The sequence below is a fragment of the Stappia sp. ABD4_338 genome, assembly GCF_056312175.1.
In genome coordinates this window covers 2,435,299-2,492,610 of record NZ_CM149982.1, presented here as the reverse complement: position 1 = coordinate 2,492,610, position 57,312 = coordinate 2,435,299, and the positions used below count along the sequence as shown (strand labels likewise).

General features: G+C 67.3%; 48 protein-coding genes (2 of these 48 cut by a window edge). 31 read left to right on the top strand and 17 right to left on the bottom strand.

From position 1 onward, the window contains the following. Together ACYX4S_RS11240 and ACYX4S_RS11235 are read left to right on the top strand one after the other, a co-directional pair. On the top strand, positions 1-337 hold the 3' portion of the coding sequence (locus ACYX4S_RS11240) for an ABC transporter permease (RefSeq protein ID WP_476360232.1). The gene continues 836 nt to the left of window position 1, outside the view; the window shows 337 of its 1,173 coding nt (coding positions 837-1,173); its start codon lies beyond the left edge, outside the window; the stop codon is at positions 335-337. A gap of 100 nt (positions 338-437) precedes the next feature. Continuing rightward, positions 438-1,028, top strand: coding sequence for a class I SAM-dependent methyltransferase (locus ACYX4S_RS11235; RefSeq protein ID WP_476360231.1), 591 nt, complete (start codon positions 438-440; stop codon positions 1,026-1,028). A gap of 3 nt (positions 1,029-1,031) precedes the next feature. Here ACYX4S_RS11235 and ACYX4S_RS11230 read toward each other — a convergent pair whose 3' ends face one another. From ACYX4S_RS11230 to ACYX4S_RS11210, 5 genes are read right to left on the bottom strand one after another with little or no spacing between them, the layout of a single operon-like run. Then, positions 1,032-1,796: a polysaccharide deacetylase family protein gene (locus tag ACYX4S_RS11230; protein ID WP_476360230.1), complete on the bottom strand. Its 765-nt coding sequence runs from the start codon at positions 1,794-1,796 to the stop codon at positions 1,032-1,034. After that, positions 1,793-2,953 (bottom strand): glycosyltransferase family protein, encoded by a 1,161-nt coding sequence (locus tag ACYX4S_RS11225; RefSeq protein WP_476360229.1) that lies wholly within the window; start codon positions 2,951-2,953, stop codon positions 1,793-1,795. The genes ACYX4S_RS11230 and ACYX4S_RS11225 overlap by 4 nt, the downstream gene beginning before the upstream one ends. A gap of 4 nt (positions 2,954-2,957) precedes the next feature. After that, the gene (locus tag ACYX4S_RS11220) at positions 2,958-4,073 is read right to left on the bottom strand and encodes a glycosyltransferase family 4 protein (protein WP_476360228.1); all 1,116 of its coding nucleotides are present in this window, start codon (positions 4,071-4,073) and stop codon (positions 2,958-2,960) included. 7 nt (positions 4,074-4,080) lie between these two features. Continuing rightward, positions 4,081-5,304, bottom strand: coding sequence for a glycosyltransferase family 4 protein (locus ACYX4S_RS11215; protein WP_476360227.1), 1,224 nt, complete (start codon positions 5,302-5,304; stop codon positions 4,081-4,083). 31 nt (positions 5,305-5,335) lie between these two features. Then, the gene (locus ACYX4S_RS11210) at positions 5,336-6,556 is read right to left on the bottom strand and encodes a glycosyltransferase family protein (protein WP_476360226.1); all 1,221 of its coding nucleotides are present in this window, start codon (positions 6,554-6,556) and stop codon (positions 5,336-5,338) included. Between the two features lie 632 nt (positions 6,557-7,188). Between ACYX4S_RS11210 and ACYX4S_RS11205 the strand changes: the two genes are divergently transcribed. The 7 genes from ACYX4S_RS11205 to ACYX4S_RS11175 all read left to right on the top strand — a co-directional run bounded on the left by ACYX4S_RS11205 (position 7,189) and on the right by ACYX4S_RS11175 (position 16,130). After that, positions 7,189-9,777, top strand: coding sequence for an ATP-binding cassette domain-containing protein (locus ACYX4S_RS11205; protein WP_476360225.1), 2,589 nt, complete (start codon positions 7,189-7,191; stop codon positions 9,775-9,777). A gap of 97 nt (positions 9,778-9,874) precedes the next feature. Next, positions 9,875-10,336 carry a cyclic nucleotide-binding domain-containing protein gene (locus ACYX4S_RS11200; protein ID WP_293720957.1) on the top strand — a complete coding sequence of 154 codons (462 nt, stop codon included), beginning with the start codon at positions 9,875-9,877 and terminating at the stop codon, positions 10,334-10,336. 14 nt (positions 10,337-10,350) lie between these two features. Next, positions 10,351-11,181 carry an MBL fold metallo-hydrolase gene (locus ACYX4S_RS11195; protein ID WP_476360224.1) on the top strand — a complete coding sequence of 277 codons (831 nt, stop codon included), beginning with the start codon at positions 10,351-10,353 and terminating at the stop codon, positions 11,179-11,181. A 128-nt stretch (positions 11,182-11,309) separates the two neighbouring features. After that, the gene (locus ACYX4S_RS11190; protein WP_476360223.1) at positions 11,310-12,713 is read left to right on the top strand and encodes an adenylate/guanylate cyclase domain-containing protein; all 1,404 of its coding nucleotides are present in this window, start codon (positions 11,310-11,312) and stop codon (positions 12,711-12,713) included. 108 nt (positions 12,714-12,821) lie between these two features. Further along, entirely contained in the window at positions 12,822-13,589 is a 768-nt protein-coding gene (locus tag ACYX4S_RS11185; RefSeq protein WP_476360222.1) for an SDR family NAD(P)-dependent oxidoreductase, read from the top strand. 153 nt (positions 13,590-13,742) lie between these two features. Then, positions 13,743-15,248 (top strand): DUF418 domain-containing protein, encoded by a 1,506-nt coding sequence (locus ACYX4S_RS11180; protein WP_476360221.1) that lies wholly within the window; start codon positions 13,743-13,745, stop codon positions 15,246-15,248. Positions 15,249-15,305: 57 nt separating this feature from the next. Beyond that, on the top strand, positions 15,306-16,130 hold the full coding sequence (locus ACYX4S_RS11175; protein ID WP_476360220.1) for a DUF1194 domain-containing protein: 825 nt from the start codon (positions 15,306-15,308) through the stop codon (positions 16,128-16,130). A gap of 17 nt (positions 16,131-16,147) precedes the next feature. Here ACYX4S_RS11175 and ACYX4S_RS11170 read toward each other — a convergent pair whose 3' ends face one another. Next, on the bottom strand, positions 16,148-16,684 hold the full coding sequence (locus ACYX4S_RS11170; RefSeq protein WP_422068404.1) for a hypothetical protein: 537 nt from the start codon (positions 16,682-16,684) through the stop codon (positions 16,148-16,150). Between the two features lie 290 nt (positions 16,685-16,974). Here ACYX4S_RS11170 and ACYX4S_RS11165 point away from each other — a divergent pair, with 290 nt between their 5' ends. The 5 genes from ACYX4S_RS11165 (at position 16,975) to ACYX4S_RS11145 (ending at position 21,649) form a co-directional block, all read left to right on the top strand. Continuing rightward, positions 16,975-18,141: an ABC transporter substrate-binding protein gene (locus ACYX4S_RS11165; RefSeq protein ID WP_422068405.1), complete on the top strand. Its 1,167-nt coding sequence runs from the start codon at positions 16,975-16,977 to the stop codon at positions 18,139-18,141. A 137-nt stretch (positions 18,142-18,278) separates the two neighbouring features. Beyond that, a complete protein-coding gene (locus ACYX4S_RS11160; protein WP_293720966.1) occupies positions 18,279-19,202 on the top strand; it encodes a branched-chain amino acid ABC transporter permease in 924 nt (307 codons plus the stop codon). A gap of 11 nt (positions 19,203-19,213) precedes the next feature. Further along, complete coding sequence (locus ACYX4S_RS11155) at positions 19,214-20,194, top strand: branched-chain amino acid ABC transporter permease (RefSeq protein ID WP_293720968.1); 981 nt, start codon at positions 19,214-19,216, stop codon at positions 20,192-20,194. Beyond that, entirely contained in the window at positions 20,187-20,942 is a 756-nt protein-coding gene (locus tag ACYX4S_RS11150) for an ABC transporter ATP-binding protein (RefSeq protein ID WP_476360219.1), read from the top strand. Before ACYX4S_RS11155 ends, ACYX4S_RS11150 begins: the two co-directional genes overlap by 8 nt. Beyond that, the gene (locus ACYX4S_RS11145; protein ID WP_476360218.1) at positions 20,939-21,649 is read left to right on the top strand and encodes an ABC transporter ATP-binding protein; all 711 of its coding nucleotides are present in this window, start codon (positions 20,939-20,941) and stop codon (positions 21,647-21,649) included. The genes ACYX4S_RS11150 and ACYX4S_RS11145 overlap by 4 nt, the downstream gene beginning before the upstream one ends. A gap of 6 nt (positions 21,650-21,655) precedes the next feature. Here ACYX4S_RS11145 and ACYX4S_RS11140 read toward each other — a convergent pair whose 3' ends face one another. The 5 genes from ACYX4S_RS11140 to ilvD form a co-directional block, all read right to left on the bottom strand. Then, on the bottom strand, positions 21,656-22,417 hold the full coding sequence (locus ACYX4S_RS11140; protein WP_476360217.1) for an ABC transporter ATP-binding protein: 762 nt from the start codon (positions 22,415-22,417) through the stop codon (positions 21,656-21,658). Next, positions 22,411-23,478: a FecCD family ABC transporter permease gene (locus tag ACYX4S_RS11135; protein ID WP_476360216.1), complete on the bottom strand. Its 1,068-nt coding sequence runs from the start codon at positions 23,476-23,478 to the stop codon at positions 22,411-22,413. Before ACYX4S_RS11135 ends, ACYX4S_RS11140 begins: the two co-directional genes overlap by 7 nt. Next, a complete protein-coding gene (locus tag ACYX4S_RS11130; RefSeq protein WP_476360215.1) occupies positions 23,471-24,592 on the bottom strand; it encodes an ABC transporter substrate-binding protein in 1,122 nt (373 codons plus the stop codon). Before ACYX4S_RS11130 ends, ACYX4S_RS11135 begins: the two co-directional genes overlap by 8 nt. A 127-nt stretch (positions 24,593-24,719) precedes the next feature. Continuing rightward, positions 24,720-26,747, bottom strand: coding sequence for a putative bifunctional diguanylate cyclase/phosphodiesterase (locus ACYX4S_RS11125; protein WP_476360214.1), 2,028 nt, complete (start codon positions 26,745-26,747; stop codon positions 24,720-24,722). 297 nt (positions 26,748-27,044) lie between these two features. Then, positions 27,045-28,889, bottom strand: coding sequence for a dihydroxy-acid dehydratase (gene ilvD, locus ACYX4S_RS11120; RefSeq protein WP_476360213.1), 1,845 nt, complete (start codon positions 28,887-28,889; stop codon positions 27,045-27,047). Positions 28,890-29,101: 212 nt separating this feature from the next. Between ilvD and ACYX4S_RS11115 the strand changes: the two genes are divergently transcribed. After that, entirely contained in the window at positions 29,102-30,229 is a 1,128-nt protein-coding gene (locus ACYX4S_RS11115; RefSeq protein WP_476360212.1) for a COG3904 family protein, read from the top strand. A gap of 9 nt (positions 30,230-30,238) precedes the next feature. On the opposite strand, the gene ACYX4S_RS11110 is transcribed toward ACYX4S_RS11115, so the two are convergent. Further along, on the bottom strand, positions 30,239-30,703 hold the full coding sequence (locus ACYX4S_RS11110; protein WP_476360211.1) for an Lrp/AsnC family transcriptional regulator: 465 nt from the start codon (positions 30,701-30,703) through the stop codon (positions 30,239-30,241). A 147-nt stretch (positions 30,704-30,850) separates the two neighbouring features. Then, positions 30,851-32,263, bottom strand: a complete 1,413-nt coding sequence (locus ACYX4S_RS11105) for a helix-turn-helix domain-containing protein (protein ID WP_476360210.1) — start codon at positions 32,261-32,263, stop codon at positions 30,851-30,853. A gap of 569 nt (positions 32,264-32,832) precedes the next feature. Between ACYX4S_RS11105 and ACYX4S_RS11100 the strand changes: the two genes are divergently transcribed. The 5 genes from ACYX4S_RS11100 (at position 32,833) to scpA (ending at position 39,872) form a co-directional block, all read left to right on the top strand. Beyond that, positions 32,833-33,393, top strand: coding sequence for a biotin transporter BioY (locus ACYX4S_RS11100; protein WP_293720978.1), 561 nt, complete (start codon positions 32,833-32,835; stop codon positions 33,391-33,393). Between the two features lie 133 nt (positions 33,394-33,526). Next, a complete protein-coding gene (locus ACYX4S_RS11095; protein ID WP_293720979.1) occupies positions 33,527-35,059 on the top strand; it encodes an acyl-CoA carboxylase subunit beta in 1,533 nt (510 codons plus the stop codon). 97 nt (positions 35,060-35,156) lie between these two features. After that, positions 35,157-37,187 carry an acetyl-CoA carboxylase biotin carboxylase subunit gene (locus ACYX4S_RS11090; RefSeq protein WP_476360209.1) on the top strand — a complete coding sequence of 677 codons (2,031 nt, stop codon included), beginning with the start codon at positions 35,157-35,159 and terminating at the stop codon, positions 37,185-37,187. Further along, the gene (locus ACYX4S_RS11085; RefSeq protein WP_476360208.1) at positions 37,187-37,735 is read left to right on the top strand and encodes a hypothetical protein; all 549 of its coding nucleotides are present in this window, start codon (positions 37,187-37,189) and stop codon (positions 37,733-37,735) included. The genes ACYX4S_RS11090 and ACYX4S_RS11085 overlap by 1 nt, the downstream gene beginning before the upstream one ends. Further along, complete coding sequence (scpA, locus tag ACYX4S_RS11080; RefSeq protein ID WP_476360207.1) at positions 37,728-39,872, top strand: methylmalonyl-CoA mutase; 2,145 nt, start codon at positions 37,728-37,730, stop codon at positions 39,870-39,872. Before ACYX4S_RS11085 ends, scpA begins: the two co-directional genes overlap by 8 nt. Before the next feature lie 368 nt (positions 39,873-40,240). Here the strand turns inward: scpA and ACYX4S_RS11075 are convergent, their stop codons facing one another. The 3 genes from ACYX4S_RS11075 to ACYX4S_RS11065 all read right to left on the bottom strand — a co-directional run bounded on the left by ACYX4S_RS11075 (position 40,241) and on the right by ACYX4S_RS11065 (position 43,057). After that, the gene (locus ACYX4S_RS11075; RefSeq protein WP_422068421.1) at positions 40,241-40,831 is read right to left on the bottom strand and encodes a hypothetical protein; all 591 of its coding nucleotides are present in this window, start codon (positions 40,829-40,831) and stop codon (positions 40,241-40,243) included. A 37-nt stretch (positions 40,832-40,868) separates the two neighbouring features. Then, positions 40,869-41,858: a hypothetical protein gene (locus tag ACYX4S_RS11070; protein WP_476360206.1), complete on the bottom strand. Its 990-nt coding sequence runs from the start codon at positions 41,856-41,858 to the stop codon at positions 40,869-40,871. Positions 41,859-41,983: 125 nt separating this feature from the next. Then, the gene (locus ACYX4S_RS11065) at positions 41,984-43,057 is read right to left on the bottom strand and encodes a LysR family transcriptional regulator (RefSeq protein ID WP_476360205.1); all 1,074 of its coding nucleotides are present in this window, start codon (positions 43,055-43,057) and stop codon (positions 41,984-41,986) included. Positions 43,058-43,202: 145 nt separating this feature from the next. Here ACYX4S_RS11065 and ACYX4S_RS11060 point away from each other — a divergent pair, with 145 nt between their 5' ends. The 9 genes from ACYX4S_RS11060 (at position 43,203) to ACYX4S_RS11020 (ending at position 54,775) form a co-directional block, all read left to right on the top strand. Next, complete coding sequence (locus tag ACYX4S_RS11060; protein ID WP_293720987.1) at positions 43,203-43,661, top strand: (2Fe-2S)-binding protein; 459 nt, start codon at positions 43,203-43,205, stop codon at positions 43,659-43,661. A 2-nt stretch (positions 43,662-43,663) separates the two neighbouring features. Then, positions 43,664-45,892, top strand: coding sequence for a xanthine dehydrogenase family protein molybdopterin-binding subunit (locus tag ACYX4S_RS11055; RefSeq protein ID WP_476360204.1), 2,229 nt, complete (start codon positions 43,664-43,666; stop codon positions 45,890-45,892). Positions 45,893-46,460: 568 nt separating this feature from the next. Then, positions 46,461-47,630: an iron-containing alcohol dehydrogenase gene (locus ACYX4S_RS11050; protein ID WP_476360203.1), complete on the top strand. Its 1,170-nt coding sequence runs from the start codon at positions 46,461-46,463 to the stop codon at positions 47,628-47,630. A gap of 125 nt (positions 47,631-47,755) precedes the next feature. Further along, positions 47,756-48,742, top strand: coding sequence for a LysR substrate-binding domain-containing protein (locus ACYX4S_RS11045; protein ID WP_476360202.1), 987 nt, complete (start codon positions 47,756-47,758; stop codon positions 48,740-48,742). Between the two features lie 132 nt (positions 48,743-48,874). After that, the gene (locus ACYX4S_RS11040) at positions 48,875-50,134 is read left to right on the top strand and encodes a sarcosine oxidase subunit beta family protein (RefSeq protein ID WP_476360201.1); all 1,260 of its coding nucleotides are present in this window, start codon (positions 48,875-48,877) and stop codon (positions 50,132-50,134) included. A gap of 13 nt (positions 50,135-50,147) precedes the next feature. Further along, positions 50,148-50,441, top strand: a complete 294-nt coding sequence (locus ACYX4S_RS11035; RefSeq protein WP_422068428.1) for a sarcosine oxidase subunit delta — start codon at positions 50,148-50,150, stop codon at positions 50,439-50,441. After that, positions 50,438-53,425, top strand: coding sequence for a sarcosine oxidase subunit alpha family protein (locus tag ACYX4S_RS11030; RefSeq protein WP_476360200.1), 2,988 nt, complete (start codon positions 50,438-50,440; stop codon positions 53,423-53,425). The genes ACYX4S_RS11035 and ACYX4S_RS11030 overlap by 4 nt, the downstream gene beginning before the upstream one ends. Then, positions 53,418-54,056: a sarcosine oxidase subunit gamma gene (locus ACYX4S_RS11025; RefSeq protein ID WP_476360199.1), complete on the top strand. Its 639-nt coding sequence runs from the start codon at positions 53,418-53,420 to the stop codon at positions 54,054-54,056. Before ACYX4S_RS11030 ends, ACYX4S_RS11025 begins: the two co-directional genes overlap by 8 nt. Continuing rightward, entirely contained in the window at positions 54,053-54,775 is a 723-nt protein-coding gene (locus tag ACYX4S_RS11020) for a C40 family peptidase (RefSeq protein WP_476360198.1), read from the top strand. The genes ACYX4S_RS11025 and ACYX4S_RS11020 overlap by 4 nt, the downstream gene beginning before the upstream one ends. Positions 54,776-54,792: 17 nt before the next feature. Here ACYX4S_RS11020 and ACYX4S_RS11015 read toward each other — a convergent pair whose 3' ends face one another. After that, on the bottom strand, positions 54,793-55,497 hold the full coding sequence (locus ACYX4S_RS11015; protein ID WP_476360197.1) for a DUF4336 domain-containing protein: 705 nt from the start codon (positions 55,495-55,497) through the stop codon (positions 54,793-54,795). A gap of 135 nt (positions 55,498-55,632) precedes the next feature. On the opposite strand from ACYX4S_RS11015, the gene ACYX4S_RS11010 reads away from it, so the two are divergent. Beyond that, on the top strand, positions 55,633-56,268 hold the full coding sequence (locus tag ACYX4S_RS11010) for a TetR/AcrR family transcriptional regulator (protein ID WP_476360196.1): 636 nt from the start codon (positions 55,633-55,635) through the stop codon (positions 56,266-56,268). A 178-nt stretch (positions 56,269-56,446) separates the two neighbouring features. Further along, a protein-coding gene (locus ACYX4S_RS11005) for an MFS transporter (protein ID WP_476360195.1) crosses the window boundary here: on the top strand, positions 56,447-57,312 show its 5' portion. 334 nt of this gene lie beyond the right edge of the window; only the first 866 of its 1,200 coding nucleotides appear in the window; its start codon is at positions 56,447-56,449; its stop codon lies off the right edge, out of view.

Below are 57,312 nucleotides of genomic sequence, written 5' to 3'. Positions count from 1 at the left end.
AGAGGAGGAATACGCCAAGGCGGCCCTGCTGATGGGAGCCAAGCCCTCGCGCGTGATCGCAAAGCACCTGCTTCCCGGGTTCACGAGCCACATCATCGCCTCCGCCTCGCTTTCGATACCGGCGATGATTCTCGGCGAGACCGCGCTTTCCTACCTGAACCTCGGCCTGAGACGGCCGGCGGTCTCCTGGGGCGTGCTGCTCAACGAGGCGCAGGATATTTCCGTGGTGGTGGTCTATCCCTGGCTCATGGCGCCGGTGGTTCCCATCATCATCGTGGTGCTTGCGTTCAACTTCCTGGGAGACGGTTTGCGCGACGCCGCCGACCCGTATAAGTGAGACGCTCAGAACGTGCGGCCGGGTGACTCCGGCCGTTTCGCGCGTCCCGGCCGGTGATGCGCGATGATTTCCCAAAAACGACCGGCATGCGGAGACTTTCATGGCGAAGAATGCGACGACCGCGGACGGCTGGGACGAGGAATACCGGCGCGGGCGCTGGTCCTTCCTGCGTGACCTTCCCGAAAGCGGGCGCTACGGCATCATCGGCATGTGGCTCTCGCTCAACGGCGCGCTCGACAGTGTCCTCGACATCGGTTGCGGCGAGGGGCTGCTCTATGAGCGGCTCGCCCCGATGGGCGTCGGCCGCTATGTGGGCATCGACCTTGCGCCGGCTGCGCTCGGCATTGCCAATGTCGATGCGGACAAGGCCTCGTTGCGCGCGGCCGACCTGCATACGTTCACGCCGGAGCCCGGCGAGGCGTTCAAGGCGGTGGTCTTTAACGAGGTGCTGCATTTCTCGGAGGACCCGGCGGCGGCGGTCGCCCGCTACGTGCCGTTCCTGGAGCCGGGCGGGGTGATCGCCATCTCCATGTATTCGCCCAAGCGGCCCGAGTCGGGCGCCAATCGCCTGATCGCGCGCCTGTGGGAGGCGACCGACGGCGACGAGTGGGAGGTTCTGGACGACTGTCGGCTGACGTCGGATTCCAAGAACGTCACCTGGCGCCTGCGTCTCATCCGCCCCAGGGCCTGAGGCTCAGCCCGCCAGAAGATCCCGTATCCGGGCGAAGCGCGCGCCCGGATGCGCCTTCATGACGGCCAGTGTCCGGTCGAGAAACTCGAAGCTTGCGTCATCCTGCGCCAGATGGTGCGAGAGAAGCCCCAGCGGTTCGTCCGGGTTGGTGCGGCGCCTTGCAAGCTGGTAGTCGAAGCGCAAGGCTGCCTGGGGCCACCCGATGAAGCGGCGGTCCTTCTTCCACTTGATCATGTCGATGTGGGTCTGCACGTGACGCCGGTCGCGCGGGTGAAACTGCGTGAAGGTTGAAACGCCCGACAGGCCCGCCTCCTCCAGGCGGGCCGTGATCGCGGTCGTGATCCGGTTCCATGGCGGCACCATCACGGGCACGAACTTCTCCGCAAAGAGCGCCTTGAGCCGCACGTTCCCTTGCGCGAGTTCGCCGATGGCCTCGTCCACATCGCGGGCCCGGCCGAACTCGGCCGCCTTCTCCCCCCTGGCCTTGTCCTGGTGGTTGCGGTGCCGGTAGCCGTGTTGAAGCACGCTCACGAAGGGCTCCGCCGCGATGCGCTCGGCGAGGGCCTGCGTCGCGTCGTGCGGAATGACGGCGAGCGCCACCTCGCAGCCGTGGGCGTTGGCGATGCCGATCAGCCGCTCAAGGGGCGCGCTCGGCTCGATGGCGTCGTCGTCACGCCACCACACCGGAATGCTTCGGCCGCGCTCCGCAAACCAGTCGAGATGCCGGAGCAGTCCGTCGCGAAAGACCTCGAAGCCGGTATCGCTCATGCCGCGCGCTCCGCGAGTGCGCCGGCGAGGATCGAGGCCGCCGACTCTGCGCCGCCGAGCCGCACTGAAAAGCCCGACGGTCTTGGTGCTGAAAGGGCCTCGTCCACCGCGCGCGCGAGATCTTTTGCCGTGAGCCCCGCTTCCGGAACGCTGACCGCGCGTCCGTGGCGCACCAGGGCCTCGGCGCGCTGCGCCTGTTCCGTTTCCTTGATCTGGGCGAAAGGCACCAGGACGCTGGGCACGCCCGCGCGCAGCACGTCGAGCACCGTGTTGTAGCCCGCCTGGCTCACGGAACAGCGCGCCCGCGCAAGGAGCGAGGGAAAGTCCGCCCTTGCGCGCTCGACGACGAGGCCGTCCCCGGCGCCACTGGAAAGGTCCGCGAAGGTTGCCGCGTCGATGTCATGACCGGCGAGGAGACGCCAGCGGCAGGTGTTCGCGGTCCCGCTCAGCGCCCGTGCCGCCATGGCGGTGCGCAGCAGTTCCACGCCCACGGCACCGCCGCCGCAGGACACGATTACCTCGTCTTTGCCGTCTCCTTCGGGCGCCTCCGGCCGGGTGCCGGCGGTGTCCACGAAGCCCGTGTAGGCGATCAGATGCGCGATCCGGTCCGTGAAGGGGAAACTGTCCTCGAGGCGAATGAAGTCGGGATCGGCATGGACCAGAACGAGGTCATAGGCCGCTTCCGCCCGCGCCGCCATTTCCTCTTCCTTCCAGGCCTCCTGCTTGCGCACCAGGATGTCGCGCACCGATGCGGCGATGACCGGGTGCCTTTCCCGGGCCCGGGCCGCGGCGACAAGCGGTTCCATCTCGAAGGCAAAGGGCCGGCGTCCGAACGGCCAGGTTTCGGTCAGCAGCAGATCGAAGTCACGGGCGGAGAAGGCGGAAAGCGTCGCCTCCGTGCGTGCCGCCTTCCAGGCGTCGTCGATCTCGTGTCCTTCCGGGGTGATGAAGCTCTTGAAGCGTGCATCCCGCGCCCGCACCGGCGGCAGCTCCACGAGAGTGATGCCGTCGAGATCGGCAAGCGGCGGTGGGGTGTTTCCCGTTGCCAGCGTCACGTCGATGCCCTTGGCCGCAAGCGCCCGGCCGATCGCGAGCGCGCGTGAGAAATGCCCCGTGCCGAGCAGGTGCTGGACGTGAATGAAGGCGGATCGTGTCATGCTCTCACTGCCTGGCGGTGCTTGCGTGATGGCGCAGGGCGCCGTGAAGGAAGGCGTCTAGCCGGGCGGCTCCCGCGTCCAGCGTATGGCGCGCCCGGATATGGGCGCGCGCGGCTTCGCCCATCGTCGATACACGGGCGGGGTCGGCAAGAAGCCGTGACAGGTTCGTTGCGAGCGCGGGAGCGTCGCCCTCCGGCGACAGCAGCGCGCTTTTGCCCTCCGCCACGATGTCGGGCACCCCGAAAGTGGCGCCCCCGACGACACCGAGCCCGGCTGCCTGCGCTTCAAGGAAGACGAAACCGAAGGCCTCGCGCACGGCGGGCCAGACGAGCAGGTCATGGGCGGCGTAGAGCCGCGCCATGTCGGACGCGGCAACTTCTCCGGCAAGGGTGACGGGAAGTCCGCGCATGAGCGAGACCACGTCGTCCCGGCACGGGCCGTCGCCCGCGATGGTCAGATGGTAGGTGGTGCGGTCGAGGTTGCGCAGAGCCTCGGCCAGAACCCGGTAGGAGGCGAGCTTGGCACCCTCGCGCATCATGCCGACGGCAAGCAGCCGTAAGGGCGCGCCGGGGGCGGCCGGTCGGTGCGGCATGTCCAGAAACGGGGCCGCGTCCAGAAAGGGGGCGAGAAGCTGAAGCCGGTCTTGCGGCACCACGTCGGCCAGGCATTCGTGGTCCGCCCGGTGCAGGGCGGCGACCCTGTCGGCGCGGGCAAGCGCCATGTCGGCGGCCGCGAATCCATGGGCCCATTCGCCGGTCCGGCGCTTGGGCGCGCGACTTGCCTCGACCACCGCGTAAGCGGTGGCGAAGCGATCGGCGAGCGCCGAGCCGATCCAGTCCGGAGCCTTGTGATAAAGGTGATAGGTGAGGAAAACATCGGGGCGGTAGCCTTCGCGCGCCCAGTCGTCGCCGATGCGGCGAGCTTCTTCCCGCGCGTCGGCTTCGATCCGCTTCTGCCGCGATACGCCGCCCTCGCGGGACCAGGAGTGGAACCGGGTCGCGATCCGCACCTCGTGTCCGGCAAGTTCGAGTGCGCGCACCAGAAGCCGGCCCATGGTCCGGTCGCCGGAGGGAACCGGATCGTCCAGCGGTTTCATCGGGGCGGTAAAGGCGATGCGCATGACCTGTTCAGAGCACGGCCTTGAAGCGCTCTGCAAGCATGTCGAGCCCCGGGTCCGCCGAAAAACGCGTGCGCACGTCCTCTTCCGCGGCAAGCCCGAGGCGCTCCCGCAAGGCCGGGTCCCGTGCGACGCGTTCGATGGCCTTCGCAAGCGAGTGGGGATCTTCCGGCGGCACCAGAACACCCGTCTCTCCGTCCCGGACCAGTTCGGGGATCGCCGAGACATTGGTTGCAAGACAGCAGACCCCCATCGCCGCCGCTTCCATCAAAACGTTGGGGAGCCCGTCGCGGTCGCCCGAACGCGCGACCTTGGATGCCAGCACGAAGAGGTCCGCGCGGCGTGCCGCCGCGATCACGTCCTCGCGCGGGCGCGCGCCCTGCCAGCTTATGCGTGCCCCGATGCCAAGCCGCTCGGCATGTGCCTTGAGGTCCTCGGCCTTTTCACCACCGCCGATGTGCTCGAAGCGCCAGTCGAGGTCGGCGGGCAGGCGGGAAAGGGCCTCAAGCAGGTCGTCGTAGCCCTTCTTCTCCACGGCACGCCCCACGGACAGCAGCCGCACGGGCCCACCGGCGCCACCGTCGGCGGCACGCTTGCCCGGTGTCCGGCGTGGAAACGGCGAGAAATCGAGACCGTGATAGACCAGATCGACCTTTTCCGGCTGCGCGCAAAGCCCGCGCAAGTGGTCGAGATTGACCTTCGTGCAGGTCACGCCCCAGGCCGCATCGTCGAGCTTCACCCGCAGGTCCCACTCGGGACTTGTCCAGATGTCCTTGGCATGGGCTGAAAACGACCACTTGCGGCCCGACAGGTGGGCCGCATAGCGCGCGACCGAGCAGGGCGTGTGCAGATAGTGGGTGTGGATCCACGTCACGTCTTCGGGCAGTTCACGGGCGAACACACAGGCCTGTCCCCAGCGCCGCTGGCGGTTCGCGTTCGGTTCATGCGCGAAGTCGGCTTCGTAGAGCGCGCGGGCGGCCGCGTATGTCGGCTGCTTCTCCGCCCACCTGCGGGCGCGGGCGACCCGCGCGGGGTCGTCCTTGATGTACTCGGGCAGATACAGCACGTCCGAGGTGATCTGCCGGTGTACCGCATGGATGAAAGGGTCGTACGGCCTTCTCAGGGCGACGATGAGCTGTCCGATGCCGCGCTGCTGGAGGCCGAACATTTCCTGCGCGATGAAGGTTTCGGACAGGCGCGGATAGCCTTTGACGACGACGGCGATGCGGGACATTCAAGATTTCCGGTAAGGGGACGGACGTCCCTCAGTAGGCGGGGACCATGCGCGGCGCCGCGCGCACCGTGCGGGACTCCAGAATGGTCTCGACTCGGTCGCCGATGACGGTCAGTCCGCCCAGCAGGTTGTCGACACCGGCCCTGGAGGGCGGCGCGAGGAAGGGCAGTTCCTCCAGCGCGTCGATCATCTTGTCCACGTCCGGATATTCGTCGATCGGCAACACCTTGAGCAGGCCGATATCCTCGGCCCGGGTCGCGCGGATCGACTGTTCGCGGCGCGGCACCACGCGCGGCACGAGCAGCGTCGGCTTGTCGAAGGAGAGGATCTCGCAGAACGTGTTGTAGCCGCCCATGCCGACGATGGCCCGCGCGCCCGCCATGTAGGGCTCGATCGTGGGCAGGAAGCGCAGGATGTGGACGTCGCGCAGCGTGTCCGCGCGCGCCTGGAACTCCGCCACCGCCGAGGCCGGCATGAAGGGGCCGAGCACGATGAGGGCGGGAAACAGCGGGCGCGTGCGCGATTCGTAGGCGCGCATCACCCAGTCGACCATCTCCACCCCGTCGCCGCCGCCGCCGGGCGTGACGAGAATGTAGGGCTCGTCGTCGAAGGGCAGGGGCTCGGTGATGCGGGCATCCGCCGGGATCGTGCGGCGCAGGTAGCCGGTGTTCATCGCCTTCTTGTGGACGGAGGCCGGCAGGCCCATGCCCTCGAGCGGGTTGTGAAGGTCGGGCGGGCCGTAGATCCAGATCTCGTCGTAAAGTTTCTCCAGCGCCGGATCGACGCCCTTGCGGGTCCATTCCTCGCGCAGCACCGCCGGATCGTCCATGACGTCGCGCAGGCCCAGAACGAGGCGGGTGTTGCCCTGCTTCTTGAGCATATCCAGCGTGCCGAGGATCTCGCCGCGCAGGCCCAGCGGCTCCTTGTCCACGATCAGGATGTCGGGGTCGAACACCTTGGCCGTATGCTCGATGATCGAGGATCGGATGGCCAGGATGTGCTCGATGTTGAGCGACAGCGACAGGGGCGTGTATTCGCCGTTCCGGAGCTTGATGACGCCTGGGATGCGCACGAAATCGACGCGGGAGCGGAATTCGAAGCTGCCGATGATCGGCGATCCGGACAGGATCAGGACCGAGAGGTCCTGAAAGCGGCGAGCCAGCGCGTGGGCGATGGTGCTGCAGCGCCGCAGGTGGCCGAGGCCGAAGGAATCGTGACTGTAGATAAGGATCTTCGGCGAGCTGGTGCTCATGCTAGCGGTCCGCTTCCGACATTGGCTTGCCCCTTGAGCGTCTTGCAAGCGGTTGCCGGAACCGGAAGGGCCGATTGCCGGTCGCGCGATCCCGCCTGTCCTGACGGGCCGTTGGTGAACGGCCCTTGTCGTGGCGCTTGCGGGCTCAAGACGTCGCTACTTCGCTTCCCTGAAGCCATTCCGGCGGGTTGTCATCATGGCGGCGGTGCGGGTTGCGGCTGCGGGGGGAGACAGCCCAATTCGACTTGCCGGACGGACCGGTCTCGTCCTGCGAGCCGTTCAAACCGCCGTCCGGACAGGTCCGTGCACCGGAATCTTCCTATTTCTCTAGCCGTCGTGACTTTTGGATGCAAGGGCCTCGCCCGTATGCCGGGGCGCTGCGGCAGCCGGGCCTGCCGGGAAACGGGAGGGCTGCCGAGCGGCGGCCGGATCTTGCGGCGCAGCGTTTCGCGAACACCGCGGGAGGTGCGGGCGGTAGGTGAGGAAAGGTGGGAGGCGGGGGTGGCAGGGCCGGTGCAATTCTGGTGAGATCGCCAATGGCCAACTGGCCAATCATGTCGCCCTCGCTATGATGCGGGCGCTTCTATTCGCGGCGGGCGGCTGGCGCGCCTTCCCGGGACATGCGGGCTGATATGGAAAAAAGCCTTTTCCGGTTCATCTGGCGCTTCAGTTCGCGCCAGCAGATGGTGATCCTGTTGATCACCATCGTCTCGTATCCGGTCACATACATCCTGCTCGAGCTGCCCAAGCTGATCGTCAACGACGCGATCCAGGGCGAGAACTTTCCGCGCGCCTTCTATGGGGTGGAGTTCGATCAGGTGTCCTACCTGGTCCTGCTGTGCTTCACGTTTCTCGGCCTCGTGGTCCTGTCGAACGGCATCAAGCTGATCCTCAACGTCTTCAAGGGGCGGCTTGGCGAACGGATGCTGCGGCGGTTGCGATTCGAGCTGTTCCAGCGCGTGCTGCGCTTCCGCCTGCCGCATTTCAAGAAGGTGAGTTCGGGCGAGATCATTCCCATGATCACCTCCGAGGTGGAGGACGTCGGCGGTTTCATCGGCGAGGCGATCGCGCTTCCTGCCTACCAGGGCGGAATGCTGGCCGTGCAGATCGGCTTCATCTTCATGCAGGATCCGCTCCTGGGACTGGCCGCGATCTCGTCTTATCCCATGCAGGCCTATGTGATCCCGAAGCTGCAGCGCAGGGTCGTCCTGCTGTCGCGCCAGCGGGTGCGCAATGTGCGCTTGATCGCGGACAAGGTGGGCGAATCGATCGGCGGCATCTCCGAGATCCACGCCAATGACGCCTCCGCCTGGCATTCGGCCGACCTGTCGGATCGCTTCTATGCCAACTACCTGATCCGCTTCAAGATTTTCAACTGGAAGTATTTCATAAAGTTCCTCAACAACTTCATGAACCAGTTGACGCCCTTCCTGTTCTACCTGATCGGCGGCTGGCTGGTGATCGAGGGCAACCTGTCCATCGGCGCGCTTCTGGCGGTCATCGCGGCCTACAAGGACCTGGCGGGTCCGTGGAAGGAGCTTCTGTCCTATTACCAGATGGTCGCCGACGTGGACGTGAAGTACCAGACGGTGGTCGAGAACTTCGATCCCATCGACATCTATCCGGTCTCGCGTCTCACTGCTGACGAGGACACCACGCTCGAGGGACCGCTGGTCATGAAGTCGGTGACCTTCTCCGGTGGCGCTGCCGGGCAGGAGGTCTTCGACGTGTCGTTCAAGGTCGACGAGGGCACGCATGTCGCGGTGATCGGCCCCGACGGGTCGGGACGTTCGGAGGTGCTGCAACTCGCGGCCGGACTGATCGGTGCCACATCGGGGCGGGTGGAGATCGGCGGACACAATCTCGATCACCTGCCTGAATCCGTGCTTGGCCGGCAGATCGCCTATGTCGGCTCCTCCGTGCATGTGTGGACCGGAACCCTGCGCGACAACGTGGTCTACGGCCTGCGGCACAGGCCGCTGCGCGCGCCCGACCGCGAAGGCTCGGAAAAGGCCGACCATGAGCGCCGGCTTGCCGAGGCACGCGCGACCGCCAACCCCGAATATGACGTCGAGGCGTCCTGGGAGGATCTCGAGCGGGTCGGTTGCGAGGACATCGAGGGGCTCGATGCCCGGGCGCTCGACCTCATCGAGATGGTCGGCCTTGCCCCCGATGTCTACAGGATGGGCCTGCAGTCGCCCATCGATCCGACCGAGCGTCCAAACGTCGCCGAACGCATCCTGAGCGTGCGCAAGGCGCTTGCCGACAAGGTCGCGCATGACGAGCGCCTGTCGGCGATGATCGAGCTGTGGCAGGTCGAGGCGTTCAACAACTCGGCCTCCATCGCGGAGAACCTGCTGTTCGCGGCCCCCGCCGACCAGAGCGAGGGACTTGCCTCGCTCGCCGCCGACGCGGAGGTGGTCGCCGTGCTCAGGAAGACCGGCCTCTATCAGAAGCTGGTCAACATCGGCGCGCGCATCGCGGAGACCATGGTCGAGCTCTTCTCCAACGTCTCGGGCGATTCCGGCCTGCTGGGCGACTATTCCTTCATCACCCAGGAGGAACTGCCGGAGTTCGAGCGCATCACCCGCATCACGCGGCTTGAGAGCGGGCGCGCGGGGCTTGCCACCGCCGACGAGATCCGCCTGATCGGTCTCGCATTCAAGCTGGTGCCGGCCCGCCACCGCCTCGGCCTTCTCGACGACGCTCTCAAGGAGGAGATCGTGGCCGCGCGCGACGCGTTCCACAAGCGCCTTGCCAGTGCCGACGGCCGCTTCGTGGAGTTCGACCGCGACAGCTACATCGCGCCCATGTCCATCGAGGACAATCTTCTGTTCGGCCGTCCGCGCGTTGATCGTCGCGACGCGCGCGAGCGCATCGACAAGGTGATCCGCGCCCTGGTCGACGAGGCGGACCTGCGCGGGCCGATCATCCGGGCCGGCCTCGATTTCCACGTCGGGGTCGCCGGCTCGCGGCTGTCCACCGGCCAGCGCCGGCGCGTGGCGCTGGTGCGCGCCCTGATGAAGAACGCGCGCATCACCATTCTCGACGAAACGGCCGTCAGTCTGAACGACGACGACAAGGCCCTGCGGACGACGATCCGCAGCGAACTGGCCGGACGGACGCTTCTCTTCGGCGCGACGAATTTGCCCGTTGCCGAGGAATTCGACCATAGTGTCATCATGCAGCAGGGAAGGGTGAAGAACGATGCCGAAACCTGAGGCCGCCCGCCGGTGAGCCGCTCTCGCAACCCTTTCCCCGAGACAAGGAACGCCGGTCGCCCCTGAAGCGGACGATCAGGCCTTCAAAGGAGGTAATGTGACCCTAGACGCGGAAGTCGATGCATTGCGGCGCGTGCCGCTCTTCCGGGGCATCGACGCGACCAAGCTCAGGCTGCTCGCCTTCATTTCCGATCGCACCCGCTTCGCCCAGGGCGAATACCTGTGCCAGCAGGGCGAGGAGGGCGACAGCGCCTTCATCCTGCTCGACGGCTCGGCCGACATCAGGGTGGAAACCCCCGATGGCGAGAAGACCGTCGCCCGTCTCGGGCGTCATTCCATTGTTGGCGAAATTGCCATCCTGTGCGACGTTCCTCGGACAGCCTCCGTGGTCGCTGCGGAGGAACTTGATGTCCTGACTGTTTCCAAGGACGATTTTCTGCGCCTGCTCAAGGAGTTCCCCGACATGTCGCTCGAGGTCATGCGCACGCTCGCGCAGCGTCTGGAACGCACCACCCAGGACCTGGCGACGCTCAAGGCGTCGACCGGCGCGGCTGCGTGAAAGGGAACGACGGCGTGACGACGGGTGCCGGGCTTTCGCTCAAGATCTGGGGCGTCCGGGGATCGACCCCGACGCCGGGACCGACGACCCTGCGCTATGGCGGGGAGACAACCTCCTTCGAGATCCGCTGCGGCGACGACCTCGTGCTCGTGGACTGCGGTTCGGGCGCGCGCAATCTAGGCGGGTTCCTGCACGGCGGCCCGCCCCGCGCCTTCGACCTGTTCTTCACCCACACCCATCTCGATCACATCTGCGGGCTGCCCTTTTTCAAACCGGCCTATGACGAACGCTTCAGCATCAATGCCTGGGCCGGCCATTTCGCCGACAAGCAGGAACTGATGGACATCATCTGCCGCATCATGTCCCCGCCGATCTTTCCGGTGGCGGCCAAGCAGCTCAAGGCCGTGACGTTCCGCAACTTCGTCGGTGGCGAGCTCATCGAGCGCGAGGGCGGCATGATGATCTCCACGGTCGTGCTCAATCATCCCGGCGGGGCGACGGGCTACCGCTTCGATCACGCCGGGAAGTCCATCTGCATCATCACCGACCATGAGCATGGCGTGCCCGGGATCGACAGCGCCTTGCGCCGCTTCGTGGAGGGGGCCGACGTGATGATCTACGATGCCATGTTCACCGACGACGAGTATCCGACCTACGTGGGGTGGGGGCATTCGACCTGGCAAAAGGGCGTGGAACTGGCGCTTGAGGCGGGCGTGCGCCATCCGGTCATGTTCCATCACGACCCGCGCCGCTCCGACGACGCGCTCGACGCCATCGCCGAGGCCGCCGCCGCCCGTCATCCCGGCGCGCTGGTGGCGCGTGAGGGCATGGTGCTCACGCCCTGAGGGCACGTTCCGTTCACGGCCTGCTCGGCAAGAGGTGACTTGTCCGCGAGCCGGACGACATGTTCTTCTTTTCGCGTTCCGGTGCCGTGGAATGAACGGGGTGGACCGGTCGAGGGAGCGCGTGACAGATGGACGATCCTGCAAGCCGTGACGCGCTTCCGGCCCCCGGGACGACCCGTCATGCGGACCGGCTGTCCTGGCTGTCGCGACTGCGCCGGGTGGCCGCCGACGAACGCGCCATGCCGGCGCGCGTGCGGGCCGAGCTTCGGGCGCGGGAGACGAGCGCGGAACGGCTGATCGGCTGGATCCAGCTCGCCCTTGTCGTGTTCTTTTCCGTCCTTTATTCGCTTGCCCCGCGCGCGGAAGGCGCGGCCGGGTTCAATTTCGTGCCGCTGGCGCTGGCCGCCTATTTCCTGTTCACCGTGCTGCGCGTCGCGCAGTCCTATCGCACCGTGTTGCCGGGCTGGTACCTGGTGCTCTCGATCGTGGTCGACGTGGCCCTTCTCTGCGGCCTGATCTTTTCCTTCCACATCCAGTATGCCCAGCCGGCGACCTTCTATCTGAAGGCTCCCACGGTGATGTATTTCTTCCTCTTCATCGCCTTGCGGGCGTTGCGCTTCGACCCGCGCTTCGTGCTCGTGACCGGGCTGGTGGCCATCGCCGGCTGGGCGGCCCTGGTCGGCTACGCCATCCTTCCGGCGTTGTCGGAGATGCGCGTGACGCGCAACTATGTCGAATATCTTACCTCCAATGCGATCCTGCTCGGCGCGGAACTCGACAAGAGCATCGTCCTTCTCGGCGTGACCCTGCTTTTGACGCTGGCGCTCTATCGCGGGCGCCAGGTGCTCGTCGCGGCGGTGCGCGAGGAGGCGGCGGCCTCCGATCTGAAGCGATTCTTCGCGCCCGAGGTCGCCAGTTCCATCACCGGAGCCGACGAGGCGCTGGTCGCGGGGCGCGGCGAGGTGCGCGAGGTGGCCGTCCTCATGGTCGACATTCGCGGCTTCACGCGCATTGCCGCGAGCCTTCCGCCCGAAACCGTCATGGCCGTGCTCGCGCGCTACCAGGGCGCGGTGACGCGTCTCGTCGAGGACGGGGGAGGGCGTGTCGACAAGTACCTGGGCGACGGGGTGCTCGCGACCTTCGGCGCCGTCACGCCGAGCGCGACGGCGTCCGCGTCGGCGCTTGCGGTCGGCGAGGGACTGCCGGCGCTCTTTCGCGCGCTCGCGCCGGAGCTTCAGGCGCTGGGCTGGCCCGAACCGCTGCGCGCGGGCGCGGCGATTGCCGCCGGGCCGGTCACCGTTGGGGTCGTTGGCGGCGACGAGCGTCTGGAATTCACCGTCATCGGGGATGCGGTCAACCGCGCCGCCAAGCTGGAGGATGCCAACAAGTCCGTCGGGTCGGTCGTGCTCACCGATGCCGAAACCTTCGCGCTTGCCCGCTCCCAGGGGTATGCGGGCACCCCGCGCGAGACCTGCGGGCAGGTTGCCGTCTCCGGGCTCGACGGTCTCCGCGACCTTGTCGTTCTTGCCTGAGATCGCCTCCGCACCTTTGCCGGTCTTGACCGCCGCGTGCCCAGCTTGTCACTTGTTGCCCCGGAGGAACGCCGTGCATCCCGCACGGACGTCAGACGGGGAGGTCTCATGGAGCTTCGGGAAGGTTTGGCCGCTGTTGTAACGGGCGGTGCATCGGGACTTGGAGCGGCAACGGCCCGCAGGCTGGCGGCAGCCGGCGTCAAGGTCACGCTTTTCGACATGAACAGGGAGCAGGGAGAAGCGATCGCGAGCGAGATCGGCGGCGCGTTCGAGGAGGTCGACGTCACCAGCGACGAGAGCGTCGCCGCCGGCTTCGCGGCCGCACGCGCGCGGTTCGGACCCGAGCGCATACTGGTCAATTGCGCCGGCATCGCTCCGGGATCGAAGACCACCTCGCGCGGCGAGCCGCACCCCATGTCGCTCTTCGAGAAGGTCATCGCCGTCAATCTGATCGGCACCTTCCGCTGCATCTCCCAGGCCGCTACCGCCATGGTCGAACTCGATCCGGTCACCGGTGACGGCGAGCGCGGCGTGATCGTCTCGACCGCGTCGGTCGCCGCATTCGACGGCCAGATCGGTCAGGCGGCCTATTCGGCATCCAAGGGTGGCGTCGCCTCGATGACGCTTCCCGTCGCGCGCGATCTCGCCAAGTCGGGCGTGCGCGTGGTGACCATCGCGCCGGGACTTTTCGAAACGCCGATGCTTCTAGGCCTGCCGCAGGACGTGCAGGATTCCATCGCCGCCCAGGTGCCGTTTCCCTCGCGTCTCGGCAAGCCGGCGGAATACGCCGATCTGGTTGCCGCGATCTGCGCCAATTCCATGCTCAACGGCGAGACGATCCGCCTCGACGGCGCGATCCGCATGGCACCGAAGTAACCACATGCCAGCTTCGCGGGGCGGTGCACGGTTGTGCCGCCCTGCGGTACGCGCAAGGGTCGGCCTCAGCCCCGCGATCTTCTCGCTTGTCGACGCAGGCGAAGCGCGCATAAACAGGGAGCCTGAACGCTCCCTTTTTCCGGAAAAACCGACGTGGATCACCCGATTTCGTCCCCGGCCAGTGCCGCGGGACCGACCGCGCGCGCCGAAGGCCGCCTGCCGCTTCTCGATGCCCTTCGCGGTCTTGCCGCCCTCGGCATCCTGTGGCGCAACATCTTCGTCTTCGGGCTGCCCACGGTCGCCTTCACCCTGCCGGAGGAGTGGGGGCTGTCGACCGCCTCCAACGTCTTCACCTGGCTTTTCGTGGTGATCTTCGTCGACGGCACCATGCGCGGCCTGTTTTCCATGCTCTTCGGTGCGACGGCCATCCTCATCATGGCCCGCCACGAGCGCAATCCGGGCGGTGTCTTCGCGGCCGACCTGTATTTCCGCCGCCTGATGTGGCTCGTCGCCTTCGGTCTGGTGCATGGCTATCTGCTGCTGTGGCCCTTCGACGTTCTGTACGTCTACGGGCTGCTCGGCATGTTCCTGTTCGTGTTCCGCAACATGAGCGGTCGCGCGCTTCTGGCGATCGCGCTCGTCCTGTTCGCGATCTCCTCGGTCAAGGACGGCACCGGCTGGAGCCTGGAACAGGCGTCCATCGACGCCTTCGATGCCAAGCAGGCGGCGATGCAGGCCTCGGCGGAGACGGACACGGCGGAGACCGCAGCGCCGGAGACCGGCGCCGAAGCCGAAGCCGGTGCGGAAAGCGCAGCGGACGCGTCCGCTCAGGAGAGGCCTTCGGATCTGGAGGAGGCCGTACGGATCGAACTGGAGGATCTGGAACGCCTCGCGCTTGCCGAGATCGACGAGCGGCTCGCGCCCTATCCCGATCTTCTTCGCACCATCGCGGCGGAGACCTTCCAGGAGCAGACCACGCTGTTCTTCACCGATCACGTGCTGGACGTGGGCGCGATGATGTTCTTCGGCATGGCGTTCTTCCGTCTCGGCGCCTTCAGCGGACGCTGGCCCTTGCGCCGGTCGGCGGCGATGGCGGCAATCGGTCTTTCGGGGGGCGTCGTGCTTGGGTTCCTCATTCACGGCACGACCACGCTCGCGGGCTTCGAGAACTGGCAGATCGGTACCGCCGACGCCTATCTCTACAATGCCCGCCGCCTTTTGTTGTGCCTCGGTCTGATCGGGCTGTTCGACGTGCTGCTGCGCCGGCACGCGGGCGCGGTGCTGCTTGCGCCTCTTGCGGCGGTCGGGCGCATTCCGCTCACCACCTATGTCGGCCAGACGGTGGTCTGCATCGTGCTGTTCTATGGCCTCGGCTTCGGATTGTTCGGAACGTTCGAGCATCACGAACTGCTGCTCATCGCCTTCGCCATCAACGCGGTTCAGATCGTTCTGGCCGTGCTGTGGGCGCGCACCGGCCGGCAGGGGCCGCTTGAAGCGCTGCTGCGCTTCCTCATTCGCGGCGGCGGCGTTCTGCCGGAGCGCGGCGTCGTCACGCGCGTTCCGGCCGCATTCGCATCCCCGGAAAAGCCCTCACCGGAGCGGAGCCGGACAGCGCGCGCAGCGGCATCCGGCAAGGCAAAAGGCGGTTTGCGTCGCTGAGACGGTTGCCCTCAACGCCTCGATGTTTCACCCTTCCCCTTTCAAGGAGGGGTTGCCATGAGGTTGCTGAGGAACGCCGACAAGGGCTCGCACTCACGAGACGGGCGCTTGCATCCGCCCTTGCGCGGGGCGCGCGGCCTGCCCGGTCTCGCCGTCTGCGGTGCCCTCGCGGCCCTGCTCCTGTCACCCGCTCCGGCCCGCGCGACCTCGTTCTCCTCGGTCCCCTGTCCGCTTGCGCTTGTGCTGGCGCTGGACGTGTCCTCCAGCGTCGACGAACGGGAATACGCTCTGCAGATGAAGGGGCTTGCCGCCGCCTTCCGGGAGGAGACGGTCCAGTCGGCGATCATTGCCACGGGCGGCATTCTCGTCACCGCCTTCGAGTGGAGCGGACGCGACCAGCACGTCACCCATGCGGACTGGAGCTATCTCGCCACGCGGGCGGACATCGAGACCTTCGCCGATCTGCTGGCCCGGAGCCGGCGTCAGCACACGAGCTATCCCACCGCGCTCGGCTATGCGCTCGGACATGCCGCCATTCGCCTGTCTTCCGCGCCGCGCAGGTGCCTGCGTCAGGTGGTCGACATTTCCGGCGACGGGGTCAACAACGAGGGCTTCCCGCCCGCCAGCGCCTATCGCGCCTTCGACTACGCACGCATCACCGTCAACGGACTGGTGGTTCGCGGCGCCGATCCCGATCCCTTGCCCTATTACACGCGGGAGGTGATCCGGGGCTCGGGCGCCTTCGTGGAGGTCGCGGAAACCTATTCGGACTACGCCAGGGCCATGGCGCGCAAGCTCCTGCGCGAGATCTCCGGCGCGCCGCTTGCCGGGCTCGAGCGGTACCGGGCCGGCCCGCACGCGTCAATGCCCGTCACACGCTGAGCGGGGCGGGGGAGGCCTCAGTCGCAGCCCGGGCGCGAGGACGTCCCTATGGGGCCGCGCCCGGTGCCGCCGACGACGGCGCCCGACGAGCCGCACCCCGTGCCTGGCGCCACCGCGCGCTCCTCGGGAACGGATCCAGCCATGCAGTCCGCGTAGGCGTTGTCATAGGCCTGCTGCCAGGCGTCGTCCTGCGCATCGCCAAGCGCGTCCAGCGTCGCGAGCCCGCCGCCCAGGCGTGCGCCCTGGCCCGCGCCGCGACGGCTCCAGTCGCTTCCAGGCCGGGTGCGGCCGGCAAGGCCGCCGATCACCGCGCCTCCGACGGCCTCTTCCGCGACCCGTTCGCCAAGCTCGCGCGAGGACGGCAGGCGCGCACGCTCGCCGGCACGTCCCGCCTGTGCCTCGGCATAGGCCCGGCAGGTCTCGGGATCCGGGCCGCTGTCGGCACGTGCGAGACCGGCGAATCCCGCCGCCGCGCCAAGTCCCAGCACGACCACGATCGCGAGAGCCCTGCGCCGACTCGCGGGAGCTTGCGTGATGCTGTTGCGGGTGTTCATGAGCCCTCCGTCCTTTTGCGGATATGCAGTCCCTGGTTGCGGCAAGCCTAATCGACTCCGCCCTTCCGCATGATTAACGTGAGGTGAAAAGCGGATGCCCGGAGAACGCGCGCGTTCCGCGGAAAAGGGGGGCTTCACAGAGGAAATATTTTAGGCTTAAAATAAATCAGCGCCGCCAGAGAGCGGACCGGCGCGGCGGGGATGCCCTGTCGCACCTGACAAGAACAACCAGTCACCATCCAGCAGCCGGCCGTCAAGCGGCGCGCGGGCGCTTCTGAGGGGAGAATGCAATGCGGAAAGTGATGTTGGCGGCTGCAGCCACGGCGGCCCTTGGCCTTGCCGGCGGCGCGGCCCATGCCGAAAGTCTGAAGATCGGTTTCCTCGCCACCCTGTCGGGCCCGCCCGCGGTTCTGGGCGAGCACATGCGCGACGGCTTCCTGCTGGGCGTCAAGCAGGCCGACGGCAAGCTCGGCGGTCTCGACACCGAGGTTCTGGTCGTCGATGACGAACTGAAGCCGGATGCGGCGCTCACCAAGGTTCGCGGCCTTCTGGAGCGCGACGAGGTCGACATGATGGCCGGCGTCGTCTTCTCCAACGTCATGATGGCGGTCTACAAGCCGATCATGGACAGCGAGACGATCTTCGTCGGCGGCAACGCCGGCCCGTCGCCCATCGCGGGCAAGGCCTGCTCGCCCTACTTCTTCACCACCTCCTACCAGAACGATCAGAACCACGAGGCGATGGGCAAATACGCCCAGGACGCCGGCTACAAGCGCATGATCGTGATGGCCCCGAACTACCAGGCCGGCAAGGATTCCATCGCCGGCTTCAAGCGCCACTTCAAGGGCGAGATCGTCGACGAGCTCTACACCAAGCTCGGCCAGCTCGATTTCAACGCCGAGCTGACGCGTATCGCGGCGGCCAAGCCCGACGCGGTCTTCGCCTTCATGCCGGGCGGCATGGGCGTCAACCTGGTCAAGCAGTACGACCAAGCCGGCCTGAAGGGCGAGGTTCCCTTCCTCTCCGCCTTCACCGTGGACGAGACGACGCTTCCCGCCACCAAGGACACGGCGGTCGGGATGCTGGCCGGCGCGCAGTGGGCGCCCGACCTCGACAACGAAGCCAACAAGGCCTTCGTCGCCGCCTTCGAGAAGGAATACGGCTACGCGCCCTCGGTCTATGCCGCACAGGGCTACGATGCGGCGCAGCTCATTGACGGCGCGCTGAAGGAAGCCGGCGGCAAGGCCGACAAGGCCAAGCTGATGGAGGCCATGAAGGCCGCTCCCTTCGACAGCGTTCGCGGTGACTTCTCCTTCAACACCAACCACTTCCCGATCCAGGATGTGTATGTGGTGAAGGCGGTGAAGCGTGACGACGGCAAGTATGTCACCTCCGCCATGGAAAAGGTGTTCGACGACAAGGTCGACGCCTATGTCGGCGAGTGCCGCATGAAGTGACGGTTTCGACCCGGCCCGCGCGGATGTGCGGGCCGGGCTGCCGTTTCTCCCGCGGTCGCCCTGACGATGGCGCCGCGCCGCCTTGATGCGTCCGCACGCGTCCTGATCGAACCGCCCGAAACCGCGAGGCCCAAGCCTTGAGCGCGACCCTCCTTGCCGTGCAGACTTTGAACGGCCTGCAGCTCGGCATTCTCCTCTTTCTCATCGCCGCCGGCCTGACCCTTGTCTTCGGCGTCATGGACTTCATCAATCTCGCCCACGGCGTCCAGTACATGCTCGGCGCCTATCTGGCGGTCGCCGCCTATGCCGTCACCGGCACCTTCTGGGGCGCGCTCGCCCTGGGGCTTGTCGGCTCTCTCGTGCTGGGCCTCGTGCTCGAGATGCTGGTCTTCCGGCATCTCTACGACCGAAGTCATCTCGACCAGGTGCTGGCGACCTTCGGCATCATCATCTTTCTCAACGAGGCGGTGCGCGCCATCTGGGGCTCCGCGCCGCTGACGCTGCCCATGCCCGACGCGCTCTCGGGCTCGTTCGAGCTGATGGACGGGCTGCGCTATCCGGTCTACCGCATCGCGCTGATTGTCTCGGGCCTTGGCGTTGCCGTGCTGCTCTATCTGCTGGTGACCCGCACCCGCGCGGGAATGCTCGTGCGTGCCGGCGCCACCAACGCCACCATGGTGTCCGCACTCGGCGTCAACATCCGCCGCCTGTTCATGCTGGTCTTCGGTTTCGGCGTCATGCTGGCGGGCTTCGCGGGCATTCTCGCGGCGCCCATCCTGGTGGTGGAACCGGGGATGGGCGACAACCTGCTGATCCTCACCTTCGTGGTGATCGTGATCGGCGGCATCGGGTCCATTCGCGGTGCGTTCCTCTCCGCCCTCATCGTCGGCCTGGTGGACACGCTGGGGCGTGGTTTCGCCACCGACATCGCCCGCCTCGTGCTTTCTCCCTCGGCCGCCAATGACGTCGGCCCGGCCATCGCCTCCATGCTCATCTACGTGCTGATGGCGGGCGTGCTGTTCTTCCGGCCGACCGGCCTCTTCCCCGTGCGCAACGGATGAAAACGACCGCCATGACAGACACTCCCCCCGCCGCGCCGCCGGCCGCCTCCCGCTTCGGCCGGGAAGGGCTGATCGCGCTCGTCGTCTTCGCCTGCTTTGCCCTGCTTCCTCCGCTGGCCGGGGCCCTCGACGACAGCTTCCTCGTGTTCTTCGCCATCCGCGTGATGGTCTTCGCCATCGCCGCCGTGAGCCTGTCCCTGATCCTGGGCTTCGGTGCGCTGGTCAGCTTCGGCCACGCCGCCTATCTGGGGATCGGCGCCTATTGCGTCGGCATCCTCGCCGAGCACAACTACTGGGACGTGACCGTCTCGCTCCCCGTGACGCTGCTGGTCTGCGGCCTCTTCGCCGCCGTCACCGGCGCGATCAGCCTCAAGACGCGCGGCGTCTACTTCATCATGATCACGCTCGCCTTCGGGCAGATGGCCTACTACACGGCGACCTCGCTTTCCGCCTACGGCGGGGACGATGGCCTGACGATCTGGGGCCGCACCGAGGTGCTGGGCTCGACCATGCTTTCCGACCGCACGACCTTCTACTACGTGGTGCTGGGCGTTCTTGTGCTGACCTATCTGCTGGCGCGCATGATCGTCGCGTCGCGGTTTGGGCGCGTTCTGCAGGGGGCGAAACAGAGCGAGATGCGCCTGTCGGCGATCGGCGTGGATCCCTACTGGTACCGTCTCGCCGCCTATGTCATCTCGGGCATGATGGCCGGCGTCGCCGGGGCGTTGCTGGCCAACGCGGCCGAGTTCGTGTCCCCCGCCTACATGTCCTGGCACCGCTCGGGCGAGCTGATCGTTATGGTCGTTCTCGGCGGGCTCGGATCGCTGATCGGCGCGGTGGTCGGCGCGGCCAGCTTCCTGGCGCTGGAGGAGGTGCTCTCCCATTTCACCGAGCACTGGCGGCTTCTCTTCGGCCCCTTCCTCGTTCTCGTCGTCCTGTTCGGGCGCGGCGGGCTCCTGTCGCTTCTTCCGGGAGGTCGCAAGGATGGCTGAACCGATCCTCAAGCTTGACGATCTCGCCAAGTCCTACGGCGCGCTCAAGGTGACCGACCACGTCGATCTCGAGGTGATGCCCGGCGAGATCCACGCCATCATCGGCCCCAACGGGGCGGGCAAGACGACCCTGATCGGCCAGATCTCGGGCGCGCTCCGGCCCGACAGCGGCCGCATCACCTTCAACGGCAAGGACGTGACCGCGCTCGGGATGCCGGCCCGCGCCCGCGCCGGCCTCGCCCGGTCGTTCCAGATCACCGAGATCCTGCCCGCCTTCACGGCGCGCGAGAATGTCGCCCTTGCGCTTCAGGCGCGCCAGGGGCATTCGTTCCGCTTCCTGGCCAACGTGGGACGCGACCGCGATCTCAACGACAGGGCCGGCGAATATCTTGCGGAACTGGGCCTTGCCCATCGCGCCGACATTGCCGCCGGTACGCTCTCCCACGGCGAGAAGCGCGCTCTGGAACTGGCCATCGCGTTGGCGCTGGAACCGAAGCTCCTGCTTCTGGACGAGCCGATGGCCGGCACGGGGCGCGAGGAAACGGACCGCCTCGTCGAGGTGCTCCAGGCGCTCAAGGGACGCTATGCCATGCTTCTCGTCGAGCACGACATGAGCGCGGTCTTCGCGCTTGCCGACCGTATCTCGGTGCTTGTCTACGGCCAGATCGTGGCCACGGGCACGCCCGGGGAAATCCGCGCGAGCGCCCGCGTTCGCGAAGCCTACCTTGGCGAGGAGGGCGCGGCATGACCGCACTTCTGGACGTTTCCAACCTTCACGCGGCCTATGGCGCGGCGGAGGTGCTCTTCGGCATGGGCTTCACGGTCGCGCGTGGCGAGGTGGTCACGCTCATGGGCCGCAACGGCATGGGCAAGACGACCACGATCCACACCATGATGGGCATGATGAAGGCGAGCGCCGGGCGCGTGGTCTTCGACGGGCAGGACCTTTCCGGCCAGCCCGCGTACCGCATCGCCCAGGCGGGCCTCGGCCTCGTGCCCGAGGGACGCCAGATCTTCCCCACCCTGAGCGTGGAGGAGAACCTGGTCGCCACCGCCGCGAACCGTTTCGGGGCGAAGCCCGGCTGGTCGCTCGATCGCGTCTACGGCTTTTTCCCGCGCCTCAAGGAACGGCGCTCCAACATGGGCAACCAGCTCTCGGGCGGCGAGCAGCAGATGCTGGCCATCGGCCGGGCGCTGATGACCAATCCCAAGCTGCTGATCCTCGACGAGGCGACCGAAGGGCTCGCGCCGCTGATCCGCGCCGAGATCTGGGCCTGCCTCGACCGGCTCAAGGGCGAGGGGCAGTCGATCCTGGTCATCGACAAGAACGTCGATGCGCTGGAAAAGCTCGCCGACCGGCATGTCATCGTGGAGAAGGGGCAGGTCGCCTGGTCTGGAACCTCGTCGGAGCTTGCCGCCGACCCGATCCTGCGCGAGCGCTATCTCAGCGTGTGACGCGGCTCACGCCGTCCGGGCGATCCGTCCGTCCACGATCAGGTTGGGGTGCCCGCGCGAGCAGGTCTCGATGCGGGCATCGACCTCGAAAACGTCTCGCAGCAGGTCCTGGGTGACAACGGTTTGCGTCGGTCCGCAGGCCGCGAGGCCTCCGTTCGCGATCACGATGGCCTCGTCGGTGAAACGCAGCGCATGACCGAGGTCGTGCATGGCCAGAACGATCAGAAGTCCCTGATTGCGCGCCAGCCCCCGCAGCAGTGTCAGAAGGTCGATCTGGCGGCTGAGATCTAGGGCCGAGGTCGGCTCGTCCATCAGAAGGATCTCGGGTCCCTGGACGAGCGCCTGGGCGACGCCGACCATCTGGCGCTGACCGCCGCTTAACCGGCTGACCATCTGTTCGCGCAATCCGCCAATGCCGAGCAGGCCGATCACCCGGTCGACCTCCGCATGATCCTCGCGTGCGACATGCAGGCGTCGTCCCTGCATGCGCGCCAGCAGGATGGCCTCGTAGACGGACAGGACAGGCCGCGTTCCGTCGTCCTGAGGCATGTAGGCGATCGGCCGGGGCTGGCGGGCTCCCTCCACGCGGATCTCTCCCGGACCGGACTGGATCCCGAAGATGCGGCGGAACAGGGTGGACTTTCCCGCGCCGTTGGGGCCGAGCAGGGCGACCATACGCCCTCCCCGCAGGGGGGATGTCGAAATGCCGGAAAGAACCGGACGGCCCGAATACCGTGCGCCGATGCCCTCCAGAGACAGGCTTACCATGCGCTCCCCCGTCGGCTCAGGACGAGATAGAGAAAGAACGGGATCCCGACGATCGCCGTGACGATGCCGATGGGAATGATCGTTCCCGGAATAATCATCTTGGACAGGACGGAGCCCACCGACAGCAGCAGGGCGCCCGAAAGTGCTGCACCCGGCAGCAGGAAGCGCTGGTCCTCGCCGAGCATCATGCGCGCGATATGCGGTCCCACGAGGCCTATGAAGCCGATGGTTCCCACGAAGGACACGGAGATGGCGGCCAGCAGGCTCACCAGCACCAGCACCTCGAGACGGATGCGTCCGGGGCGAACGCCCATGCTTTCCGCCTTGGCATCGCCCAGCCGCATGGCCGTCAGCGCCCAGCCGCGCCGTGCCAGGAGCGGCAGCGCCAGTCCGAGCGCGGCGAGTGAGATCCAGAGCTTTGGCCATGTCGCCTTTGTCAGGCTGCCCATGGTCCAGAACACCACCGCCGCCACCGCCTGCTGGGAGGCGAAGAACTGGATCAGCGACATCAGCGCGTTGAAGATGAAGACTAGGGCGATCCCGAGCAGGATGATCGTCTCGCTGGACGTGCCCCGGCTGAGGCTCAATCCGTAGATTGCCAGCGACGTGAGCATGGCCATGAGGAATGCGTTGACCGGGATGATGTAGTCGACCGCGACCGGAAACAGCGCGACGCCGAAGGCGAGCGCAAGGGCTGCACCGAAACCCGCGCCCGCCGAAATGCCCAGTGTGAACGGGCTGGCGAGTGGGTTGTTCAGAATGCTTTGCATCTGCGTTCCGGCAACCGACAGGCTTGCCCCCACCGCCAGCGCCATCAGCGCGACCGGCATTCGGATTTCCCAGACGATCACCCGGATACTGGCATCGACGTGATCCGGCCGGAACAACGCCGCTGCCACCTCGTCGAGCCCGTAGCGCGCGGGTCCGAGTGCCAGGTCGGCGCACAGGCTCAGCGCAAGCGAGAGTGCAAGGGCGACAAGGATTGCCTGCCGGCGGAAGACGAGCGCGCGATAGAAATCGCGCCCCGCCGCCGCTCCGGCATCGGTCGTCGTGTCACTCATCGTTGAGCGACACCCAGTAGCCCGGCTTGTAGTCGATCGGCAGGAAGCGCTTGTGAAGCTCCTTCAGCGTTTCTTCCGGGTCGAGGTCGGGGAACAGTTCCGGGTGAAGCCAGGTCGCCAGCCGCTGCACGGCGACGAAGTAATAGGGGTTGTCGTAGAACTGGTGCCAGATGGCGTGGAACTGCCCCGTGTCGACAGCCGTGATGCCGGTCATGGCGGTGCGCCGGGTCAGTGCCTGCAGCTTCTTGCGCGCTTCTTCCATGTCCGAGCCCGGTCCCATGCCGACCCAGGCGCCGCCGGGAACATAGGCATCCCACTGGCCGCCGGTCACCACCACATGGTCCGGGTTGGCGGCGATGATCTGCTCGGGGTTGAGTGTGCCGAAGGTCGAGGGAAGGATGTCGCCAGCGATGTTCGTGCCGCCGGCGATTTCCACGTACTTGCCGAAGTTGCCGGGGCCGAACGTCATGCAGCAATCTTCCGAATAGCCGCCGGCGCGGTCCACGAACACCTTGGGACGCTCGAAGGACGCCTTTTCCAGCGTCCCGGTCACGCGGGCCATTTGTGTCTCGACAAAGTCGATATAGGCGTTCGCCCGGTCCTCGCGGCCGGTGATTTCGCCCATGATCCGCATCGAGGCGATGCTGTTGACCATCGGGTTCTCGCGGAAGTCGACATACACGATGGGGATGCCGAGCTTTGCGAGCTTGTCGTCATAGCCCGCATCCTCGGTGGCGGCGCGGGCCTCCAGGTTCATGAGCACCACGTCGGGCTTCAGGGCGGCTGCCTGCTCCACATCGAAGGTCCCGTCCTTGAAGCCGCCGAAGGTGGGGATGTCAGCAAGCTGCGGGAACTTCTTCTCGTAAAGGGCATAGGTGTTCGGATCGGCCTCGCCGAGGTCCCTGCGCCAGCCGACAACCCGGGCGAACGGGTTCTCGCGATCGAGAATGGCAAGCAGGTAGGTCTGCCGGCCTTCGCCGAGGATGATGCGCTCGGCGGGCGCTTCGAGCGTGACCTCGCGGCCGGCGACATCCGTGAGCGTCAGTTGTTCGGCGCTGGCGGTCAGCGGGAGAAGGGCGAAAGCGGCTGCGAGGGCTGTGAGGCGGTGCGTCATTTGAAATGTCCGGTCGACCTGTTCGGGGAGGACGTACCTATGCCTGAAAAAATATGAGTTATAAAGTCATGAAACGATGAATTCGGCCTGAAGCTTCGCCTTTTCCTCAGGGCGACGCGGCGGCCGGTCAGGAGGTTCGGGCGGACCCGGCCGTCGTGCGCTCCGGTCCCTCATGGGTGGCGAGATACTGCGGCACCTGATCCGCTGTCATCGGCCGGGCGAAGAAATACCCTTGTGCGAAGGCAACGCCGAGGCGTTGCAACTCGGCCAGTTCGCTGTGCGTTTCCACACCCTCGGCGATACAGTCGAGCTTGCGGTTGCGTGACAGGTGCACCAGTGAGCGAACGATGTCGAGGCTGGCGGGATTGGTGTCGATGCTGCTTACGAAGCTGCGGTCGATCTTCAGCTTGGTCAGCGGCAGGGCATGCAGGCGCGACAGGCTCGAATAGCCGGTGCCGAAGTCGTCGATCGCGACGCCGCAACCAAGGTCGCGCAGGAACTGCAGCGAGTTCTCCACCTGCGAGGCATCGAAGATGAACGCGGTTTCGGTGATCTCCAGGTCGAGCAGGCTGTTGTCGAAGGCCGAGCGCGTGATGAGCGCGGCGATCTTCAGGAGCGTGTCCGTGGACATCAGGTCGCGCGCGGAGAGGTTGAAGCTCAGCCGCATCCCTTTCGGCCATGTCTTGGCTTCCGACAGTGCCTTGCGGAGCAGTTCGCACGTGAGCCTGGAAATGATGCCCGTGCGCTCGGCGATGGGAATGAACTCGCCCGGCGACACGGTTCCCAGGTAGGGGCTTTGCCAGCGTGCCAGGGCCTCGAAGGCGACGGGCCGGTTGGTTCGGATATCGACGATCGGCTGGAAGGCGACGCTGAGCTCCTGGTCGAGATCCGCGCCGCGCAACGTCTGCTCGATGAGGGACTCGCGGTGGATCATCTCCTTGTGCGCGTCGGAGAAGACGGTCGCCGCCCCCCGGTTCAGCCTCTTCGACTGGTAGAGCGCGAAATCGGCCCGGTTCATGAGTTCGGTTGGCGAGGGGACGTCGGCTCCGTCGCGCGCAAATCCGATGGAACTGGACACCTGCACCCGGGCCGTCGGCAGTGCGACGGGCCGTGACAGGGCTTCGCACAGACCCTGTCCTCTGGTCGTGAGCGCTCGTCCGCCGATCTCCCCTGTTACAAGGATGGCGAACTCGTCGCCTCCGAGCCTCGCGGCGAAGGTGCCGTCGGTCAGGCAGGCCCGCCGCAGCCGTTCACCGATCTCGCGCAGGAGCTGGTCGCCCACCGAATGCCCGTAGGTGTCGTTGACGGGCTTGAAGCCGTCGAGGTCGATGATGCCGACGCTGAAGGTTTCCCCGTTGGCGCGTGCGGCCTTGAACATCTCCTCCAGCCGGGAGAAGAACGCGCGACGGTTCGGCAACTCGGTGAGGCTGTCGAGATTGGCGAGACGGAAGTTCTCCTCGCCCAGCGCGACCGCACGCGTCTGCGCTTCGACCATCTGGCGGAAGTGGTTGTAGTTGATCGTCACGATGATCAGCATGGCGATGGTGACGAGCACCACGTTCAGAGCGGAGGCAATGAACGTCGGTTCGCCCGTCGACATGAAAAACGTCACGAACAGCGTGTTGACGATCAGGGCGACGGTCAGCGCCGCCGCGCGCAGGTACATGAGGCAGAAGACGCAGCTCACCAGCGTGATGGCCATGAAGAAGCTGACGTGGGCCTTGGTGTAGGGCGTTCCATAGCCATAGAGGCTGAGTGCCCATCCCGAGTAGGCGAGGGACAGAACGACGGCAAAGCGCAGCGTGCGCTGGAGCGCCGCCCGCGCGGCCTCCGCGTCCGGTTCGATATGCCGCTTGCGCCACCAGAAGAAGATCCGCGCCGCGCAGATCGCGCTGAGCAGGAGGGCGACATGGACCGTCAGCCAGGCCGGTGCGTGGGGGGACAGCGTGAGCGCCAGTGCCCAGGCGTTCATCATCAGGATGACGTAGAGGAGCGGAACCTGCCGCGAGAAGGCCCGATACTGCGCCTTCAGCAGCTCCGGGTCGTCCGGCAGGGCGAACATCCGCCCCAATGGGGCGAAAAGCCCCCCGCGGTCGCCGCTGCTTTCAGCAGTGCCGGAGGTGGGGGAATTCGCCGGACCTGGATCCTGTTGCATGGTTTGATCGCGCGCGCTTGCGGTTGGCTGGGGACAGAGCCCGAAGTCCCAAGAGGACTTCTGTCATGCTCTTTCCGGTGGCTTTTGCGTCTGGCCACTGTTCACTCTACGCATGCTTCCCATTTCAACAGGTTAACACAAGAGTCCTTTGCGGATTGTACGTGATGTTGCCAGCTATACGCTGGGGTATCAGGTGCTTTGGTCTGCTGGTGTCCAGCGGGATGGAGAAGGCACGAAAAAGGGCGGCCCTGGGCCGCCCTCTTGCATGATCCGTCAGTGTGGTGACGTGCGTTCGCGTCAGTCGACGCGGCGCACCGCGCCTTCCGCGGCCGAGGTCGTCAGCAGCGCATAGGCCTTGAGCGCGGTCGAGATCTTGCGCGTACGCTTCTCGACCGGCTTCCAGGCAGCGTCGCCCTTCGCCTCCATCGCGGCCCGGCGGCGCGCCATTTCCTCGTCCGACACGGCGAGGTGGATGGTGCGGCCCGGGATGTCGATCTCCAGCCGGTCGCCTTCCTCGGCAAGGCCGATGGCGCCGCCTTCGGCGGCTTCCGGCGAGACGTGGCCGATGGACAGGCCCGAGGTGCCGCCGGAGAAGCGGCCGTCGGTGACCAGGGCGCACTGCTTGCCCAGCCCCTTCGACTTCAGGTAGCTGGTCGGATAGAGCATTTCCTGCATTCCGGGACCGCCGCGCGGGCCTTCGTAGCGGATCAGCACCACGTCGCCCGCCTCGATCTTGCCGGTCAGGATGCCGCTCACGGCGCTGTCCTGGCTTTCGAAGATCCGCACGCGGCCGGTGAACTTGAGGATGGACTCGTCCACGCCGGCCGTCTTCACGATGCAGCCGTCCCGGGCGATGTTGCCGTAGAGCACGGCGAGACCGCCGTCCTGGGAATAAGCGTGCGCCTTGTCGCGGATGACGCCCGTCTCGCGGTCGTCGTCGACGCTCGGATAACGGCAGTCCTGCGAGAAGGCCGTCTGGGTCGGAATGCCGCCGGGGCCGGCGCGATAGAAGTCGATCACGCTTTCGGCGCCCGTGCGCTTGATGTCCCAGCGCTCGAGGGCGTCGGAGAGGCTCGGCGAGTGGACCATCGGCAGCGAGGTGTCGAGCAGGCCGGCGCGGTCGAGCTCGCCCAGGATGCCCATGATGCCGCCGGCCCGGTGCACGTCTTCCATGTGCACGTGGGAGACGGACGGGGCGACCTTGCAGAGCACCGGAACCTTGCGCGACAGCTTGTCGATGTCGGCCATGGTGAAGTCGATCTCGCCCTCGCGCGCGGCGGCGAGCAGGTGCAGCACCGTGTTGGTCGACCCGCCCATGGCAATGTCGAGCGACATGGCGTTGTGGAAGGCGGTGCGGTTGGCGATCACGCGCGGCAGCACGTTCTCGTCGCCCTGCTCGTAGTGGCGGCGCGCCAGGTCCACGATCAGGTGGCCGGCCTCGACGAACAGCCGCTCGCGGTCGGCGTGGGTTGCAAGCGTGGAGCCGTTGCCCGGCAGCGACAGGCCCAGCGCCTCGGTCAGGCAGTTCATCGAGTTGGCGGTGAACATGCCCGAGCAGGAGCCGCAGGTCGGACAGGCGGAGCGCTCGATGGCGTTGACGTCCTCGTCGGACATCCTGTCGTCGGCGGCGGCGACCATGGCGTCGACCAGGTCCAGCGCGCGCTCGGTGCCGTCGGCGAGCTTCACCTTGCCGGCTTCCATGGGGCCGCCGGAGACGAAGACCACGGGGATGTTGAGCCGCATGGCGGCCATCAGCATGCCCGGTGTGATCTTGTCGCAGTTTGAGATGCAGACCATGGCGTCGGCGCAATGGGCGTTGACCATGTATTCCACGCTGTCGGCGATGATCTCGCGCGAGGGCAGCGAGTAGAGCATGCCGTCGTGGCCCATGGCGATGCCGTCATCGACCGCGATCGTGTTGAACTCCTTGGCGACGCCGCCGGCCTTCTCGACCTCGCGCGCGACAAGCTGGCCGAGATCCTTGAGGTGGACGTGACCGGGAACGAACTGGGTGAAGGAGTTCACGATGGCGATGATCGGCTTGCCGAAGTCGCCATCCTTCATGCCGGTGGCGCGCCAGAGGCCGCGCGCGCCCGCCATGTTGCGTCCGTGAGTGCTGGTTCTCGACCTGTAAGTCGGCATTCTCGCCTCGGTAGGTTCGTATGACAATATTTCCGCAACACGGGGTACGAAATCACCGCGTGGGACGCAAGGAAATTACGTTTTGGGGCGATTTCGCCCCGGATCAAGGCCCTCCGCACGTCTGCGCGCGGGGACGGTTCGATGAGCATTGCGGTGGTGTCGTTCCTCGGCTTTGATGCGGTCCGGGCATCTGGGCCCGGGGGGTGAAGATCATGACAAGGGGTGTTTGTGGCGGCGGACTGCGCCGTCTTGGTGCGGTGCTGGTGGCGATCGTCGCCGGCCTGGTCTGCGCGGGGACGGCCGTTCCGGCCCGGGCGCTGGACATTCGCGACGACATGGCCTTCGAGGCGGTATGCCAGGGCAACTCGGCGGCCAGTTGCTACGTGCTCGCGGTTGGCAAGATAACCGCCGACACCCCGCGTGCCTTCCGCGCCTTTCTCGAGCGCGAGCAGCCCGAGGGCAACAGAGTGCTTCTTTACAGCGGCGGCGGCAATCTGCGCGCCGGCCTCGATCTGGGATCCATCATCCGCCAGAAGAAGTATGAGACCGCTATCGGCCGCTGGCAGCCGGACGGGACCTTCGGAGAGGTGATCAACGACGCGTACTGCATGAGCGCCTGCGCCTACACGTTCCTTGGCGGCACGGTGCGCCGGATCGAGAACGGCAACCGGCTTGGCTTCCATCGCTTCTTCGTGCCGAACCGCGAAGCCTGGGAGCGTGCCGGGCTCACCCAGGACGACGCGCTCGCGCAGGGGCAGACGGAATCGAGCCTGATCGTCGCCTATCTGGTCTACATGAACATAGACCCGCGCATCTTCGTGCTCGGCGTCACGGCGGGGCGGAACGACATGTATGTGCCCGACCGGGCGACGCTGGAGGAGTTCGACCTCGTCTCGCCGGACGGTTTCGCCCCCTTCTATCTGGAGCCCTACAAGGACGGGATCGTTGCCGCCTCGAAGCGTATCGGTCCGACGCGGCTCTATGACGAGATCACACAGGTCACAGCCTATTGCCGCAGGAACGAGCCGCATCTGCTGGTATCCTCCGGCATTGGCCTGCCCGATGAGCTGCCCGATCCGGGCGATCTGCTCGTCAGTGACGGCAAGGGCGGGGTGCAGCGGATCCGGGTGCCGCGTGAGCGCATGAGGGTTCGTTCGGGCAAGTCGGTGGAATTTCGCCTCGACCGGGAGACGGGCGCGCGCGTCGCGGCGGCCCGCGCGTTCGGGGTCAGCGTCTTCCTGGGACAGGCGGCGGGCGGAGAATTGCGCGGCACCGTGCCCCTGATCGAGGGCGACCGCAGGATGCTGGAGGCCGCGTTCCGCTTCTGCATCGATCGGTAGGCGGAAGGCTTACGCGGGATCCTGCGGTGTGTTCGGCCTGCGGTCGAATTTCGAGGCGAGCACGATGGAGCTTTGCGAGCGGCGCACGCCCGGCACGGCGGCGATCTCGTCCAGCGCCTCGTCGAGATCCTCGAGCCTCGGCGCCTCGACCACGAGGAATACGTCGAACTCGCCCGAGATCGTCAGACAGGTGCGGATCTCGGGAAACGCCTCGAGCCGCTTGAGCGTGTCGCGGATCCTCTGCTGTTCGATGGCGAGCATCACAAGCGCCCGCACGGCCTCGCCCGGAAGTCCGCGTGCCAGCACGGCCGTGTAGCCGGAGATCACCCGCTCCCGTTCCAGCCGGGCAATGCGCTCGTGCACGGTGGAGCGGGCGAGGCCGAGCCTGCGGGCGATTTCCGCCGTCGGCATGCGCGCGTTCATCTGCAGCAGCGCGATGAGCTGTCGGTCGAGCGCGTCACGGGCAAGCGTCATGGGCTGGTCCTTTCGGGCGGTTCTTCACCGCAGGACCCGGCGATCTGACGGGTCGACCGACTTCTCGCCGAAAATCCGGACGAAGTGAAGGGGGCCCGGACCTCCGCGAGCTGTACGAGCCGATTTGCCTGACGATGCTTCGCCGTCTCACCGGATCTCGTAGGGCACCAGCCGGCGGTGGTCGCTGTCGATGGAGATCGCCCGGTTGAGCGGTGGCACCGAGCGCTGGGCGCAGGTAAGGCGCTCGCAGATGCGGCAGGAGATCCCGATGGGGTCGAAGGCCGCGTCGCGGGCAAGGTCCAGCCCGTCGCAATAGACGATGTCGCGTGCGTGCGAGATCTCGGTGCCGAGCGCGATGGCGTAGTGCAGCACCGGGCCGCCATAGCCGCCCGACTTCTTCACCACATGGGCGGCAAGCGAAATGTAGCGCGAGCCGTCCGGGGTTTCGGCAAGCTGGCGGATGATCGTCCCGTGACTTTCGAAGGCGCGGTGCACGTTCCACAGCGGGCAGGCGGCGCCGAAGCGTGCGAACTGCAGCTTGGTGGCGGAGTGGCGCTTGGTGATGTTGCCGGCCCTGTCCACCCGCGCGAAAAAGAAGGGGATGCCCTTGAGGCGCGGGCGCTGCAGCGTCGACAGCCGGTGCGCTACCTGCTCCAGGCTGGTGCCGAAGCGGTCGGCGATGAGGTCGAGGTCGTGGCGCGTTTCCTGCGCCGTGCGCAGGAAGGCGCGATAGGGCAGCACCAGCGCCCCGGCAAAGGCATTGGCAAGCCCGATGCGGGCCACATGCGCGGCGTCCTCGTTCTGGAAGCGTGCGCGCGCCAGCACGTCATCCATGATCCCGCCCGCCTCCAGAAGGGCGATCTGGTGGGCGAGCTGGAATACGATGGTCGATTCGGGCAGTGCCTCGTTGAGCGAGAGCTGCTTCGCCGCCGCGTCGTAGCGGCGGATCTCGCTGGCGTCGGGCGCGAGCCGGTGGCGCGTCACGGAGATGCCGTGGCGTGCGTCCAGGTGCTCCACCAGATCGCGGGCGAAGACGCGCCCCGTCGTCGAGAGCCGCGCGTTCAGCTCCTCCGCCGCCACGTCCAGGTCGTGGATGTAGTTGTTCTCGAAATGGAAGAAGTCCCGCACTTCCTCGTATGGCGTCGGGCGCGTGAGGGCCTCGTCGCGGGCGAGGCGATCGTCGAGCATGGCGAGCTGCTCGCTCATCTGCCGATAGGCATGATGCAGCCGCACCATGGCGTGGGAGAAGTCGGGCGCGCTCTGACTGACGGTCTTGAAGTCCTGCAGGCCCGGACGGTGTCCGGCGAAGACCGGATCGGCGAAAACCTCGCTGAGGGCCGCGACGAGGCGGTCGTCGTCATCGACCGAGATCTGCGCCAGGTCCAGGCCGAACTGTTCCGACAGGCCGAGCAGAACCGGCGCGGAAACCGGCCGCTGGTTGTTCTCGAGCTGGTTCACATAGCTGGTCGAAAGCCCCAGCCGTTCGGCGAAATCGCGCTGGGTCAGCTTCGCATCGCCGCGAAGGGCGCGGATCTGGCGACCGATGAAGAGCTTTTTCACACTGACGGTCCGTTTCGGCTCGGGTTTGCAAATTTGCAAATGCAAGTTTGCAAACAGATTAAGTTTGCTTTGCGGCTTTTTCAACACTCCCGCCGCGTTCGCAAAGGGTGTAGCGACAGGGGAACGGACGCGGGACGGCCCCCTTGGGGGACAACAGATGCCTGCGCCGTGAATTTGCGGCGGGCCTGGGTCCGTCCGTCTGTTCGCCGGGTCTGGGGAGGCTTGGTGTTGTCAGGAGCCGTGCGCACTGCCCTCGTGGCCGTGCGCGGATCGGGGAAGGCCCGCTTGAGGAGGCGGGCAGCGCGCCGTGGCCAGGGGGAGGGCCTGCGGCCAGCGCGCCCTGACGTTCGGCTCCGACGGGAGGGGAGGCCGTCCGACGGAGCCTCGCAATGCTCCGCGGACGGCCCTTTCCGGCGCCCTGACAGATGTTCTTGAATGCGATGCCGGCATCCCGGACGTGGGGACGGGCGGGCGTTTGCATGGCAAACGCGTGAATTGAGTGTCGCCAGATCGCGCCGCGAAATGGTAATCAGGCGCTTGGACGTGACTTAACAGGAGATATGGTCCCCATGCAGAATATCGTGACCTCGTGGACGGCCGAGCGGCCGCTGGCGCGCACGCTGCTCGTCGCCTTCGCCGGTTCGCTGCTTCTCACCGTGTCCGCAAAGGTCAGCGTGCCGTTCTATCCGGTGCCGATGACGATGCAGACGCTGGCCGTTCTGGTTCTGGGCTTCACGCTCGGCCCGCGCCTCGGCGCCGCCGCCGTGGCTCTCTATCTGGCGCAGGGCGCCGCCGGCCTGCCGGTCTTCACCGGCACCCCGGAGAAGGGCATCGGCCTTGCCTACATGGCTGGCCCGACGGGCGGCTTCCTGATGGGCTTCGTGGCTTCGGCCTGGCTTGCCGGCTGGTTCGCCATGAAGGGCTGGACGAAGTCGGTCGTTCCGGCGGTCGCCGCCTCGGTTCTGGCCCAGGCCGTGGTCTTCGTGCCCGGCCTGATCTGGCTCGGCTTCTTCCTCGGCTCCTTCGACAAGGCGCTGACCTTCGGCCTCTATCCCTTCATCGTCGGCGGGCTGTTCAAGTCCGCGCTCGCGGCCGCCATCGCGCTCGGCCTGTCGCGCGTTCGCGCCTGACGATCACGGACCGCGGCGCCGGCGACCCGACGGTCTCCGGTGCCGCTTGCGACCTGAAACGACCCTGTCCGGCGGCCTGTCGCCGCCGGGCTCCGGCCGCGCGCGCTGCCGGTGAAACCGGGAGGAACACACCATGCAGGAAATCCTGGCCGAACTCGAGAAGCGCCGCGAAGCCGCGCGCCTTGCCGGCGGCACCCGCCGCATCGAGGCCCAGCACGCCAAGGGCAAGCTGACCGCGCGCGAGCGCATCGAGATCTTCCTCGACGAGGGCTCGTTCGAGGAATACGACATGTTCGTCACCCACCGCTGCGTGGATTTCGGCATGCAGGACACGACCATGCCCGGCGACGGCGTCGTCACCGGCTGGGGCACGGTCAACGGCCGCATGGTCTATGTCTTTTCCCAGGATTTCACCGTCTTCGGCGGTTCGCTCTCCGAGACACATGCCCAGAAGATCTGCAAGATCATGGACATGGCCGTGAAGAACGGCGCCCCGGTCATCGGTCTGAACGACAGTGGTGGTGCCCGCATCCAGGAGGGCGTCGCCTCGCTCGGCGGCTATGCCGACGTCTTCCAGCGCAACATCATGGCCTCCGGTGTCGTGCCGCAGATTTCCATGATCATGGGCCCCTGCGCGGGCGGCGCGGTCTATTCGCCCGCGATCACCGACTTCATCTTCATGGTCCGCGACACGTCCTACATGTTCGTGACCGGCCCGGACGTGGTGAAGACCGTGACCAACGAGGTCGTCACGGCGGAGGAGCTTGGCGGTGCCAAGACCCACACCACCAAGTCCTCGGTCGCGGACCTCGCCTTCGACAACGACGTCGAGGCGCTGGTGGCGCTGCGCCGCTTCATCGATTTCCTGCCGTCGAGCAACCGCGAGAAGCCGCCGGTGCGTCCGTTCCACGACGATCCGGCGCGCATCGACCATTCGCTCGACACGCTGATTCCCGACAATCCGAACAAGCCCTACGACATGAAGGAGCTGATCGTGAAGGTCGCCGACGAGGGCGACTTCTTCGAGCTCCAGGACGGCTATGCCGGCAACATCGTCATCGGCTTCATCCGCATCGAGGGTCAGACGGTGGGCGTGGTCGCCAACCAGCCGATGGTGCTGGCCGGCGTTCTGGACATCAATTCCTCGCGCAAGGCGGCGCGGTTCGTGCGCTTCTGCGACTGTTTCAACATCCCGATCCTGACCTTCGTCGACGTCCCGGGCTTCCTTCCCGGCACGACGCAGGAATACGGCGGCGTCATCAAGCACGGCGCCAAGCTGCTCTTCGCCTATGGCGAGGCGACGGTGCCCAAGGTGACCGTGATCACGCGCAAGGCCTATGGCGGCGCCTATGACGTCATGGCCTCCAAGCACATTCGCGGCGACATCAACTACGCCTGGCCGTCGGCGGAGATCGCGGTGATGGGCGCCAAGGGCGCGACCGAGATCCTCTACCGCTCCGAGCTTGGCGATCCGGAGAAGATCGCCGCGCGCACGAAGGAATACGAGGACCGTTTCGCCAATCCCTTCGTCGCGGCCGAGAAGGGCTTCATCGACGACGTCATCCGCCCGCATTCGACCCGGCGGCGCGTGGCGCGGGCCTTCGCGACCCTGCGCAACAAGCAGCTTTCTAACCCCTGGAAGAAGCACGACAACATCCCGCTCTAGGGGGAGGTCGCGCGCCGCGCGGAGCGGCTTTCAGGGGCTGCGTTTTTGCCGCAAGCCGATTGAACAAGAAGACGTCTTGAGGGACCGGAACGAGCCTATGATCAAGAAAATCCTCATTGCCAATCGCGGCGAGATCGCCTGCCGGGTCATCAAGACGGCGAAGAAGATGGGCATCGCCACCGTGGCGGTCTATTCCGACGCCGACCGGGACGCGCTTCACGTCAAGATGGCGGACGAGGCGATCCATATCGGCCCGCCGCCGGCAAACCAGTCCTACATCGTGATCGACAAGATCATGGAGGCGATCCGCGCGTCCGGCGCCGATGCGGTGCATCCGGGCTACGGCTTCCTGTCCGAGCGTGCCGAGTTCGCCGAGGCGCTGGAGAAGGCCGGTGTCGCCTTCATCGGTCCGCCGCCGAAGGCCATCGAGGCCATGGGCGACAAGATCACCTCCAAGAAGCTCGCGGCCGAGGCCGGCGTTTCCACCGTGCCGGGCTACATGGGCCTGATCGCCGATGGCGACGAGGCGGTGAAGATCTCCGGCGAGATCGGCTATCCGGTGATGATCAAGGCGTCCGCTGGTGGTGGCGGCAAGGGCATGCGCATCGCCTGGAACGAGGGGGAGGTGCGCGAGGGCTTCCAGTCGTCGAAGAACGAGGCGGCGAACTCCTTCGGCGACGACCGCATCTTCATCGAGAAGTTCGTCACCCAGCCGCGCCACATCGAAATCCAGGTCCTGGCCGACGCGCACGGCAACGCCATCTACCTCGGCGAGCGCGAGTGTTCCATCCAGCGCCGCAACCAGAAGGTCATCGAGGAGGCGCCGTCGCCCTTCCTCGACGAGGCGACCCGCAAGGCCATGGGCGAGCAGGCCGTGGCGCTGGCGAAGGCGGTGGGCTACACCTCCGCCGGCACGGTCGAGTTCATCGTCGACGGGGAGCGCAATTTCTACTTCCTGGAGATGAACACCCGCCTGCAGGTGGAACATCCCGTCACCGAACTGGTCACCGGCGTCGATCTGGTGGAACAGATGATCCGCGTCGCCGCCGGCGAGAAGCTGAGCCTGGCCCAGTCCGACGTGAAGCTCACCGGCTGGGCGATGGAAAGCCGCCTCTACGCGGAGGATCCCTACCGCAATTTCCTGCCCTCCATCGGCCGGCTGACGCGCTACCGTCCGCCGCAGGAGGGGCGCAGCGACGACGGCACCATCGTGCGCAACGACACGGGCGTGTTCGAGGGCGGCGAGATCTCGATGTTCTACGACCCGATGATCGCCAAGCTCTGCACCTGGGCGCCCGACCGCATCACCGCCGTCGAGGCCATGGGCGAGGCGCTGGACCGGTTCGAGGTCGAGGGCATCGGCCACAACCTGCCGTTCCTCTCCGCCGTGATGCGTCACGATCGGTTCCGCTCGGGCAACATCACCACCGCCTTCATCGCCGAGGAATATCCCGACGGTTTCGCCGGCGTGACGCTTCCCGCCGCCGAGCTCGAGGAGCTTGTCGCCCTGGCGGCCGCGCTCACCCATGTGAGTGAGGCCCGCGCCACGCGGATTTCGGGCGCCATGGACAATCACCGCCGGGTGATCGATGCCGCCTGGACGATCCTTGACGGACGCGAGGAGTATCCCGTTGCCGTCACCGCGAAAGGCGAGGGGGCCTATCTGGTCGCCCCGCGCGAGGCCGACGGTGGCAATGCGCTCTCGCGGGAGATCGCGGTGCGCCTCAACGGCTGGACGCCGGGCGACCGGCTGGTGGAGGCGGAGATCGACGGCACCGTGCGCGCGGTGAAGGTCGACCAGACGCTCAAGGGCTTCCGTCTGCGCCGGGGCGGGGGAGACCTGTCCCTTGCCTGCCTGACACCGCGCCAGGCCGAAGCCTTCCGCCTGATGCCGGAAAAGGTCGCCGCCGACACCTCGAAGATGCTGCTCTGCCCGATGCCGGGTCTTGTCGTGTCCATCGCCGTGGAGGAGGGGCAGACGGTCGAGGCGGGCCAGACGCTCGCCACCGTCGAGGCGATGAAGATGGAGAACGTGCTCAAGGCTGAGCGCAAGGGTGTGGTCAAGGCCATCGTCGCCAAGCCCGGCGACAGTCTCGCCGTCGACGAGATGATCATGGAATTCGAATAGTGCCTGGATGGGCGCGCCGGGAACTGGCGATTCTGGCGTGCCTCGCGGCGGGACTGGCCGCCGTCGTTCTGGTGCTGTTCCTGAACACGCTTGCAGCCTTCGAGCCGGCCTTGCGCCACAATTGGCTCTTGGGCCAGGCGGCGAACCTGGTGGTTGGCATCCCGGTTCTGCGTCGCCCGCCCTTCGCGGGCCTGCTGTGGACCGGTGCCGTCGCGGCGGCTTGGGGGGCTGCGGCCTATGCGGGCGCCATGTGGTGGCTGTTCGGGCGAGTGGACCTGCGGCGCATCATGCTGCTCTATGCGCTTGGCATGGTGGGCGTTGCGGTGCTTGGCTTCATGGTGCTGGAGGGACGTCTCGAGCGGGCGGACTTCTGGCTCGCGGGTCTCGGCCTCTATCTCGCCGCCGGCGTGGTCGTGGTGCGCGACTGGCCGGCGCGATCCGGGAGCCTCGACGGCATGACATGGCGCAATGACGGACCGGCCCGCCGGGGCAAGGGTGTGATGGCGGGACCCGATGCGGGCACGCGAAAGGGAGACCGAGATGACTGAGAAGACCGTTCGCGACTGGATGGACCTGGCCACGAAGGAGCTCAAGGGCCGCGACCCGGAGACCCTCGTCTGGAACACGCCGGAGGGCATCCCGGTCAAGCCGCTCTACACGGCGGAGGATCTCGACGGCATCGACCATCTCGGCACGCTGCCGGGCTTCGCGCCCTTCCTGCGCGGCCCGCGCGCGACCATGTACGCCGGTCGTCCCTGGACGATCCGCCAGTACGCGGGCTTTTCCACGGCGGAAGAGTCCAACGCCTTCTACCGCAAGGCGCTCGCCGCCGGCCAGCAGGGCGTCTCGGTCGCCTTCGATCTCGCCACCCATCGCGGCTATGACAGCGACCACCCCCGCGTCGAGGGCGACGTGGGCAAGGCGGGTGTCGCCATCGACAGCGTCGAGGACATGAAGATCCTCTTCGACGGCATCCCGCTTCAGGACATTTCCGTCTCCATGACCATGAACGGCGCGGTGATCCCCGTTCTGGCGAGCTTCATCGTCGCCGGCGAGGAGCAGGGTGTGCCACGGGCGCAGCTTTCGGGGACCATCCAGAACGACATTCTCAAGGAGTTCATGGTCCGCAACACCTACATCTACCCGCCCGAGCCCTCGATGCGGATCATCGCCGACATCATCGAGTACACGGCGCAGGAGATGCCGCGCTTCAACTCCATCTCGATCTCCGGCTACCACATGCAGGAGGCCGGTGCGACGCTGGTGCAGGAGCTTGCCTTCACGCTGGCCGATGGGCGCGAGTACGTTCGCGCCGCGCTGAAGAAGGGCCTCGACGTTGACGCCTTCGCCGGGCGCCTGTCGTTCTTCTTCTGCATCGGCATGAACTTCTTCATGGAGGCGGCCAAGCTGCGCGCCGCGCGCTTGCTGTGGGCGCGGATCATGGAGGAGTTCGAGCCCAAGAAGCCGGGCTCCAGCATGTTGCGCACCCATTGCCAGACATCGGGCGTGTCGCTGGCCGAGCAGGACCCCTACAACAACGTCGTGCGCACGGCCTTCGAGGCCATGTCGGCCGCCCTTGGCGGCACCCAGTCGCTGCACACCAACTCCTTCGACGAGGCGATCGCCCTGCCGACCGAGTTCTCCGCCCGCATCGCGCGCAACACCCAGCTCATCCTCCAGCACGAGACCGGCGTCACCAAGGTCGTCGATCCACTGGCCGGCTCCTACTACGTCGAGAGCCTGACCGACGAACTCGTCACCCGTGCGTGGGAGATCATCGAGCGCATCGAGGCGGAAGGCGGCATGACCGCCGCCGTCGACAAGGGGCTGCCCAAGCGCATGATCGAGGAGGCGGCGACGCGCCGCCAGGCCGCCATCGACAAGGGTGACGAGGTCATCGTCGGCGTCAATAAGTACCGGCTCGAGGACGAGGACGACCTGGACATCCTCCAGATCGACAATTCGGCCGTGCGCGAAAGCCAGATCCGCCGGCTGGAGAGGATCCGCGCCACCCGCGATCCGGAGCAGCTCGAGACGGCGCTTGCCGCCCTTCGCAAGGCGGCGGAAACGGGCGAGGGCAACATTCTCGGCTGCGCGGTCGAGGCGGCGCGGGCACGTGCCACCGTCGGCGAGATTTCCGATTGCCTGCGCGACGTATACGGCGACCATGCCGCGACGCCGAAGGTCGTGCGCAACATCTTCTCCGGCGAATACAAGGACGAGCCGGAATACCAGACGCTGGTCTCGCGCCTGTCGGACCTGGCCGCGACGCTCGGCGAGAAGCCGCGCATCATGGTGGCCAAGCTCGGTCAGGACGGGCATGACCGGGGGGCCAAGGTCATCGCCTCCGCCTTCGGCGACGTCGGCTTCGAGGTGCTTGCCGGTCCGCTGTTCCAGACGCCCGATGAGGCGGCGGATTCCGCCGTCGAGGCCAAGGTGCACGTGGTCGGCGTGTCCTCGCTCGCCGCGGGTCACATGACGCTGCTGCCGCAGCTCATCAAGGCGCTGGAGGAGCGTGGCGCAGGCAATGTGATCGTGGTCTGTGGCGGTGTCATTCCGCGCCAGGACTACCAGGCGCTCAAGGATGCGGGCGTTTCGGCGATCTTTGGCCCCGGCTCCAACGTGCTCGATGCCGCGCGGACGGTGCTCGACCTCATCGCCGGACGCCGCCGCAACGTCGCCTGAGGCAGCGCGGACCTCCGCCTTCTTTTTGCAATCCCTGCGCCCGGCGGGAGGATGCCCCCTCTCTCGCCGTCACCCCGGGCAAGGGCCGTAGGCCCGCGACCCGGGGCCCATTGGCAACCTCGGTGGGAGCGGAAAGGTCCGGGCGGACGCGGTTGGGGGCAGCGTCCCACCATCCGGTGTCACATGCGGAAACGTGGATTGGGCCCCGGATCTTCGCTTCGCGACGTCCGGGGTGACGCCTGTGGGGAGGTGGGACACGGGAGGATGCCTCCTCTCCACCGTCACCCCGGGCAAGGGCGACACGCCCACGACCCCGGGGGCCATTGGCACCCCCAGTCGTGGCGGCAAAGGCCCGGGCGGGATGTGCCTCAGTAGATGCGGACGCGGGCGGTGATCGGATCGCCGCGATAGCGCACCGTTCCCAGAAACTCGCCCGTCTCGCTCAACGCCAGCGTGCCGACCAGATTGGAAACGCTGACAAGAAGCGTGTCGCCCTTCAGCGTCATGGCGGAGCCTTCCGAGCAACTGTCCGAACTGTTGAAGGACAGGCAGCCTTTCACCGGATCGCGATAGCGGACGGTGTTGCTGACGACATTGCCCTCATTGCCGACATACCGCTTTGCGTTCTTGCCGAGGTTCTCGCCCGACAGTTCGATGTCGACGCGCGGCAGGGCCATCAGCGCGTCGAAGGCGATCTGCTGGCGCAGGATCGGGTCGCGCGCGTTCTCCATGCCGGCGCGGATCGCATAGGCGCGCATCACCGGCTGGTCGGAGCAGGCCAGCTCCTGATAGGCGAACAGGCGGTCGATCGGATCCGCATCCTGCTCAGCGAGCTTGTCGCGGAACTCCTTCAACTCGGTGGCCGACAGGGCCTTGTAGGTCTCGCAGGCAAGCACCGGCGTGGCGGCGAAAAGGACCAGACCGGCAAGCCCGGCGAGCAGCGATTTCACGAACGACATTCAATCCCCCAGCATTCGATGATCGTCGATGGCCGTTTCAGTCTCCGGCGTTGGTCGGAAACTCCCGCACCAGAAGGGAGCGGGCGCCATATTGAACCTGTTGTTCGAAGGAAGCGGTACAGCCTGGAAAGACCTCGGCGGGCCTGCCTGCCTGCACCCGCTTCTCCCACTGGCGGAAGCCCGTCCGGTGCTCGAAGCTCCGGTCCGTGTTCACCAGCAGGACGCCGAGCGATGAAAGCTCGGCGGTGAAACTCGTGTGGCCACAAAGCCGGAAGGTCGTGCCGGGGAGAACCGAAAAGCTGCGCGCTGCAGCAGCACCCGGCGCGCCGCGTGACGCCGGATCGGGCGTCGCGGCTTGAGGCGGCGCCCTCCGTGGCGGCTCGGATTCTGAAGGCGGCGCGTCCTTGCCCATAAGGTCGAGGCGGGGCGGGACGAGTGCCACCTGGACGGGCTCGGCCTTCTCGGGCGTCTTTGCGCGCTCTTCCGGCTCCTGTCGCGGCTCTTTCGGGTCCGGTGCGGCCGCCGGGGCGAGGGGAGCGGGACGGGGCTCCGGCTCGGCGCGTTTCGTGATCTCGGGCAGCGTTACCGGTGGCGGTGGTGTCGCCGGCGGGGTTGCCGGGCGCTGCGGGGCGGTCGCGAGCGTACCGGCGTCCTTCTGCTTGCGGGTGAGTTCCTCGAGGATGCGGGCCGTCTTCTCGCTCACCTCGACGAGCTTTTCGGTGCGCGCGCGCTCTTCCGCCAGACGCCGCGCCTCGGCGGCCCGGCGTTCGGCTTCGATCTCGCGCTGCTTCTCGAGGTTTTCCTGGAGCTGCCGTTCCGCGCGCTCGGCCTTCACGTCGCTGTAATAGGAGGAAATGAACACGCCGATCGGCTCCGAGATCAGCGCGCCGCCGGCGATCGTCAGAGCGGAAAGGCCGACCGTCCGCAGCCGGGTCATGCCCGGACGGGACTTCGGCGCGGGTGCGGGCTCGCCCGCGTTCCCCTGTCCGGCGTCCCGGGCCTGTTCCTGTTCGTCCTGCTGCGTCATCGCGCCCGAAATCCTGCCGGTGTCACGCCGCCGGACGGTGCGTCGCGACGTCTGGCAAAAGTGCCCCAGTCGGCGCGTCTCGACAACCTTGTGGCGCAAAAAACTGTGCGATCCCGGACAATTGCCTATTCCGCCGGGACGCGATCGCCCGTCCGGGTCTCATCTTCCTCCGAGGCGACCGGGCCGGGCGTCGAGGCGGTGTCGTTCGGGTGTGCTTGCGCCTGCGCGAAACAGGCAAAGCCGCGCTCGCTGCCGCGTGGCCGGCACATGTCGTGAAGCGGGTCGTTGCCGAGCGCCGTCACCCGTTCCGCGACGGCGGCGATGGTCTCGCGCAGGAAGCGGTGGGCCGGGTCCTCGTCGTCGCGTCCGTGCCAGATCAGCGACACGGTGAACTCGGGCATGTCCACGGGCGGTTCGAAGATCTCCAGGTCCAGAAGCTCCGCCTTGGAAAGCGCGATGCGGGCCGGCAGGCAGGCCACCAGATCCACCTTGGCAACCATGTATGGCGCGAAGACGAACTGCGGCACCGTGAGCAGAACCCGGCGCTGGAGGCCACGCGCGGCAAGCGCCCGGTCGATCGTGCCGCCGGTTCCGTTGCGCGGCGCGACGAGAACGTGCTCCGCCGCGCAGAATGCCTCCAGCGAGGGGCCGTCCGGGCCGAAGCGCCCGCGCCGGGCCACCCCCACCAGCCGGTCCGTGTAGAGCGGCTGCGAGCGGTGCCGGGTCTCGAGTTCGCTCGCCACGCCGACCGCAAGGTCGATCTCGCCGTCGTCGAGCATGGCCAGCATCCCCGTCGGGCGGCTGGACAGCACATGCATGTCGAGCTTGGGCGCCTCCATGCGCAACTGCTCGACGAGGTCCACAAGCAGCACGGCCATGGAATTGTCGGTCATCGCCAGACGCAGCACCCGGTCGATGTCGAGCGGCGAGAACGGCAGGGCCGGGGCCAGCGCCTGCTCGATGCGCCGCAGCGCGTCGCCCACCAGCGGCGCCAGCGATTGTGCCCGTGCCGTCGGCTCCATGCCGCGCCCGGAGCGCACGAACAACTCGTCGTCGAAAAGCGCGCGCAGCCGCGACAGCGCATTCGACATGGACGGCTGGGTCAGGCCCACCCGCCGCGCGGCGCGCGTCACGTTCCGCTCGCCCATCAGGGCGTCGAAGGCGACAAGAAGATTGAGGTCGACGGAAGAGATATTCATCGGGTCAATGATCCAAGATACCCAAAATCAATTGGACGTGCGCGTCAACCTGCACCACCTAAGCTCCTGTTGCAATCGCCGGGCGCGCGAAACCGCGCGACGGAGCGGACCGCCGCCGCGCGACCGGCCGGCCAGGAGGGACATCATGGTCAATCTCACAATCAACGGCGAGGATCGCTCGCTCGACGTCGATCCCGAAACGCCGCTTCTGTGGGTTCTCAGGGACGAACTCCAGATGACGGGCACCAAGTACGGCTGCGGCATCGCCGCCTGCGGCGCCTGCACCGTGCACATGGACGGCTTCCCCATCCGCTCCTGCCAGACGCTGGTGGGCGATGTGGAAGGCATGTCGATCACCACCATCGAGGGCGTTTCCGGCAAGGCCGCGAAGGCTGTTCAGGCGGCCTGGCAGGCGCTCGACGTGCCCCAGTGCGGCTATTGCCAGTCGGGACAGATCCTCGCCGCGACATCGCTTCTCGCGGAAACCCCGAAGCCCAGTGACGAGGACATCGACGCCGCCATGAGCGGAAATGTCTGTCGCTGTGCCACCTATCCCCGCATTCGCGCCGCCATTCACCAGGCGGCCGAGATGATGGAGGGCTGAGCATGTTCAAGATCATGGAAAGTGCCGCCAGAGCCGCGCCGCGCCCCTCGCGCCGTGCCTTCCTCGGCATGTCGGCCGCCGCTGCCGGCGGTCTCGTCATCGGGTTGCGCGTCGCGCCCGGAACCGCGCTGGCCCAGGGGGCGGATGCCGCCACCGGCGGCGAGGTGTTCAACCCCTTCGTGAGGATCTCGCCCGACGGGCTGGTCACGGTGCTCAACAAGCACCTCGACATGGGACAGGGCAACGCGACCGGCCTTGCCACGCTTGTCGCGGAGGAACTCGACGCGCGCCACGACCAGATGCGTGCCGAGTTCGCGCCCGCCGATGCGGACAAGTACAAGAACCTTGCCTTCGGCATGCAGGGCACGGGCGGCTCCACCGCGATTGCCAACTCCTTCCAGCAGTACCGGGAGGCGGGCGCCACGGCCCGCGCGATGCTCGTTGCCGCGGCGGCGAAGGAGTGGGGCGTCCCGGCCTCCGAGATCGAGGTGAAGGAGGGCTCGCTGTCTCATTCCTCGGGCAAGTCCGCCGGGTTCGGCGAACTGGCCGAGAAGGCGGCGGCCCTGCCGGTGCCCGGGACGGTGACCCTCAAGTCGCCGGACCAGTGGGTCTACATCGGAAAATCCTTCCCGCGCCTCGATGTGCCCAACAAGACGGTGGGCGCGCCGCGCACCTATGCGATGGACGTCCAGCGCGAGAACATGCTGGTCGCCGTCCTGGAGCGCCCGCACCGCTTCGGCGGCAAGGTGAAGTCCTTCGACGCGGGCGCGGCGAAGGCGGTCAAGGGCGTCGTCGACGTGATCGAGGTGCCGGGCCATGGCGTCGCGGTCCTGGCCACGTCCACATGGCCCGCGATCAAGGCGCGCGGCCTGCTGGAGATCGAGTGGGACGACGCGGAGGCGGAGACGCGGTCGACCGATGCGCTCTTTGAGGAGTTCCGCTCGCTCGCGGAAACCGCGGGCCCGGTGTTCCGCAACGACGGCGACGCCCGGGCGGCCCTCGAGGCGGCGGACGAGGTGGTCGAGACGACCTTCGAGTTCCCCTATCTCGCTCACGCGATGATGGAGCCGATGACGCTGACCATCCACATGCAGGGTGACAAGGCGGAGCTCTGGTTCGCCTCGCAGTTCCAGACGGTCGACCAGCAGACTGCGGCGGGCATCCTGGGCCTGAAACCCGAGGCGGTTGCGATCCACACGCTTTATGGCGGTGGATCCTTCGGCCGGCGGGCCACCGCCGATGCGCGCTACATCCAGGAGATCGCCTCCATCGCCAAGGTCTGGGGCAAGTCCCAGCCGATCAAGCTGGTCTACACCCGCGAGGACGACACGCGCGGCGGCTACTACCGCCCGATGGGCGTTCACAAGGTGCGGGCCGCCGTGGACGCGGACGGCAACATTTCCGCCTGGCATCACCGCATCGTCCAGCAGTCGCTGATGGCGGGGACGTTCTTCGAGCAGTTCATGGTCAAGGACGGCATCGACGCCACCTCGATCGAGGGCGTCGAGGACTTCTCCTACCGCGCGGCGAACTTCACCGGCGAGCTGCATTCCCCGAAGGTGGGGGTTCCCGTCCTGTGGTGGCGCTCGGTCGGCCACACCCAGACCGCCTATGTGGTGGAAGGCGTCATGGAGCGTCTGGCCGGTGCGGCCGGTGTCGATCCCGTCGAGTTCCGCCGCCGGCATCTCACCGGTGCAACCGGTAGCGAGGAGCATGACGCGGACAACGCGCGCAAGCTTGCGGTGCTGGAGAAGGTCGCCGCCATGGCGGACTGGTCCGGGCCGAAGGCGGGCGACCGCTTCCGGGGCGTTGCCGTTCACAAGTCGTTCGGCAGCTACGTGGCGGAGATCGCCGAGGTCAGCCGCCGCGAGGACGGCACCTTCAAGGTCGAGAAGGTCTGGTGCGCCGCCGATTGCGGCGTCGCGGTCAATCCCGACAACGTGAAGGCGCAGATGGAAGGCGGCATCGGCTATGGCCTCGCCGCGATCCTGTTCAGCGAGATCACGCTCACCGACGGACGCGTGGACCAGGAGAACTTCGACACCTATCAGCCGATGCGCATGGAACATGCGCCGCTGGTCGAGGTCGAGGTGATCGCCTCCGCGGCCGCGCCGACCGGCGCCGGCGAGCCCGGCACGCCGCCGGTCGGCCCTGCGGTCGCCAACGCGATCCTGGCCGCCACCGGCGAACTGCCGAGCGTCCTGCCGCTCGCCAAGGCCGGCATGGTCTGAGTCGACCCGCATCCCCGACACGGAAAAGGGCGCCCTCGCGGCGCCCTTTTTGCGTTCGGACTGATGGAGGAGGAAGATTGCACTGCCTCGGCGTGTCATGCCGCCGGTCGCGGCCCCTCCCGGACGTCACCCCGGGCAAGGGCCGAAGGCCCGCGACCCGGGGCCCATTGGCGACCTCGGCCGGGGCGGAAGGCGCGGCAACGGCGGTGCTTCAATGCTCCGTCCTCGTGCGAGGACACGTGGATTGGGCCCCGGATCTCCGCTTCGCTGCGTCCGGTGTGACGGTGGAGAAAGATCGCATCACCTCGGCGTGCCATCCCGCCGGTCCCACCCCTCTCGGACGTCACCCCGGGCACGGGCCGAAGGCCCGCGACCCGGGGCCCATTGGCAACCCCGGCCGGGGCGGCAAGGCTCCGGCGTGCGCGGTGCCTTGCCTCTCGCGGGAGGGGACGAGACGGAACGCCCGCCCAGGAAAACGCATCGGCCGATCGCGTTTTTGCATTTCCCTCCCGCGTCGGCGTGACCGACCCTTCGGACCGGGCCTTTCGCGGCCCGCGAGGGGGAAGGCATGGCGAATTTCACGCTTTCGAGGGTCCCGCGCATCGTTAGCGGCGAGGGGGCCTCGGGGCAACTCGGAGACCTCGTCGGCGATCTTGCCGGAGATGTGGCCGGAGATGTGGCCGGAGACGGGGCCTGCGTCCTGCTTGTCGCCGACGCGGGGCTCTCGGCACTCGGGATCACGGCGCGTGTCGCCGGCAACATGAAGGACGCCGGCCACCGCGTCGTCACCTACGACCGGATCATGAGCGACCCGCGCGAGGAGCGGGTGGAGGAGGCCATCGCGCTTGCCCGTGACCGCGACGCGGGCGTGGTCGTCGCGCTCGGCGGCGGCTCGGCGCTCGATGCGGGAAAGCTCGTGGCGGCCGCCCTTGGCGCGCCGGGCAGGCTGTGCGGCTATCGCCTTGCCGCGAAGCCCCTGCCGCGCGTCCGCCCGCCGCTTGTCTGCGTGCCGACCACGGCCGGAACGGGATCGGAGACGACCGCCGTGTCCGTCGTCTCCGATGCGCTCGGTGTCAAATACTGGTACTGGGCCGACAGCCTGAAGCCGGATGTCGCGCTGCTCGATCCGCTGCTGACGACCGGGCTGCCGGCCCCGCTCACCGCCGCCTGCGGCATGGATGCCATCGTGCACGCCATGGAGGCGGCGACCGCCCGGGCCGGGTTTGCGGAAAACAGCGAGCTCTGTCACGGCGCGATCCGCCTTGCCGTGGGCAATCTGGAGCGTGCCGTCGCCGAGCCCGAGGACCTTGCCGCGCGCGGCGCCATGCTACTGGCGGCAGCCCGGGCCGGCATGGGCATCGACAACGCGGGAACCGGCATCGCGCACATGATCGCCCATGCGCTCGCGAGCCTCATGCCGATCCATCACGGGCGCGCCGTGGCGCTCGGCATGGCCGCATCGCTTTCCTGGTCGATGGAGGGACAGGAAGACGCCTACGCGGGCGTCGCGAATGCCTTCGGCTGCGCCCACTACGGCGAGCTTCCCATGGCCTTTTGCGGGCTGGTGCGACGGCTCGGCATTTCGCTGCATCTTCCCGCCGACACCAACCGCCTGTCGCCCGAACGCCTGGCGGCACAGATGGCGCGGCCCGAGAACACGCCCATGCGCAACGCGAGCCTGCGGGAGGTCGGTGACGCGGATCTGTTGCTGCTGGCGGAACGCGTCGTGGCCGGATGAGCCGGCGGACGGAGGGGCCGGGCGGCGATTTCCCGTTCCGCCGCAAGGAGTGCTTTCCAGATCGCGAAAGCACGCGTAGCCTTGCAGGCATCGACTGCCCCGATCCACCCGTCCTCCGACGCCCGATGACGCCAACCGCGATGCCGCAGCCCGACCAGATCGACCGCCGCCGCCTGCCGCTCAACTCGCTGCGCGCCTTCGAGGCCGCAGCGCGCCAGATGAGCTTCACCCGCGCGGCCGAGGGGCTTGGCGTCACCCAGTCCGCGATCAGCCGTCATGTGCTCAATCTGGAGGAGGTCGTCGGCGCCCAGCTTTTCGAGCGGCGCGGCTCGGCGCTGGCCCTGACCAAGGCGGGCGCCGACCTTCTGGCGGCGGTGACACCCGGCTTCGACCGGCTCCAGGGCGGTCTCAACGCGATCTGCGGTCTCGACAGGGGCGGCACGCTGCGTCTCGCCCTGCCGCCGTCCTTCGCGGTGCGGATCGCGGCTCCCATCCTGGAGGCCTGCCGCTCGGGGACCGGGCTCGCCATCGAGATCGATACGCCATACGAGCTGGAGAGCCTCGACCACTCGGTTCACGACGCGGCGGTGGTCTTCTCGCGCCCGCGCGTCACCGACCAGGTGATGGACCTCCTGTGGATGGAGGAACTGACCGTTCTCTGCCGGCCGGATCTGGCTGCCCGCGTCGCCTTGGAAGGGCTGGAGCGGCTGCTTGCCGAGGCCGGCATCCTGCACATTCGCAACGAGGGCGGCCGGCACACCGCATGGAGCGAGTTTCTTCGCGCCACGGGGCTTTCGCTGCCGTTGCCGCAGGGGCTTGTCTTCGATACCGCGCACATGGCGCTCGATTTCGCCGCCCGCGAGGGAGGGCTCGTGGTGGCCGACCGCAGGCTTGCCGCCCGCGACATCGCGGAAGGGCGGCTCGCCGCGCCGATGCCGCGGAGCGCGCCGTCGGGGTTCGGTTATTTCATGCTGTTCCGGCCGGATGACCTGCAGCGCGAGGCGGTGCAGCTTTTCCGCAGCCGGCTGGCACGCGAATTCGCGCCCGTCGGGACCACTGGCCAGGGCACGGCCGAAAGCGGTTGGGACGAGCGCCACGAAGGGGTTGCCTGAGGGGGACCCCGAAAAAGGGGGTGCCTGAGGGGGCACTCCGAACGATGACCCCGGCGGTGACGCTCAGGGTGGGAGAGGCCGAAGGCCCGCACCCGTCCGCGCCCCGCCGGATTGCCTGGGGGAGCCTTGACGTTGCAGCACTATTCCGTCCTGTCGCTGGTCGCGAACGCGTTCTCGGGACACCGCCACTGGCGTCCCGCCTGGCGCAAGCCGGATCCGAAACCCGCCTATGACGCCATCATCGTCGGCGGCGGGGGCCATGGTCTCTCCACCGCCTACTATCTGGCGAAGGAACACGGCATCACCAATGTCGCGGTGCTGGAAAAGGGCTGGCTCGGGTCGGGCAACATCGGCCGCAACACGACCATCGTGCGCTCCAACTACATGCTCGCGGAGAACGCCCGCTTCTATGAGTGGTCGATGAAGCTGTGGGAGGGCCTGTCGCGGGACCTCAACTACAACGTCATGTTTTCCCAGCGCGGCGTGCTGAACCTCGCCCATTCCCCGTCCCAGATGGACGCCTACGCGCGGCGCGGCAACGCCATGCGCATGGAGGGCATCGACGCGGAGCTTCTCGACCGGGAACAGGTCGCCGCCCGCGTTCCCGGTCTCGACATGTCGCCGAAGGCGCGCTTTCCGGTCACCGGCGGCCTGCTGCAGCCGCGCGCCGGCACCGCCCGTCACGACGCCGTCGCCTGGGGCTATGCGCGCGCGGCAGATGCGCGCGGCGTCGACATCATCGAGAACTGCGAGGTCACCGGCTTCATCGAGGAGGAGGGGCGCGTCGTTGGCGTCACCACCACGCGCGGCGACATTCGCGCGCCGAAGATCGGCGTCGCCGTCGCCGGCAGCACGTCGGAGGTGATGCGCAAGGCCGGCGTCCCGCATCTGCCCATCGAGAGCCACGTGCTGCAGGCCTTCGTCTCCGAGCCGGTGAAGCCGATCCTCGACAGCGTCGTCACCTTCGGCGCCGGGCATCTCTACATGTCCCAGTCGGACAAGGGCGGCCTCGTCTTCGGCGGTGACATCGACAAGTACAATTCCTATGCCCAGCGGGGAAACCAGCCGGTGGTGGAACACGTCATGAGCGAGGCGGTGGCCATGCTGCCCTTCGTGTCGCGCCTGCGGCTGCTGCGCAACTGGGGCGGCATCATGGACATGAGCATGGATGGCAGCCCGATCATCACGACCGGCCCGCGCCCGGGCCTCTATCTCAACTGCGGCTGGTGCTACGGCGGCTTCAAGGCGACACCGGCATCGGGCTGGTGCTTTGCCTGGACCATGGCGAAGGACGAGCCCCACGCGCTCAACGCGCCCTTCTCCCTCGACCGTTTCCATCGCGGCGCCGTCCTGGACGAGCGCGGCGCCGGTCCGCTCCCCAAGATGCACTGAAAGGGCGCGATCCATGCGTATTGACTGTCCCTGTTGCGGGCCGAGGGCCCTGTCCGAATTCTCCTACGGCGGCGACGCCACGCTGGTGCGCCCGGACCTTGCCGTGAACGAGGCCGCCCCCTTCGCCGCCTTCGTCTACGACCGTGCCAACCCGCGCGGCCCCCACGAGGAACTCTGGCACCACATCGGCGGCTGCCGGCACTGGCTCAAGGTGCGGCGCGACACCGCCACCCACGAGATCCTGTCGGTGGAGCCGGCGGGCCGCGCGGCGCTGCTTGCCGCCGCCGTTCCGGGGAGGGGCGCATGAGCGGGTTTCGGCTGAAGACCGGCGGCGCGCATGTGACGCGCGAGCGCATCCTGACCTTCCGGTTCGACGGCAGGACGCTGGAGGGCTACGAGGGCGACACGCTCGCCTCCGCGCTCATCGCCTCGGGGCGCAAGCTCGTCGGTCGTTCGTTCAAGTACCACCGTCCGCGCGGTGTCTTCTCGGCCGGCGTGGAGGAGCCCAACGCGCTGGTGGAGCTGCGCACGGGATCGCGCCAGGAGCCCAACACCCGCGCCACGATGGCGGAGCTCTACGAGGGGCTGGATGCCGCGAGCCAGAACCTCTGGCCGAGCCTGCGGCACGACATGATGGCGGTGAACGACTACGTCTCGCCGCTGCTGACGGCGGGCTTCTACTACAAGACCTTCATGGAGGCGGGCCAGAGCGGCTGGCATGTCGCCGAGAAGTTCATCCGCCGCGCCGCCGGTCTCGGGCGCGGCACCCATTTTCCCGATCCCGACCGCTACGAGAAGCAGAACGCCTTCTGCGACCTTCTCGTCGTGGGCGCCGGCCCCGCCGGCATGATGGCGGCCCTTGCCGCCGCGCGGGCCGGGCTGAAGGTGATCCTCGCCGACGAGAACGTGCACCCGGGCGGGCGTGTCTTCGAGGAAAGCGGGCGGATCGACGGGCTCGAACCGGCGGTCTGGGCGTCACGGACGGCCGCGATGCTGGAGGCGGAGGGCGTGCGCCTCATGGCCCGCACCAGCGTCTACGGCTATTTCGACGGCAATGTGCTCGGCGCGGTGGAGCGCGTCGGCGATCATCTGCGCGAGCCGCCGGTCTTCACGCCCCGCCAGCGTCACTGGACGATCCATGCGGGGCACGTGGTGCTTGCCACCGGTGCCATCGAGCGGCCCCTGGTCTTTTCCGGCAATGATGCGCCCGGCGTGATGCTGGCCTCGGCGGGACTTGCCTATGCACGTCGCTTCGGCGTGGCCGTCGGGCGCTCCGTGATCGTCTTTTCCAACAATGACGGCGGCGCGCGCACCGCGCTCTCGCTGCATGAGCTGGGCGTGCCGGTCAAGGCGGTGGTCGACTGCCGCCGCGCGATCGACGCCGGAATGGCGGAGGAACTCGCCGAGCGCGGCATTCGCGTGGAAACGGGGGCCGTCGTCGCGGCGACCAGGGGACGCAAGGCGCTCGCCTCGGTGGAGATCCGGGGCTTCGATCCCGACACCGGGCGCCTCGGCGACAACGGAATGCACCCGGCCTGCGACACGCTTCTGGTCGCGGGCGGCTGGACGCCGAGCGTTCATCTGGCGAGCCAGGCCGGCAGCGCGCCGGTCTTCGACGAGGGGCTGCACTCCTTCGTGCCGGGCACCCCGCGCGAGGCCTGGACGGCCTGCGGAGCCTGTTCCGGGCGGCTGGGTCTCGCGGCCTGCCTGGAGAGCGGCCGTGACGCGGGCCTCGCGGCGGCCGCGGCCCTTGGCAAGGCGATGGCGGGCCCGGCGTTCGGGCTGCCGGAGCTTTCCGGCGTCGCGGGGGCGGAACTGCCCGCACCGGTCTTCGAGGTGCCGGCCTGCGGTCGCGGCAAGCGCTTCGTCGATCTCCAGCACGACGTGACCGCAAACGACATCGCGCTCGCCAACCGCGAGGGCTTTTCCTCGGTGGAACACGTCAAGCGCTACACCACGCTCGGCATGGCGGCGGACCAGGGCAAGACCTCCAACGTCAACGCCATCGCGCTGCTTGCGCGCGAGCGCGGTCTCGCGAGCGCTGGCGTCGGCACCACCCGCTTCCGCATGCCGTGGACGCCGGTGACGATCGGCGCGCTGGCCGGGCGCGAGACGGGCGGTCATCTGGCGCCCGTGCGGCGCACCCCGCTGCATGACTGGCATGTGGAGCAGGGGGCGGAGATGATGGCGGCGGGCCGCTGGATGCGCCCAAGGGCCTACATCCGCGCCGGCGAGACGCTCGAGCAGGCCTATGTGCGCGAGGCCCGCGCCGTGCGCGCCTCCGTCGGGCTCGTCGATGTCTCCACGCTCGGCAAGATCGACGTGCAGGGGCCGGATGCGGCGGCCTTTCTCGACCGGCTCTACGCCAACCCCATGGGAAAGCTCGCCACCGGCAAGGCGCGCTACGGCGTGATGCTGCGCGAGGATGGCATCCTCTTCGACGACGGCACCGCCTGGCGCCTGTCCGGGTCGCGATTCCTCGTCACGACGACCACGGCGAACGCCGCCGCCGTGCTTGCCCACATGGAGCACTGCCTGGAAATCCTGTGGCCGGAGCTTCACGTTAACGTGACCTCGGTGACCGACCGATACGCCGCACTGGCCATCGCCGGCCCGGCCTCGCGGGCGGTGCTTGCAAGCGCGCTTGGCGAGGGCGACGTGTCCGACGCGGCCTGTCCGCACATGGGCATCGTGCGCGGGCGCATCGGCGCGACACCGGTCATGATCGCCCGGCTCTCCTTTTCCGGCGAGCTTGCCTATGAGGTCTACAGCGACTGGAACGACGGGCCGGCGGTCTGGGAAGCCCTGCTCGCCGCTGGGGCAAATGACGCGATCACGCCCTACGGCATGGAAGCGCTGGGCACGCTCCGGATCGAGAAGGGGCACATCACCGGCGCGGAGATGGACGGGCGCACGACGCTTGCCGATCTCGGGCTCGGGCGCATGGCCTCGCGGCGCAAGCCCTATATCGGATCGGCGATGCTCGACCGGGAGGCCCTTGCCGATCCCGGTCGCCGGGTTCTGGTGGGCCTTGTGTCGCAGGACGGGAACCCGATCCGCACGGGCAGCCACTTGACCCTTCCCGGCGAAGCGGCGAGTCTGGGACATGTGACCGCCATGACCTTTTCACCGGTCGTGGGAACCCACATCGCGCTGGCCCTTCTTGCCGGCGGAAGAGAGCGCGTCGGCGATACGCTCGAGGCGGTCTTCCCCATGAAGGACGAGACGGTCCGGGTGAAGGTCACGGAGCCCTGTTTCCATGATCCTGAAGGGAACCTGCTAAATGTCTGACAGTCCTCTTGATACGAGCATCCCCCAGATGGAGGCGGATCACCCGCATCCAACGGGACCGCTCGTGCCGGGAGAGACCGGCGGCGCGGGCGAGGCACGCCTCCTCCTGAACGAGGTCGAACTGCCCGCCGTCGTCGAGATCGGAGCCTGGCCGAACTGCCTCGAGGTGGTGTCCACGCGGCTTGGCGAGATCGTGGGCACCTCGCTTCCCGGGCGTCCGGGGCGGTTCTGCGAGGGCGAGGGCGCATTGCTCGGATGGGTGGCCTTCGGCCGTTTCCTCTGGCTTTCCGCGAGTGCCGACGACGTCGCGCGGCTGGAAGGGGCCTTCGAAACGGACGAGGCGTCCGTGGTCGATCTGGTCAGCGCGCGCAACGGGGTTCGCCTGACCGGCGACGTCGCGCCGGATCTTCTCAACAAGGCCGTGGCGATCGACTTCGATCCGCGCGCCTTCCCGCCCGGTTCGCTGGCCCAGACGGTCATCCACGAGGTGCCGGTGGTGATCCTGCGCCGCACGGCCGAGAGCTTCGACCTGCTGTCGCCCTCGAGCTTCGCGGAAACCATCTCGGACTGGCTTCGGGACGCGGCGCTCGAGTTCGGCTACAGGGTCGAGGATCCGGTCAAGGTCGCATGAGCAGGCTGCTTCGCGAGGTGCGGCGCGCGGCATGTGTCGCGGCCGTGCTCGCCATGCTGCCCCTTGGCGGGCAGGGCCTCGCGCGCGATCTCGAAGCGAACGACTTCCATGATTGGGGGAACGCCCAGCTGATCTTCGTTCAGGGGGCGGAACCGCTCGACCGCGCGCTCGTGCAGGCCACGAAAAGTCCCTACACCCATGTCGGGATCGTGCGCCTGACGGGCGGCGGTCCGGTCGTGCTGGAGACCACGCCGTCGCTGTGGGAGGTCTTCGTCGAGGACTTTCTCGACCAGTCGGTGGACGGGCACTATGCGGTCTACGGCCTGCGGGGACTGTCGGAGGAGGATGCCTTCACGCCGCCGCGCGTCGCCAATGATTTCCTGGAAGCCCCCGACGATCCGTATCTGCGCGAGGGCCTGTCGGAAATGTCCGGCGCGGAACTGGTCAACCGCTCTTATCGCTCGATCGGGCTGGACCTGGGAGAGCCGGTTCCCCTTGGCGATCTTGCCGCCGGCAGCCCGGAGCTGCGGGTGTGGCTGGAGAGCGTCTGGCGCGCGCATCCCGACTGCAGCGGGCAGCGGCTCGACAGGGCGGATTGTCTCGCAAGGCTTCAGCGCCAGAAGGTGCTGACGCCGGCGGCCATCGGCGCGGCTCCCGGTCTCGTCTGCCTCTGGTCCAGCTTCCCGCAGGATCGGGAGCGCTGCCCGGGACCCCGATAGGGCCCCGGGCCGGAGCGTCACGCCGTGGCGTCATCCCGCGGCTCTTCCGGCGACTTGCCGATCCATTCCAGCGCGCGTTCAACGAAGGCCAGACCGTCGGTCTTGCACCATTCGCCATGCGCGAGCGTCGCCTGCTCGGGCTTCCAGCCCAGCACCTTGTCACGTGCCGCGCGCGTCGGGGTGCGGTCGGTGAAGGACAGCCGCCATTCGCCCGGGGCATGGGGCGACTTCGCGGTGACGCCGTCGATATGCGCCAGCGGACGCTGCCACCAGCTCCAGTGCTTTTGCAGGAAGTCCTCGCTGAACGCCTCGATCAGGTCGGCGAAGATCGCCGTGCGCGACGGACGATGGAAGAACACCACCTCGTCCATCATGAAGGAGCCGCGAAACCACGCCTGGTCGATATCCGGTCCCCACTCGGGCGGAGGGGTGTCCTCAAGCGCCGGCTGGAACGTGAGATCCGTGCGTTTGGCGATCGTGCTGGCCGGTCCCCAGAGCAGGGCCCGGGGAAAGGCGTCCTTCCATTCGCTCAGGAACAGGTGATGGATCTTGTTGGGGCTGACCAGATGGGCGACGTGGCCAAGCGCCTCGACCTCGGCGCGCAACTCGTCGGTCAGGGCGATGGGCGACCAGACCCACAAGGCATCGCCCTCGAGCCGGGCGATCACCATCCGGGTGGGATAGGGAAAACTGTAGAAATCGACGATGGGGCCGTCGGCCATCCATATCCGGTCTCCGATCGGGTGAAGCTGCGTCATAAGGGGCCTCGGGCGTTGTGAACCGCAATGTGTACCGTTCTGTGTACCAGTGGTACACACTCTGGTTTGTAGGGACGGCCGGTGCTATCTGTCAATGCCATGAGCCGAAGACTTGAAAACCTTGATGTCGAGCGACAGCGTCGGCTGTTCGATGCCACCGCGCAGGAGTTTGCGGAACACGGTTACGAGGGAGCCTCGCTGAACCGGATCCTGACGCTGTCCGGGATGAGCAAGAGTTCACTCTATTACTATTTCGACGACAAGGCGGACCTGTTCACCACCATGATCGAGCGCGCGCTCATGGCGCTGTTTCGCGAGGTCGGGGGGCTGGAAGCCGGGGCGCTGAGCGCGGAAACCTTCTGGGCGACCTTCGAGGACCGCTACCGCAAGAGCATCGCGGTGGTCGAGCGGGACGCCTGGCTCGTGCGCCTTGGCGGCCTGTTCTACCAGTTGCGCGGTTCGCCCAGGGCGGGGGCTTCCACGGACCGCCTGTTTCTGGCGGCGCGTCAATGGGTCGAGGAAATCGTGACGCGCGGGCAGGACCTTGGCGTGGTGAGGCGGGACCTGCCGCACTCGCTGCTGGTCGATGCCTCCATCGCCCTGATCGAGACCCTCGACTGCTGGGTCGTGGCCCATTGGGAGGCGTTGTCGGAGGCTGAAAAGGAGCGTCTGCCGGCGGAGCACATCGGCCTGTTCCGCCGCCTTCTGGCGCCCGAAGGAGCGCTGCGGTCATAGCTTACACGGCGCCACCGGGTAGACGTCTACCGTTGTTTTGAATTGACTGACCGTCGGTCAATTGCTAGTGGGAAGGGCCGCCCAAAACCGTGCCAGCGAGTGTCAGCCAGCCGTCGCGCGCCTCCGTGGGCTGGCAATGGGGGCGTCCGTTTTCTCATGACCTCGTGTGGATACTCCGATGACTGAAATGAAACGCGCCTCGTCAGCCGCCAGACCGGTTGGTGTCGCGGCCCTGATTGCCTTTGTTCTTGTTTCGCTCAACATGCGCATCGCTTTTGGCGGGGTGGGGCCGGTGCTGCCCTACATGCAACTCGATCCGCTGGTCGCCGCGGCGCTGACCGCGTTTCCTGCCCTGTGCATGGGGCTTTTCGCGCCGCTTGGTGCGGTGGCGGGGCGCCGGTTCGGCGAGGAGCGCGCGCTGTTTCTTGCTGTGCTTGCCCTGACACTCGGCATTCTGCTTCGTTCCATGAACATTGCCGGCCTCCTGGTCGGGACGATTGTCGCCAGTGGCGGTATCGCCGCGCTCAACGTCCTGATGCCCGTGTTCGTCCGTCAGCAGTTTCCGCCAGATCGCATCGGCGTGATGATGGGGCTCTTTGCCATGATGATGGCCAGCGGAGGCACCGTCATGGCGGCACTCGCCGTCCCTCTCTATGGTGTTTCGGGGGAGTCCTGGCAGATCACGCTCGGCGTCGCCGCCGTGCCGGCCGCGCTGGCCCTTGTGGCATTGCTGCCGCTTCTGGGAGCCTCGAGCCGGCCCGAGGGACTTGGGCTTCCCGTCCGACCCTGGCATTGGCTTCTCGCGCATCCGACCGTCTGGAGCCTGATAGGCTTCTTCAGCATCCAGTCGCTGGTGTTCTATGCGGTTCTCGCCTGGTTGCCGACGATCTATGTGTCGAGGGGAGCCGCGCCGGCGATGGGAGGGATCTACCTCGCGACCTGGCTGGTAGCCGTCACCGCTGGCAGCTTTCTCGGTCCGACGCTGGCCGCCCGCCGGAACGACCATCGTCGCTACATTCTCCTCAGCATACTGGCCTGCATTGC

Excerpts from the sequence above, each read along its gene's own strand:
- ACYX4S_RS11235 (WP_476360231.1), top strand. The coding sequence starts at position 438 with ATGGCGAAGAATGCGACGACCGCGGACGGCTGGGACGAGGAATACCGG.
- ACYX4S_RS11230 (WP_476360230.1), bottom strand. The coding sequence starts at position 1,796 with ATGAGCGATACCGGCTTCGAGGTCTTTCGCGACGGACTGCTCCGGCAT.
- ACYX4S_RS11225 (WP_476360229.1), bottom strand. The coding sequence starts at position 2,953 with ATGACACGATCCGCCTTCATTCACGTCCAGCACCTGCTCGGCACGGGG.
- ACYX4S_RS11220 (WP_476360228.1), bottom strand. The coding sequence starts at position 4,073 with ATGCGCATCGCCTTTACCGCCCCGATGAAACCGCTGGACGATCCGGTT.
- ACYX4S_RS11215 (WP_476360227.1), bottom strand. The coding sequence starts at position 5,304 with ATGTCCCGCATCGCCGTCGTCGTCAAAGGCTATCCGCGCCTGTCCGAA.
- ACYX4S_RS11210 (WP_476360226.1), bottom strand. The coding sequence starts at position 6,556 with ATGAGCACCAGCTCGCCGAAGATCCTTATCTACAGTCACGATTCCTTC.
- ACYX4S_RS11205 (WP_476360225.1), top strand. The coding sequence starts at position 7,189 with ATGGAAAAAAGCCTTTTCCGGTTCATCTGGCGCTTCAGTTCGCGCCAG.
- ACYX4S_RS11190 (WP_476360223.1), top strand. The coding sequence starts at position 11,310 with ATGGACGATCCTGCAAGCCGTGACGCGCTTCCGGCCCCCGGGACGACC.
- ACYX4S_RS11185 (WP_476360222.1), top strand. The coding sequence starts at position 12,822 with ATGGAGCTTCGGGAAGGTTTGGCCGCTGTTGTAACGGGCGGTGCATCG.
- ACYX4S_RS11175 (WP_476360220.1), top strand. The coding sequence starts at position 15,306 with ATGAGGTTGCTGAGGAACGCCGACAAGGGCTCGCACTCACGAGACGGG.
- ACYX4S_RS11170 (WP_422068404.1), bottom strand. The coding sequence starts at position 16,684 with ATGAACACCCGCAACAGCATCACGCAAGCTCCCGCGAGTCGGCGCAGG.
- ACYX4S_RS11165 (WP_422068405.1), top strand. The coding sequence starts at position 16,975 with ATGCGGAAAGTGATGTTGGCGGCTGCAGCCACGGCGGCCCTTGGCCTT.
- ACYX4S_RS11155 (WP_293720968.1), top strand. The coding sequence starts at position 19,214 with ATGACAGACACTCCCCCCGCCGCGCCGCCGGCCGCCTCCCGCTTCGGC.
- ACYX4S_RS11150 (WP_476360219.1), top strand. The coding sequence starts at position 20,187 with ATGGCTGAACCGATCCTCAAGCTTGACGATCTCGCCAAGTCCTACGGC.
- ACYX4S_RS11145 (WP_476360218.1), top strand. The coding sequence starts at position 20,939 with ATGACCGCACTTCTGGACGTTTCCAACCTTCACGCGGCCTATGGCGCG.
- ACYX4S_RS11140 (WP_476360217.1), bottom strand. The coding sequence starts at position 22,417 with ATGGTAAGCCTGTCTCTGGAGGGCATCGGCGCACGGTATTCGGGCCGT.
- ACYX4S_RS11135 (WP_476360216.1), bottom strand. The coding sequence starts at position 23,478 with ATGAGTGACACGACGACCGATGCCGGAGCGGCGGCGGGGCGCGATTTC.
- ACYX4S_RS11130 (WP_476360215.1), bottom strand. The coding sequence starts at position 24,592 with ATGACGCACCGCCTCACAGCCCTCGCAGCCGCTTTCGCCCTTCTCCCG.
- ACYX4S_RS11125 (WP_476360214.1), bottom strand. The coding sequence starts at position 26,747 with ATGCAACAGGATCCAGGTCCGGCGAATTCCCCCACCTCCGGCACTGCT.
- ilvD (WP_476360213.1), bottom strand. The coding sequence starts at position 28,889 with ATGCCGACTTACAGGTCGAGAACCAGCACTCACGGACGCAACATGGCG.
- ACYX4S_RS11115 (WP_476360212.1), top strand. The coding sequence starts at position 29,102 with ATGACAAGGGGTGTTTGTGGCGGCGGACTGCGCCGTCTTGGTGCGGTG.
- ACYX4S_RS11110 (WP_476360211.1), bottom strand. The coding sequence starts at position 30,703 with ATGACGCTTGCCCGTGACGCGCTCGACCGACAGCTCATCGCGCTGCTG.
- ACYX4S_RS11100 (WP_293720978.1), top strand. The coding sequence starts at position 32,833 with ATGCAGAATATCGTGACCTCGTGGACGGCCGAGCGGCCGCTGGCGCGC.
- ACYX4S_RS11095 (WP_293720979.1), top strand. The coding sequence starts at position 33,527 with ATGCAGGAAATCCTGGCCGAACTCGAGAAGCGCCGCGAAGCCGCGCGC.
- ACYX4S_RS11090 (WP_476360209.1), top strand. The coding sequence starts at position 35,157 with ATGATCAAGAAAATCCTCATTGCCAATCGCGGCGAGATCGCCTGCCGG.
- scpA (WP_476360207.1), top strand. The coding sequence starts at position 37,728 with ATGACTGAGAAGACCGTTCGCGACTGGATGGACCTGGCCACGAAGGAG.
- ACYX4S_RS11075 (WP_422068421.1), bottom strand. The coding sequence starts at position 40,831 with ATGTCGTTCGTGAAATCGCTGCTCGCCGGGCTTGCCGGTCTGGTCCTT.
- ACYX4S_RS11070 (WP_476360206.1), bottom strand. The coding sequence starts at position 41,858 with ATGACGCAGCAGGACGAACAGGAACAGGCCCGGGACGCCGGACAGGGG.
- ACYX4S_RS11065 (WP_476360205.1), bottom strand. The coding sequence starts at position 43,057 with ATGAATATCTCTTCCGTCGACCTCAATCTTCTTGTCGCCTTCGACGCC.
- ACYX4S_RS11060 (WP_293720987.1), top strand. The coding sequence starts at position 43,203 with ATGGTCAATCTCACAATCAACGGCGAGGATCGCTCGCTCGACGTCGAT.
- ACYX4S_RS11055 (WP_476360204.1), top strand. The coding sequence starts at position 43,664 with ATGTTCAAGATCATGGAAAGTGCCGCCAGAGCCGCGCCGCGCCCCTCG.
- ACYX4S_RS11050 (WP_476360203.1), top strand. The coding sequence starts at position 46,461 with ATGGCGAATTTCACGCTTTCGAGGGTCCCGCGCATCGTTAGCGGCGAG.
- ACYX4S_RS11045 (WP_476360202.1), top strand. The coding sequence starts at position 47,756 with ATGACGCCAACCGCGATGCCGCAGCCCGACCAGATCGACCGCCGCCGC.
- ACYX4S_RS11035 (WP_422068428.1), top strand. The coding sequence starts at position 50,148 with ATGCGTATTGACTGTCCCTGTTGCGGGCCGAGGGCCCTGTCCGAATTC.
- ACYX4S_RS11030 (WP_476360200.1), top strand. The coding sequence starts at position 50,438 with ATGAGCGGGTTTCGGCTGAAGACCGGCGGCGCGCATGTGACGCGCGAG.
- ACYX4S_RS11025 (WP_476360199.1), top strand. The coding sequence starts at position 53,418 with ATGTCTGACAGTCCTCTTGATACGAGCATCCCCCAGATGGAGGCGGAT.
- ACYX4S_RS11020 (WP_476360198.1), top strand. The coding sequence starts at position 54,053 with ATGAGCAGGCTGCTTCGCGAGGTGCGGCGCGCGGCATGTGTCGCGGCC.
- ACYX4S_RS11015 (WP_476360197.1), bottom strand. The coding sequence starts at position 55,497 with ATGGCCGACGGCCCCATCGTCGATTTCTACAGTTTTCCCTATCCCACC.
- ACYX4S_RS11010 (WP_476360196.1), top strand. The coding sequence starts at position 55,633 with ATGAGCCGAAGACTTGAAAACCTTGATGTCGAGCGACAGCGTCGGCTG.